Source organism: Hymenobacter sublimis (assembly GCF_023101345.1).
Lineage (GTDB): Bacteria > Bacteroidota > Bacteroidia > Cytophagales > Hymenobacteraceae > Hymenobacter > Hymenobacter sublimis.
This window is the reverse complement of record NZ_CP095848.1, coordinates 4,315,901-4,373,269: the sequence shown is the minus strand read 5'-3', so window position 1 is coordinate 4,373,269 and position 57,369 is coordinate 4,315,901. Positions and strand designations below refer to the sequence as shown.

General features: G+C 56.8%; 50 protein-coding genes (1 of these 50 running past the window's edge). 15 read left to right on the top strand and 35 right to left on the bottom strand.

The features are described 5' to 3' along the window. From MWH26_RS18320 to panC, 7 genes are all read right to left on the bottom strand, one after another. Positions 1-616 carry the 5' portion of a helix-turn-helix domain-containing protein gene (locus MWH26_RS18320; RefSeq protein ID WP_188557287.1) on the bottom strand. Its footprint begins 308 nt before the window's first position, so only the first 616 of its 924 coding nucleotides appear in the window; its start codon is at positions 614-616; the stop codon falls past the left edge of the window. A 157-nt stretch (positions 617-773) separates the two neighbouring features. Next, positions 774-1,913 (bottom strand): acyl-CoA dehydrogenase, encoded by a 1,140-nt coding sequence (locus tag MWH26_RS18315; RefSeq protein ID WP_244694328.1) that lies wholly within the window; start codon positions 1,911-1,913, stop codon positions 774-776. A gap of 363 nt (positions 1,914-2,276) precedes the next feature. Further along, entirely contained in the window at positions 2,277-2,975 is a 699-nt protein-coding gene (locus tag MWH26_RS18310) for a zinc metallopeptidase (RefSeq protein WP_244694327.1), read from the bottom strand. Between the two features lie 89 nt (positions 2,976-3,064). Further along, positions 3,065-3,544, bottom strand: a complete 480-nt coding sequence (gene rfaE2 / locus MWH26_RS18305) for a D-glycero-beta-D-manno-heptose 1-phosphate adenylyltransferase (RefSeq protein ID WP_247975404.1) — start codon at positions 3,542-3,544, stop codon at positions 3,065-3,067. Between the two features lie 12 nt (positions 3,545-3,556). Beyond that, entirely contained in the window at positions 3,557-4,573 is a 1,017-nt protein-coding gene (locus MWH26_RS18300) for a lysylphosphatidylglycerol synthase transmembrane domain-containing protein (protein WP_244694326.1), read from the bottom strand. 125 nt (positions 4,574-4,698) lie between these two features. Further along, complete coding sequence (panD, locus tag MWH26_RS18295) at positions 4,699-5,046, bottom strand: aspartate 1-decarboxylase (protein ID WP_244694325.1); 348 nt, start codon at positions 5,044-5,046, stop codon at positions 4,699-4,701. Positions 5,047-5,118: 72 nt separating this feature from the next. Beyond that, positions 5,119-5,973: a pantoate--beta-alanine ligase gene (gene panC / locus MWH26_RS18290; protein WP_247975403.1), complete on the bottom strand. Its 855-nt coding sequence runs from the start codon at positions 5,971-5,973 to the stop codon at positions 5,119-5,121. Positions 5,974-6,093: 120 nt separating this feature from the next. Between panC and MWH26_RS18285 the strand changes: the two genes are divergently transcribed. The 3 genes from MWH26_RS18285 to glmS all read left to right on the top strand — a co-directional run bounded on the left by MWH26_RS18285 (position 6,094) and on the right by glmS (position 10,400). Then, positions 6,094-6,906: a glycogen/starch synthase gene (locus tag MWH26_RS18285; protein ID WP_244694323.1), complete on the top strand. Its 813-nt coding sequence runs from the start codon at positions 6,094-6,096 to the stop codon at positions 6,904-6,906. After that, positions 6,890-8,449 carry a DUF4270 family protein gene (locus tag MWH26_RS18280; protein ID WP_244694322.1) on the top strand — a complete coding sequence of 520 codons (1,560 nt, stop codon included), beginning with the start codon at positions 6,890-6,892 and terminating at the stop codon, positions 8,447-8,449. Before MWH26_RS18285 ends, MWH26_RS18280 begins: the two co-directional genes overlap by 17 nt. Before the next feature lie 115 nt (positions 8,450-8,564). Then, entirely contained in the window at positions 8,565-10,400 is a 1,836-nt protein-coding gene (gene glmS, locus MWH26_RS18275) for a glutamine--fructose-6-phosphate transaminase (isomerizing) (RefSeq protein ID WP_247975402.1), read from the top strand. Positions 10,401-10,469: 69 nt separating this feature from the next. On the opposite strand, the gene MWH26_RS18270 is transcribed toward glmS, so the two are convergent. Further along, a complete protein-coding gene (locus MWH26_RS18270) occupies positions 10,470-11,129 on the bottom strand; it encodes a 3-hydroxyacyl-CoA dehydrogenase family protein (protein ID WP_247975401.1) in 660 nt (219 codons plus the stop codon). A gap of 58 nt (positions 11,130-11,187) precedes the next feature. Between MWH26_RS18270 and MWH26_RS18265 the strand changes: the two genes are divergently transcribed. The 6 genes from MWH26_RS18265 (at position 11,188) to MWH26_RS18240 (ending at position 15,636) form a co-directional block, all read left to right on the top strand. Then, the gene (locus MWH26_RS18265) at positions 11,188-11,574 is read left to right on the top strand and encodes a RidA family protein (protein ID WP_244694319.1); all 387 of its coding nucleotides are present in this window, start codon (positions 11,188-11,190) and stop codon (positions 11,572-11,574) included. Positions 11,575-11,629: 55 nt separating this feature from the next. Then, on the top strand, positions 11,630-11,824 hold the full coding sequence (locus MWH26_RS18260; protein WP_247975400.1) for a hypothetical protein: 195 nt from the start codon (positions 11,630-11,632) through the stop codon (positions 11,822-11,824). Next, positions 11,825-12,436: a pentapeptide repeat-containing protein gene (locus MWH26_RS18255; RefSeq protein WP_247975399.1), complete on the top strand. Its 612-nt coding sequence runs from the start codon at positions 11,825-11,827 to the stop codon at positions 12,434-12,436. Positions 12,437-12,572: 136 nt separating this feature from the next. Beyond that, complete coding sequence (gene gltX / locus MWH26_RS18250; RefSeq protein WP_247975398.1) at positions 12,573-14,117, top strand: glutamate--tRNA ligase; 1,545 nt, start codon at positions 12,573-12,575, stop codon at positions 14,115-14,117. 200 nt (positions 14,118-14,317) lie between these two features. After that, entirely contained in the window at positions 14,318-14,689 is a 372-nt protein-coding gene (locus tag MWH26_RS18245) for a hypothetical protein (protein WP_244694315.1), read from the top strand. Between the two features lie 164 nt (positions 14,690-14,853). Beyond that, positions 14,854-15,636, top strand: a complete 783-nt coding sequence (locus tag MWH26_RS18240) for a TIGR00266 family protein (protein ID WP_247975397.1) — start codon at positions 14,854-14,856, stop codon at positions 15,634-15,636. 83 nt (positions 15,637-15,719) lie between these two features. Here the strand turns inward: MWH26_RS18240 and MWH26_RS18235 are convergent, their stop codons facing one another. From MWH26_RS18235 to MWH26_RS18220, 4 genes are all read right to left on the bottom strand, one after another. Beyond that, positions 15,720-15,896 (bottom strand): hypothetical protein, encoded by a 177-nt coding sequence (locus tag MWH26_RS18235; RefSeq protein ID WP_244694314.1) that lies wholly within the window; start codon positions 15,894-15,896, stop codon positions 15,720-15,722. Positions 15,897-16,691: 795 nt separating this feature from the next. Then, complete coding sequence (locus MWH26_RS18230; RefSeq protein ID WP_247975396.1) at positions 16,692-18,218, bottom strand: GH3 auxin-responsive promoter family protein; 1,527 nt, start codon at positions 18,216-18,218, stop codon at positions 16,692-16,694. Between the two features lie 185 nt (positions 18,219-18,403). Next, a complete protein-coding gene (gene lptB, locus MWH26_RS18225) occupies positions 18,404-19,135 on the bottom strand; it encodes an LPS export ABC transporter ATP-binding protein (protein ID WP_244694312.1) in 732 nt (243 codons plus the stop codon). Positions 19,136-19,200: 65 nt separating this feature from the next. Next, on the bottom strand, positions 19,201-21,039 hold the full coding sequence (locus MWH26_RS18220) for a M61 family metallopeptidase (protein WP_247975395.1): 1,839 nt from the start codon (positions 21,037-21,039) through the stop codon (positions 19,201-19,203). A 193-nt stretch (positions 21,040-21,232) separates the two neighbouring features. Between MWH26_RS18220 and MWH26_RS18215 the strand changes: the two genes are divergently transcribed. After that, a complete protein-coding gene (locus MWH26_RS18215; protein ID WP_244694309.1) occupies positions 21,233-21,595 on the top strand; it encodes a DoxX family protein in 363 nt (120 codons plus the stop codon). Positions 21,596-21,656: 61 nt separating this feature from the next. Here MWH26_RS18215 and recJ read toward each other — a convergent pair whose 3' ends face one another. From recJ to pdhA, 12 genes are all read right to left on the bottom strand, one after another. Beyond that, the gene (gene recJ / locus MWH26_RS18210; RefSeq protein ID WP_247975394.1) at positions 21,657-23,378 is read right to left on the bottom strand and encodes a single-stranded-DNA-specific exonuclease RecJ; all 1,722 of its coding nucleotides are present in this window, start codon (positions 23,376-23,378) and stop codon (positions 21,657-21,659) included. Between the two features lie 481 nt (positions 23,379-23,859). Then, positions 23,860-25,692: a tetratricopeptide repeat protein gene (locus MWH26_RS18205; RefSeq protein WP_247975393.1), complete on the bottom strand. Its 1,833-nt coding sequence runs from the start codon at positions 25,690-25,692 to the stop codon at positions 23,860-23,862. Positions 25,693-26,004: 312 nt separating this feature from the next. Further along, positions 26,005-28,131 (bottom strand): peptidylprolyl isomerase, encoded by a 2,127-nt coding sequence (locus MWH26_RS18200; protein ID WP_247975392.1) that lies wholly within the window; start codon positions 28,129-28,131, stop codon positions 26,005-26,007. A gap of 248 nt (positions 28,132-28,379) precedes the next feature. Beyond that, the gene (locus tag MWH26_RS18195) at positions 28,380-28,658 is read right to left on the bottom strand and encodes a hypothetical protein (RefSeq protein WP_244694306.1); all 279 of its coding nucleotides are present in this window, start codon (positions 28,656-28,658) and stop codon (positions 28,380-28,382) included. Positions 28,659-28,665: 7 nt separating this feature from the next. Next, entirely contained in the window at positions 28,666-29,220 is a 555-nt protein-coding gene (gene lptC, locus MWH26_RS18190; protein WP_247975391.1) for an LPS export ABC transporter periplasmic protein LptC, read from the bottom strand. Positions 29,221-29,257: 37 nt separating this feature from the next. After that, positions 29,258-30,610 carry a BamG family beta-barrel-assembly machinery protein gene (bamG, locus tag MWH26_RS18185; protein WP_247975390.1) on the bottom strand — a complete coding sequence of 451 codons (1,353 nt, stop codon included), beginning with the start codon at positions 30,608-30,610 and terminating at the stop codon, positions 29,258-29,260. Beyond that, a complete protein-coding gene (locus MWH26_RS18180; protein ID WP_247975389.1) occupies positions 30,597-31,340 on the bottom strand; it encodes a type III pantothenate kinase in 744 nt (247 codons plus the stop codon). The genes bamG and MWH26_RS18180 overlap by 14 nt, the downstream gene beginning before the upstream one ends. 176 nt (positions 31,341-31,516) lie before the next feature. After that, on the bottom strand, positions 31,517-33,346 hold the full coding sequence (locus MWH26_RS18175) for a pseudouridine synthase (protein WP_247975388.1): 1,830 nt from the start codon (positions 33,344-33,346) through the stop codon (positions 31,517-31,519). Positions 33,347-33,515: 169 nt separating this feature from the next. Continuing rightward, complete coding sequence (locus tag MWH26_RS18170) at positions 33,516-33,899, bottom strand: TraR/DksA family transcriptional regulator (RefSeq protein ID WP_188557257.1); 384 nt, start codon at positions 33,897-33,899, stop codon at positions 33,516-33,518. Between the two features lie 279 nt (positions 33,900-34,178). Then, entirely contained in the window at positions 34,179-34,655 is a 477-nt protein-coding gene (ribH, locus tag MWH26_RS18165) for a 6,7-dimethyl-8-ribityllumazine synthase (protein WP_188557256.1), read from the bottom strand. A 155-nt stretch (positions 34,656-34,810) separates the two neighbouring features. Continuing rightward, complete coding sequence (locus MWH26_RS18160; RefSeq protein WP_244694301.1) at positions 34,811-35,590, bottom strand: tetratricopeptide repeat protein; 780 nt, start codon at positions 35,588-35,590, stop codon at positions 34,811-34,813. Between the two features lie 52 nt (positions 35,591-35,642). Next, a complete protein-coding gene (gene pdhA, locus MWH26_RS18155) occupies positions 35,643-36,818 on the bottom strand; it encodes a pyruvate dehydrogenase (acetyl-transferring) E1 component subunit alpha (RefSeq protein ID WP_247975387.1) in 1,176 nt (391 codons plus the stop codon). Positions 36,819-36,886: 68 nt separating this feature from the next. On the opposite strand from pdhA, the gene recF reads away from it, so the two are divergent. Continuing rightward, a complete protein-coding gene (gene recF / locus MWH26_RS18150; protein ID WP_244694300.1) occupies positions 36,887-37,999 on the top strand; it encodes a DNA replication/repair protein RecF in 1,113 nt (370 codons plus the stop codon). Positions 38,000-38,064: 65 nt separating this feature from the next. Next, positions 38,065-38,388, top strand: coding sequence for a DciA family protein (locus MWH26_RS18145; RefSeq protein ID WP_244694299.1), 324 nt, complete (start codon positions 38,065-38,067; stop codon positions 38,386-38,388). A 160-nt stretch (positions 38,389-38,548) separates the two neighbouring features. Here MWH26_RS18145 and MWH26_RS18140 read toward each other — a convergent pair whose 3' ends face one another. From MWH26_RS18140 to MWH26_RS18130, 3 genes are all read right to left on the bottom strand, one after another. After that, positions 38,549-39,046, bottom strand: coding sequence for an acyl-CoA thioesterase (locus MWH26_RS18140; RefSeq protein ID WP_244698835.1), 498 nt, complete (start codon positions 39,044-39,046; stop codon positions 38,549-38,551). Between the two features lie 320 nt (positions 39,047-39,366). Continuing rightward, positions 39,367-39,765, bottom strand: a complete 399-nt coding sequence (locus MWH26_RS18135; protein ID WP_247975386.1) for a helix-turn-helix domain-containing protein — start codon at positions 39,763-39,765, stop codon at positions 39,367-39,369. A 294-nt stretch (positions 39,766-40,059) separates the two neighbouring features. Then, positions 40,060-40,902 (bottom strand): glycerophosphodiester phosphodiesterase family protein, encoded by an 843-nt coding sequence (locus MWH26_RS18130; RefSeq protein ID WP_247975385.1) that lies wholly within the window; start codon positions 40,900-40,902, stop codon positions 40,060-40,062. Positions 40,903-41,034: 132 nt separating this feature from the next. On the opposite strand from MWH26_RS18130, the gene MWH26_RS18125 reads away from it, so the two are divergent. Further along, entirely contained in the window at positions 41,035-41,649 is a 615-nt protein-coding gene (locus MWH26_RS18125; RefSeq protein ID WP_247975384.1) for a DUF2939 domain-containing protein, read from the top strand. Between the two features lie 85 nt (positions 41,650-41,734). Here MWH26_RS18125 and MWH26_RS18120 read toward each other — a convergent pair whose 3' ends face one another. The 6 genes from MWH26_RS18120 to MWH26_RS18095 form a co-directional block, all read right to left on the bottom strand. Next, on the bottom strand, positions 41,735-42,019 hold the full coding sequence (locus MWH26_RS18120; protein WP_244694295.1) for a PLD nuclease N-terminal domain-containing protein: 285 nt from the start codon (positions 42,017-42,019) through the stop codon (positions 41,735-41,737). 111 nt (positions 42,020-42,130) lie between these two features. Beyond that, a complete protein-coding gene (locus MWH26_RS18115) occupies positions 42,131-42,760 on the bottom strand; it encodes a rhomboid family intramembrane serine protease (protein ID WP_311136874.1) in 630 nt (209 codons plus the stop codon). A 34-nt stretch (positions 42,761-42,794) separates the two neighbouring features. Then, positions 42,795-43,766, bottom strand: a complete 972-nt coding sequence (locus MWH26_RS18110) for a polyprenyl synthetase family protein (protein ID WP_247975383.1) — start codon at positions 43,764-43,766, stop codon at positions 42,795-42,797. Positions 43,767-44,013: 247 nt separating this feature from the next. Next, on the bottom strand, positions 44,014-46,551 hold the full coding sequence (gene rnr / locus MWH26_RS18105) for a ribonuclease R (RefSeq protein ID WP_247975382.1): 2,538 nt from the start codon (positions 46,549-46,551) through the stop codon (positions 44,014-44,016). A 173-nt stretch (positions 46,552-46,724) separates the two neighbouring features. Beyond that, positions 46,725-47,471 carry an ATP-grasp domain-containing protein gene (locus MWH26_RS18100; RefSeq protein WP_247975381.1) on the bottom strand — a complete coding sequence of 249 codons (747 nt, stop codon included), beginning with the start codon at positions 47,469-47,471 and terminating at the stop codon, positions 46,725-46,727. A 24-nt stretch (positions 47,472-47,495) separates the two neighbouring features. Continuing rightward, positions 47,496-49,532, bottom strand: a complete 2,037-nt coding sequence (locus MWH26_RS18095) for an ABC transporter ATP-binding protein (protein WP_247975380.1) — start codon at positions 49,530-49,532, stop codon at positions 47,496-47,498. A 191-nt stretch (positions 49,533-49,723) separates the two neighbouring features. Here MWH26_RS18095 and MWH26_RS18090 point away from each other — a divergent pair, with 191 nt between their 5' ends. Continuing rightward, positions 49,724-50,710 carry an aldo/keto reductase gene (locus tag MWH26_RS18090; RefSeq protein WP_247975379.1) on the top strand — a complete coding sequence of 329 codons (987 nt, stop codon included), beginning with the start codon at positions 49,724-49,726 and terminating at the stop codon, positions 50,708-50,710. 152 nt (positions 50,711-50,862) lie between these two features. Here MWH26_RS18090 and MWH26_RS18085 read toward each other — a convergent pair whose 3' ends face one another. Then, entirely contained in the window at positions 50,863-51,522 is a 660-nt protein-coding gene (locus tag MWH26_RS18085; protein WP_247975378.1) for a lipoprotein signal peptidase, read from the bottom strand. Between the two features lie 364 nt (positions 51,523-51,886). Between MWH26_RS18085 and MWH26_RS18080 the strand changes: the two genes are divergently transcribed. Continuing rightward, positions 51,887-53,680 carry a hypothetical protein gene (locus MWH26_RS18080; RefSeq protein WP_247975377.1) on the top strand — a complete coding sequence of 598 codons (1,794 nt, stop codon included), beginning with the start codon at positions 51,887-51,889 and terminating at the stop codon, positions 53,678-53,680. A gap of 227 nt (positions 53,681-53,907) precedes the next feature. Here MWH26_RS18080 and ileS read toward each other — a convergent pair whose 3' ends face one another. Continuing rightward, positions 53,908-57,348 (bottom strand): isoleucine--tRNA ligase, encoded by a 3,441-nt coding sequence (gene ileS, locus MWH26_RS18075; RefSeq protein WP_247975376.1) that lies wholly within the window; start codon positions 57,346-57,348, stop codon positions 53,908-53,910. Between the last annotated feature and the right edge of the window lie 21 nt (positions 57,349-57,369).

Here is a 57,369-nt window from a genome sequence, read left to right as displayed (position 1 = left end):
ATAGGTCGATGAGGCGCGGATCCTTGAAGTAGGTGCTGTTGGTAGCCAGTTGCTCTACGAACATCTTGTTTTTCAAGATGTAGCGCACAATTTCCACCACAATATTCTCGGTGTAAATCGTAATAAGACGCTCCCGGCCCGGCAATTCCTGCAGGCTTTCCTCTACTACCTTAATAACCAAGTTTGCCAGCTTGGAATTGCCCGTAATCAGGAAGGCAGGCACGTCCAGAGACGCGAAGAAGTTGACGGAGTCAAACACCTTGGCCTCAAAGCTCACAAAGGAGTGGCTTTCCTCGGCGTCACCAATCAGGTCGAGGTCGGAGTTAGAGTGGAAGAACTTGTCCTTATTCGTTATCAGGTCATCGTTGGTGATGCTCTTGCTGGATGGCTCACCGTACGTAACTTTCGTGGCCCGACCTCCCGGAATGAACAGCATTTCGCCCTCTTCCACTACCTGGTCCTCGTCGCCGAAAGAAACCCGGCCCTTATGCAGCAAAATAAGGTTGTTGCCCACATCGTAAGAATTGCGCACCGTAAAAGGCTGCTGCAATACCAGATTTTTCGCCTTAATGTACCGAACACCAAGCGACTCAATTACTTTATTATAATCTTCCATCTTCGACGGGTATTTTAAAACTCAGGTGTGGGTGGAGAAATAGTACCCCTGACTTATGTAATGCAAAATAACATATAAAAATTCACACAAACACAAAACCCAGCCTAAAAAAGGCTGGGTTTTGTGCAATACTTCTGACTTTTAGGCAATTCAAGTCTTACTTGAGAATTTCCCGAGAGATTACAATTTTCTGAATCTCAGAAGTTCCCTCATAAATCTGGGTGATTTTAGCGTCGCGCATCAGGCGCTCTACGTGGTATTCTTTCACGAAACCGTAGCCTCCATGAATCTGCACGGCTTCCACGGATGCATCCATGGCCGTTTTGGAAGCGAACAGCTTAGCCATAGCGCCTGACTTAGCGTAGTCCTGATGCGCGTCCTTGTCGTGGGCGGCTTGCAGGCACAACAGACGAGCAGCATCAATGTTCGTGGCCATATCGGCCAGCTTAAACTGAATAGCCTGGTGCTGGGCAATTGGCACGCCGAATGCTTTGCGCTCCTTTGAGTATTTCAATGCCAACTCATACGAGCCGGAAGCAATACCCAAAGCTTGCGCGGCAATGCCAATCCGGCCACCAGCCAGCACCTGCATGGCGAATTTGAAGCCGAAGCCATCTTCCCCGATGCGGTTTTCCTTGGGCACCTTCACATCATTGAACATGAGGGAGCAAGTATCAGAACCGCGAATACCGAGCTTGTTTTCCTTCGGGCCGGTCTGGAAACCTTCCATACCTTTCTCTACGATAAGCACGTTGATGCCGCGGTGCTTTAGCTCGACGTTGGTTTGAGCAACTACCAGGTATACCGAAGCGGTAGTACCGTTGGTAATCCAGTTCTTGGTGCCGTTCAGCAGGTAGTAGTCCCCTTTGTCTTCAGCAGTGGTGCGCTGGCTGGTAGCATCGGAGCCAGCTTCCGGTTCGGAAAGAGCAAATGCGCCGATGATTTCGCCGGAGGTCAGGCGGGGCAGGTACTTGCGCTTCTGCTCCTCCGTGCCGTACTTCTCCAGACCCCAGCATACCAGCGAGTTATTCACCGACATGATAACGGAGCAGGAAGCATCTACTTTGCTGATTTCCTCCATGGCCAGTACGTAGCTCACGGTATCCATGCCGCCGCCACCATACTCGGGGCTAACCATCATGCCCAGGAAGCCCAGCTCGCCCATTTTTTTGATCTGCTCGGCGGGAAACTTTTGGTGATCATCCCGTTCGATGACGCCGGCCCACAATTCATTCTGGGCAAAGTCGCGGGCAGCGGCCTGAACGGCCAGTTGTTCTTCGGTGAGCTGAAAATCCATGCGGTATAATGGGTGGGGTGGGAAAAGCAAAAAGTGTTATACAGCGGGGCGTAAATTCGCTGTCGGGCCTCAAAATTAACCGACAAGTTTGCAGATTACGCAGATGGCCCGCATTTTTTTAGTAGGCTAGCAGCATAAGGTATCCTGCTCGTTTTTTGTTTCCTCCCACGCCTAGTTTCTGCCACTGAATTACCAGAGCTTCCAGCGGCATTTCACCTACCGTCACTTACTGCTACGGCCTCGTGCTGAGAGAATACTGCCTAGTTCAGAGTGGTGAAGTATGAGAGCCAATAAGACACAAACAGCCGCCCTTTTGCAAGAGCGGCTGTTTGTGATGTAGAAGCGTTTTTAGCGTATGACCATCTATCGACGGTCGCGGCTACCTAGGAAAATGCTTACGTAGTAAAGCAGGGTAGCCAAGGAGCTGAGGGCTGCTACCACGTAAGTCATGGCGGCCCACCACAGAGCGTCTTTGGCCATGGCGTGTTCTTGTGGGGTCACGATGCCGCGCTTGTCAATCCAGGCCAGGGCCCGCTTGGAGGCGTCGAACTCAACCGGCAAGGTCACGAAGGAGAACAGCGTGGTCAGGGAGAATAGCACAATGCCTACCCCCAACGGAATGAGCGTTGTACGAATCATGAACACGCCAGCCAGCAGCACGAAAGGCATAAACTTCGATACGGCACTCAGGGCCGGCACCATGGCCGAGCGGAACTGCAGGGCGCTGTAGGCGGTGGCATGCTGCACGGCGTGGCCACATTCGTGGGCGGCTACGGCCGCGGCGGCGGCGCTGCGCTCCTCATACACGGCCTCGCTGAGGTTTACAGTTTTATCGGCGGGGTTATAGTGGTCGGTCAGGCGGCCTTCGGTGCTGATAACGCGCACGTCGGTAATGCCGTGGTCGGCGAGCATCAGCTCGGCAATCTGCCGGCCGGAAAGGCCCGACTGTAGTCCGATTTGAGCGTACTGGCTGAACTTGCTCCGTAGCCGCCACTGAATCAGCCAGCTGACTATCATAGCCAGAATGACGATAAAGTAGATGGGGCTTGAGTTGTAGTACATGGTAGGGATGGTTAGTGTGAGAGGCCTAAGCTGAGCTCTTCGACTAACGCACGGATAGCAACACCTGCCTCCGACCTCAGCCTTTCTGCTCAGCTACTACCCAAAATTCGCTCGACGATGCGCGTGGTGCTGTAACCAGTTACCAGGGGTACGGTTAGCACCTGCCCGCCGTTTCGTAACACTACTTCGTGGCCCACAATTCCACTGATTTGATAGTCGTCGCCCTTGACCAGAATATCGGGTTGGATGGCTTCTATCAGGTTCAGCGGAGTTTGCTCGCCGAAGAGTACTACCGCATCCACAAACAAAAGGGAGGCCAACACCCGCGCTCGTGACACTTCGTCTTGCAGGGGACGCCCCGGCTTTAGGCAACTCACAGAAGCGTCAGTGTTTAACCCTACAACTAGGCGTTGGCCCAAGTGGCGGGCTTTCTCAAGGTAGTCGACGTGCCCCAAGTGGAGCAGGTCGAAGCACCCGTTTGTAAATACAACCTTCTCTCCGGCAGCTTTCCAAGCCGCTACTTCGTCTAGCAACTCTGGCAACGGCAGTATTTTATCTTTTGCCCACATGTACTTGCCGCGTTAGGTTAAGGCTACTTGCGGGGTAGCTTTCCCTGATTTTACCATGCTGGCCACGAAGCTGATGCCGCCCATCAGCACTACCAGCAGGGTTTGGGAGCCGTGCACTACCAGCGCGTAAGCAATGCCAGCTTCTTTGCTGATGCCGTACACCAGCAACGTGCTTTGCACCATTAGATGGAAGGCCCCGAAGCCGCCCTGCACCGGCGCCGCCATGCCAAAAGCCCCGAACGTCAGCACGGCCAATCCGGCGGCCGGCGTTAGGCCAGCCGTGGCTGGAAAGGCGAAGAAAGCTAGATAATCCATGAGGTAGTACACCAGCCAGGTGAAGGCTGTATGCAGCAGAAACAGGCCAGGACTGCGCAACTTTCGCACACTAAATACGCCGTCGAGCATGCCCCGCACAAAGTTTTCGAGCTTTACAAATAGCGCGCGCTGCCGCAGCTTTTCCAGGTTGCGCAGTAACAAGTAGCCCGACAAAAGCAGCAACACCACTGTAATGGCCGCTAGCAGCAGCAATAGGTTCTTGTGCGCGGCCAAGGATTCGTACCGGTCGGAGAACAAGCTCACCACAAAGGCCCAAAACTTATGGAAATCCAGCAGAAGCGTCAGGCCCAGCAAGCTGGCCAGAATCAGTAAATCGATTACGCGTTCCGTAATAACGGCCCCCAACGACACCTGCACCGGAACCCGGTCGGTGCGGTTGAGCACGGAGCACCGAATGACTTCACCCATGCGAGGTAGCACCAGATTAGCGAGGTAGCCTACCATCATAGCGTGGTACACCTGCCAGTAGCGCGGATTTTGTCCGCTGGCCTCCAGCTGCATCTGCCAGCGGTGGGCCCGGCTGAAGTAACCTAGGGCTGAAAGTAATACCGTCAGGCCCAGCCAGCCGTAGTTGGCTTCACGCATGTATTGGCCCACCAATCTCAGCTCCTGACCACGCAGGGCGTACCACATCAATAACCCCGACAATACCAGCAGCAAGCCGTATTTCAGAACGTTCAGCAGTTGCTTCATGGCGGTAAATAGGTGAATGTCTGCTCCCCAAACAAGAAAACAGCTGGCGGGCCACGCGCGGAAGCCTGTTTATCTGGGGCTATTCCGGCACTGGTCCGCCAGCATTATTTCTGGGTAAAACCCAATTAACTAATGCGATTATGCTGATCTGGGAAGATAACCGTGGGCTTGTGAGCCCGCGCCTCCGCAAAGTCAATGAGGGCGTAAGAAATGATGATGATGATGTCGCCGACGGCTACGCGACGGGCGGCTGGACCGTTCAGGCAGATCATTCCGGAGCCTCGCTCGCCCTTAATGGTATAGGTTTCGAACCGTTCCCCGTTGTTAACATTGACGATGGTTACCTTCTCATTTTCCACCATGTTGGCCGCATCCAGCAGGTCTTCATCAATAGTGATGCTGCCCACGTAGTGCAATTCCGCCTGCGTAACCTTTACGCGGTGAATCTTCGACTTGAGAATTTCGATGTGCATGGGTGAAAAAGCGGTGAATTTTGGGCCGCAAAGATAGTAAACCCACCTTGAAGCGCCGGGGTGCTACCCGCATTAGGGTTGGGTTACCACTACGTTATCAATCAGCCGAACGCCGCCCAGATGCGCTGCCACACACACCGCCACCGAACGGCCCAGCTGCCACTGCTGCAGCGGCTGCAAGGTTTGCGCATCTACCAACTCCAGGTATTCCAGCTCAAGGCCGGGCGCGGAACTAAGCGAAGCACAAGCCGCCGTCCGAACCTCATCAACGGAAGCTTGCCCACTTAGCACCAGTTTTTGAGCCAGCTGCAGGGCCTGATATAAGCGCGGAGCCACGGCCCGGGCTGCCGCGTCCAAACGCCGGTTTCGCGACGACATAGCTAGTCCGTCGGCCTCCCGCACGGTAGGAAACGCTACTAGCTCCAGATCAAACGACAAATCCGCTATGAGCTGCCGTACAATAGCTACTTGCTGGAAGTCTTTCTGCCCAAAATACACCCGGTGGGGTCGGCCCAGGTGAAATAGTTTGCTCACTACCGTGGCTACCCCATTGAAGTGCCCCGGGCGGTGCGCCCCTTCCATTACATGCTCCAGGGGCCCAAAATCGAAACGTAGCACGCTGGGCTGCGGGTACATATCAGCGGCCGTAGGCAAGAACAACGCTGTGCAGCCCGCCGGAGCCAGCAGTGCGGCGTCGGCTTCGGGCAGGCGTGGGTACAGACGGAAGTCTTCGGGGTTATTGAACTGGGTAGGGTTCACGAAGATGCTGGCTATGACCACATCACACTCCTGGGCTGCCGCCCGCACCAGCTGCAAGTGGCCTTCGTGCAGGGCACCCATGGTGGGCACTAGGCCAATGCGCTTCCCTTCTCGCCGCCAAGTTTCGGTATGGGCTTGCAACGCAGCGACGGTATTCAGTATCTCCATAGAGTAAAAAGGCCCCTACGGCGAGTGGCCAGATGGGTTAGGTTGAAATTTCCCTCAAAAATGTTTAATTTTGTGCATCCCAAAGTGTTGCCCATTCCTAATCACCCCAACTGACTCTATATGTCCAAGTTGAGAATACTCTATGCTGCCACGGAAATCAACCCGTTTTTGCAGACCACCAAGGTAGCGGAGTTTTTGCGGCGGCTGCCGCAGGGAATGCAGGAAATGGGGATGGAAATCCGCATTTTCGTGCCCCGTTTCGGCATCATCAACGAACGTAAGAACCGCCTGCACGAGGTAGTGCGGCTCTCGGGCATCAACATTGCCGTGGGCGAGGACGAAAAGCCGCTCATCATTAAAGTGGCGTCTATTCCGAACGCTAAGTTGCAGGTATACTTTATCGACAACGAAGACTACTTCCACCGCAAGTCCGTGTTGGTTGACAAGAACGATAAGTTTCACGCCGATAATGACGAGCGGGCTATCTTCTTCTGCAAAGGGGTGCTAGAAACGGTAAAGAAGCTGGGCTGGGCACCTGACATTGTGCACTGCAATGACTGGATGACAGGCTTGATTCCGATGTATCTGAAGACGACCTACAAAAAGGACCCAATCTTCAAGGACGCCAAATCGGTGTTTACCATCTACAACAATGAGTTCGACCACAAGTTTGAGGGCGACATCATTGAGAAAGCCAAGATGCTGGACATTGAAGACGACATGCTGGCCGCACTGAAAACTGCCGACTTCGGCGGTTTCATTAAGGTAGGTATGGAGTATTCTGATACGGTAGTGAAATCAGACGAATCGTTCAGCGAAAACCTGAACACGCTGTTCACCGAGTACTCGACCAAGAAACAAATTGAGCAGGTTGGCGCCGACGACAATTTGCTGACTTCTTACTACGCCCTCTATAATGAATTGGCCAGCTAGCGCCAGCCGACTCGCTTCGGTTTCCCTTTTTGCCGTTTCCCTGCTGGGCCTCACAACCAGCTGCGAAGAAGCTAACGACCTTGGTCTGGAGCTACCCGGCACTTCGCCCATCAGCTCACAATTCCTTGACCTGCCGATTGCTACGTATACCGTACGGCAGCAGCCTGTTGAAACGGTTAACAGCAATCAAGTGCTGGTTGGTCGGCTGCGCGATACTAAGGTTGGCACCACTACTGCTCAGGCCTATCTAAACCTGCAGTACAACTCCTACTTGAGCCCAGCAGATTCCTTGCCCAGCAAATTCACAGGAGTTAAGCTGGATTCCGTGGTGCTTAGCATTGGTTTCGACAAGGTGTATGGCACTACGTCTCAGCCATTGCGGTTCGACTTGGGTGCACTCAATCAGCCACTGGACGACCGTACCGTATACAATTCGGCCTCCGCTGCTCCGGCTAGCAGTGTGTTGCTCACAAATCTTTCAGCTCCGCTTAACCGCGCTATCCAAGTTAAGCAGCGGACGGTGGCTTCTAGTACCACGGATACCACTACCCGCCTCATCACTACCACTGTGATAGATAGAGTATTGCGGGTGCGGCTGCTGAAATATGCAGCTACTACAGCGCTGGCAAACTCGGTTTTTACCGCCTTGCAGAGTGCTTCCTTTAACCAGGAGAAGCTGGATGCCGTCTGGAAAGGTATAGCTCTAACACCCTCCGCTGGATTCGCAGATAACATTGTAGCATTTAACCGCTCGTACAATTCTAGAGTGGTATTTTATTTCAGTGGCACAAATGCCAGCGGTTACAAGAGCAAGTTTCACTCTTACAGCGTAGTAGCGGGTCCCTTGCCTACCGATGCGCGCACTACCGGGCCGAAGTATTTCACCCAGCTCACCACTGACTTTTCTGGTACTGCCCTAGCAAGCCTGAGCTCAGCCGGTCAGCAGATTAACTCTACTGCTACCGATGGCTACACTTATCTACAGGATGGCACTGGGTTAGCTACCCGCCTGGAATTCCAAGGCCTAGAAACCCTCCTGAATAATAAGGAACAGGCAGTGAACCGGGCCGAGTTGCTGTTGCCAATCAAGCAGAACACCAATGGTCTGTTTCCTTACTTGGGGAACAGAGCTAACGAAAACGCTGGCAACAACCCTAGAGACAGGTCGGACCCTCGGATAAACAGCATACAGCTCTACGAGGTAGATGCCAGCAATCAACCCTTGACGCGCATTGTTGGAGCTACCAGCTACGAGCGGCTTGTGCAGGAGGAATTATCGAGCCAGAATGGACAGTCAATGGTAACCAGCGTAGGCAATCCGGCTGCAGCTAGGTTATACCCGAGCTATGATATGTTGGAGTACTACAGCATCCCGTTAACTGAATATCTGCAGGCCTACTTGCAAAATCGGTTGGACGGTGAGCGGCCTTCGGCCCTGCTGTTGTCTCCCATCCTGCGTGATAACCCCAACCTGACCTTGAACCGCGCTCAGCTCGATACGAAGGGAATTAAGCTCCGCGTATATTATTCTAAGCTTCGTTAAACAGCATTTTGTGCTGTAGGAGCCTATCAACAAGGGCGGCACGGCTTTTGCCGATGCCGCCCGTTTTTAACTTTCATTTTCGGAAAGTTTCTGCTCTGTCACAATCAAACAACTTATGTGCGGAATTGTCGCTTACATTGGGCACCGTGAGGCCTGCCCCATCATCATCAAAGGCCTGCGTCGCCTGGAATACCGTGGCTATGACTCAGCTGGCGTAGCCCTGCTGAATGGCCAGCTCAGCGTTTACAAGAAAAAGGGCAAAGTAGCTGACCTCGAAGCCTATATTGCTGAGGTCGACACGCATGCTCATATTGGCATGGGCCACACCCGCTGGGCTACCCATGGTGAACCCAACGACGTAAATGCCCACCCGCACTACTCTACCTCAGAGCGGATTGCTATTATCCATAATGGCATCATTGAAAACTACGCCGCGCTAAAGCAGCACTTGCAGCAGCAAGGTCACGTGTTCCACTCTGACACGGACACCGAAGTGTTTGTCAATCTGATTGAGGAAATCCAGAAGCAGAATAACTGCTCCCTGGAAGAAGCCGTCCGTTTGGCCCTGCACGAAGTAGTAGGTGCATATGCCATTGTGGTACTGAGCAAGGATAACCCCAACCAGCTAATTGCCGCCCGTAAAGGCTCACCATTGGTAATTGGGGTAGGCGAAAACGAGTTCTTCCTCGCCTCCGATGCTACGCCCATCATTGAGTACACCAACGAAGTAATCTATGTGAACGATTACGAGTTGGCAGTAATTAAGGATGGTCAGCTGGAGATCCGCAGCAAGGAGGACGTAAAGCAGACCCCCTACATTCAGACCCTGGAGTTGGAGCTAGACCGCATTGAAAAAGGCGGCTACGAGCACTTCATGCTGAAGGAAATCTTCGAGCAGCCTCGCTCTATCCTTGATTCGATGCGGGGCCGCTTAGAACTGGAAGCTGGCCACTTGAACATGGGCGGCGTGCGCGCCTACGAACGGAAGTTTGTAAACGCGGACCGCATCATTATTGTAGCCTGCGGTACTTCCTGGCACGCGGGCCTGGTGGCTGAATACCTGCTGGAAGACCTAGCTCGTATTCCGGTAGAAGTAGAATACGCTTCAGAATTCCGTTACCGCAACCCCATTATCACGGAGCGCGACATCGTAATTGCTATTTCGCAGAGCGGTGAGACGGCAGATACGCTGGCTGCAATTGAGCTGGCAAAAAGCAAAGGCGCCACCATTTTTGGTATCTGCAACGTAGTGGGCAGCAGCATTGCCCGGGCTACTGATGCCGGCGCTTACACCCACGCGGGCCCCGAAATCGGGGTAGCTTCTACCAAGGCCTTCACGGCTCAAGTAACGGTACTGACGCTGCTGGCCATGATTGTGGGCCATAAGCGCGGCACGCTCTCCGACACGAAGCTGCGGGAATTGATGATGGAGCTGAACACTATTCCGGCGAAAGTGGAAAAGGCGTTGCAGCTAGACACGGAAATCAAACAGATTTCTGAAATCTTCAAGGACGTTTCTAACTTCCTATACCTGGGCCGCGGCTATAACTTCCCCGTGGCTTTGGAGGGAGCTCTGAAGCTAAAGGAAATCAGCTACATCCACGCCGAGGGATACCCCGCTGCGGAAATGAAGCACGGCCCGATTGCCTTGATCGACGAGAACATGCCGGTAGTTGTTATTGCAACCAAGGACAGCTCCTACGAAAAGGTAGTAAGCAACATCCAGGAGGTGAAAGCCCGCAAAGGCCGGATCATTGCCGTGGTAACAGAAGGCGACACGGTGATTCCGGAAATGGCGGAATTCACCATTGAAGTACCCGCTACAAGCGAAGTGCTGATGCCGCTGGTATCAGTAGTGCCGCTGCAGCTGCTCTCCTACCACATTGCCGTGCTACGTGGTTGCAACGTTGACCAGCCCCGTAACCTGGCTAAGTCGGTAACGGTAGAGTAACCGACACTGCTAGAATAGAAAAAGCCGCCTGGGTGTTCCTCGGGCGGCTTTTTCTGTTACTTTTATTCACTAATCGACTTCAAATAGCTCCCCGCGCAGGTGCATTCTTTTAAGTAAGGAACAAGGGTTGTAGCGTGGCTCGCGCGTGTCCTGGTACGCACCTTCCAGCGCTTCGTAGACGCGGCTCAAGCCTATTCTATTGGCCCGTGTTAGCAAGCCAGCCCCGCTTCCTGGTAGCAGCTGGTTGACAGCTAAAACGGAGGCCGCTCCTTCCTGCAAGGCGTAACAGGCTTCGTTGATGGCTTGACAGATGACCCGCGGGGTTAGCAACCCCACCCGATCCTGCACTACGTGGCAGTGCGTGCCGAGCAGAGCACAAACTTCAGGAAGGGGAAGCAGGTCGGCGGCGCGGTAGGTGCTCACTTCCCAAGCCGGCACATCAATAAACGTAGGTAGGCCGCAGAACCCGAACACGGGCCCAAAAGGAGGGGCTTCGTCGTGGAAGAGTTGAGCTAAACTACGGGTAGTAGTATTGTAAAAAAGGGGCTGCCGGGGTTGCTCGTAGTGCAGCTCGGGCCAGTCGCGCAGGTCGAAAGCAACGTCCGCCGCTCCGAGGCGGGTGAGCAGGTCGGGCGCACCGGCCGGGCAGAAGTCATAGGTGGGCGCTGCTCCAAACTTGCGGCGAAATTCGGCCTCCACCTGCTGGCCTTCAACAATGAACAGATGCATCGTTTTTTCAGCTTACTTTGGAGTAAGATAGTCTCCTTTCCCCCGAATTTTCCGCTTTATGGCAAACACCATCGTTTATTCAGCCCAAGCTCCCGCTCCCATCGGCCCCTATAGCCAAGCCATTCAGGCCGGCAACACCGTGTATGTTTCGGGTCAGATTGCCCTTGACTCCGATACAGGCCAGCTCGTCGGTGACGGTGATGTGGTTCAGGAAACGCACCAAGTAATGCGCAACCTCCAGGCCGTGCTGGAAGCAGCCGGCTACACGCTACGCGACATTGTGAAGTGCAGCATCTTCGTGAAAGACCTCGGCAACTTTGGCTTGATCAACGAAATTTACGGGAGCTATTTTTCCGCCGATTATGCTCCGGCCCGCGAAACCGTGGAGGTAAGCCGCCTACCCAAAGATGTGCAGGTGGAAATTTCCTGCATTGCCGTTAAATAGTGCGCTCCTACGCGGTGCGTCAAGTTTATTAGCTCACTATCCTACTTGTTGACTTATGCGAGAGTTAGGGATTTTTCTGTTTCTGGCCGGGCTGGTAGCCATGCTAGCGCCGCTGCTGTTGCCGGCCAACTTTCGGTTCCCGCTACTAGACTGGATCAACAACTGGGGTCCTACCACGGCCTGGCTGATTCGGGGTGGAGCGGTTGTGCTAGGGCTAGTGCTCTGGCTACGCTTTAGAAATCAGGAATAAATGCGCCGGCCTACCTCTCGCAAAACAGTCAAACTTCATCATAAGCCTGCCTACTTTCCGCCGGAACGGGTGCTGACCCGCGCCCTACCCCCGGAACTGGTGGGCGAGCGGGAGTTTGAGAACTACCACTTCCTGAATTTTGACTTGAGCCAGAGCAATCTGTCCGGTCGGTTATTCAGTGAATGCCGGTTTGAGAACTGCAACTTGGCGGGTACTAGCTTGGCCAACACGTCCTTGCAGAATGTGGCCTTTGATGGCTGTAAGCTGCTGGGGTTGCCGTTTGAAGTCTGCCGCGACATGCTGTTCAGCGTCCACTTCGACCGGTGCCAGCTCGATTACGCGTCCTTCGCTGGCAAAGCCATGCCTAATACCCGATTCGTGGACTGCTCCCTACGCGAGGCCAGCTTCACCCAGACCGATCTAACCGGGGCCGTGTTTCAAAATTGCCAGCTGGAACGGGCCGTATTTCTGCATACCACGCTTAGCGGAGCTGACTTCCGGACGGCGCACAACGTGCTGCTTGACCCCGAGGTAAATGAGCTAAAAGATGCCCGCTTTGCCCTACTCAGCTTGCCCGGACTCCTGGCCCGGCACGGTCTGATTATCGAGTGAGATACCGGCCTTGAAGGCTGGTAGGCCCATCTTTTATCTACTTCCGAGGTCAATTTTATATCCCACGCCTCCCCGGCGAATTACCTACCTTTGCGGCGCGTTTCGGACCTGAATCGGGCGCAAATCAGCTGTTTGTATGGAAAGAGAAGTACGGGTGCGTTTCGCGCCCAGCCCCACCGGCCCGCTGCACATCGGCGGCGTGCGCACTGCGCTGTATAACTACCTGCTGGCCCGCAAGCTAGGCGGCAAGATGCTACTGCGCATCGAAGACACCGACCAGAACCGGTTCGTACCCGGCGCCGAGGACTACATTCGTCAGAGCCTGGAGTGGTGCGGCATTGAGCTAGATGAAAGCCCCTGGAACGGCGGCCCCCACGCCCCCTACCGCCAGAGCGAGCGGAAGCCCATGTACCGGCAGTACGCCCAGCAACTCATTGACAGCGGCCACGCCTACTACGCCTTCGACACACCCGAAGAACTGGACGCCATGCGCGCCCGCCTCACGGCCGCCAAGGTGCCTAACCCGCAGTATAACAGCATCACGCGCGCCCAGATGCGCAATTCCTTGACCCTGCCGGCCGAGGAAGTGAAGCAGCTCCTGGAGGCCGGAGAGCAGTACGTTATCCGGCTGAAAGTGCCCCGTAAGGAAGAGGTTCGCTTCAACGACCTGATCCGCGGCTGGGTGGTAGTACACTCATCGAGCATTGATGACAAGGTGTTAATGAAGTCGGATGGTATGCCGACGTACCACCTGGCCAACATCGTGGATGACCACCTGATGGAAATCACCCACGTAATTCGAGGCGAGGAGTGGCTACCCTCGGCGCCTCTGCACGTGCTGCTTTACCGCTATTTGGGCTGGGAAACGACCATGCCAAACTTCGCCCACTTGCCTCTGCTGCTCAAGCCCGACGGCACAGGCAAGCTCAGCAAACGCGACGGTGACCGGCTAGGCTTCCCGGTGTTTCCGCTGGAATGGCACGGCAAAGACGCCGAAACTGGTGAGCCAACCGTCAGCAGTGGCTACCGCGAATCGGGCTACCTGCCCGATGCCTTCATCAACTTCCTGGCTTTCCTGGGCTGGAATCCTGGCTCCCAGCAAGAGCTGTTCACGATGGACGAGTTGATCGAGGCCTTTTCGATTGAGCGCGTAAGCAAGTCGCCAGCCCGCTTCGACCAGAACAAGGTACGCTGGTACAATGAGCAGTATCTGCGGGCCAAGCCCGACGCTGAATTAGCCCAGTACCTGACGGAAAGCCTGCAAGGCCAGGGCATTACGGTGCCCGCCGACAAAGCCGAGCAGATAGCCGCCTTAGTGAAAGAGCGGGCTACTTTCCCGGCTGATTTGGCCCGGGAGGCGCAGCTGTTCTTCCAGCGTCCTACCGCCTATGATGAGCAGGTAATCAGCAAGAAGTGGAACGCGCAAGTAGCCGGTGCCCTTGCCGAGTTTGCCAAGCAGCTGCCCACCACCGCCGACGCTACCCCCGACGGCATTAAAGCCCTACTCACGCAAGTGCTGGACGCCCAAGGCATCAAAATCGGCCAAGTGCTGCAGGCTCTACGCGTGGCCGTCACGGGTGCTGGCGCTGGCCCCGACCTGATGCACATTATGAGCATTCTGGGCACCCAGGAAACGGCCGAGCGGATTGAGCAGGCCGTGGTCCAGCTACCGGCCGCTTAATCGGTTCAAGGCTTGTTATTAATTCTAAACGCTTGGCTGACGGCACGTTAGTCAAGCGTTTTTTCTTGCCCAAACGCCAGAAAAAGGACACTTGCTACCCATAGCTTCAACCGACGCCGGGGTGGGGCCGTACTACAGGGCTCAGGGTTGCCTGCCTGCGCTGGCCGCCTGTCGTTGAACTGACTTTAGCTGCCCGCATTATGGCCAAGAAACCCGTTAGCCCGAAAAAGAAAAAAGCCGACCCGGAGAAGAAAGCCCGCGTCCATAAGGAATTGGAAGGCTTTGAAATCAAGGTGAATCCCCTGGGCGAAATCACCTCTAACTACTCTATCGAGGACATTAACCAGTTCTTGAACCGCCACGTGCGCGACAAGAAACTAGTAAACCGCGACGGGCAGTTTGGCGAGAAAGAGGAGGAAGAGGATGATTTCCCGCTGGAAGAGGGAGCCCAGGAGCCCGAAGAATCGGATGAGGACTTCATGCGTCGCACGAGCAAGGAAGCCAAAAAGAAAGGCCCTAAAGCTGAAGCCGACCCCGAAGAGGAGTTAAGCAAAGAATCAGAAGACGAATAAGCTGGCCCTTGCCAGATAGACAACAGGTCTTACCCTAGTAATGCAAGTACGCATTGCTGAAGGTAGGGCCTGTTGTCTATCTGGTAAGGACGGCTACAGAGCGGTGTTAATTCGCGTTTTGCTATACTTGGGCAGTATTTCACCTCACCTTTCGTTTCGTTCCTATGCGCTCCCACGACGTTGACTACAAAATACTAGGCACTGATATTCAGGTGCTTGAAGTTGAGCTTGACCCCAACGAAACGGTCATTGCGGAAGCAGGAGCCATGGTGTACATGAGCGAGGCCATTGCTTTCGAAACCAAAATGGGCGACGGCTCGGAGCCCGAGCAGGGCTTCATGGGCAAGCTATTCTCGGCCGGTACCCGTCTGATTACCGGCGAATCGTTATTCATGACGCATTTCACCCACCGGGGCGGCTACGGCAAGGCTCACGTGGCTTTTTCGGCGCCCTACCCTGGTACCATTATTCCCATTGATTTGGGCGAACTACCCCAAGGTCTGATTGTGCAGAAAGATGGGTTTCTGGCCGCGGCCCGGGGCACAAAGATGAACATTCACTTTAACCAGAAGCTGGGCGCGGGCTTTTTTGGTGGGGAAGGCTTTATTCTGCAAAAGCTTACCGGCGACGGCAAAGCCTTCATTCACGCCGGGGGCACCATCATTGAAAAGCGCCTTAACAACGAGCTGCTGCGCGTTGACACGGGGTGCGTAGTGGCTTTTGAGCCCGGCATTGACTTTAGCATCGCCCAGGCCGGGGGGCTCAAATCAATGATATTTGGCGGAGAAGGTTTGCTGCTAGCCACCCTGCGCGGTACGGGCCGCGTGTGGCTACAATCCATGCCCGTCAAGAAACTGATTCAGGCATTGTCCCCTACCGGTGGCAATGGGCAGAAAGAAAGTGGCGGTGTATTCGGCAGGCTGGTAGGGGGCGTTCTAGACGAGTAAGCCGTTTTCCTACCTATAAACACGCCCCCTGACCGGAAGTCAACTTCGGTCAGGGGGCGTGTTTAGTTTGTCTGAGCAATACGTTATTGGCTGGCAGTAGCGGCAATGACGCCCAAACTAGCCAGCAACGCGAGAACCAGCAGCCCCAGGAAGCCGGCAGTAACGCGCATTTTCCGTACGGATACGGTATCATCTTTTTTCAAGCTGCGACGACGACGGCTTTTGCCCGAGCGGTGCGTAGAAGAAGTAATGGCCGACATTAGGGATAGTGAAAGTTTAGGACAGAATTGATAAACGAATCTATAGCTACCCCTGTAAAAATGCTGAAGTACTCGACCATCTGTTTCGCACGCCCGGCAAACAGCTGGGATTAGCAGCTGCATAACCAGCTAACAGAAGCACTTATACCCGAAATCCGACGAAGCTACCCCTACGGCAACACGGCGCGGCAATGCCCGTGTCGTATTATTCTGGCTTAAGGCAATTTTGTTGTAGTTCCGGGATACGGCTGCCCAACTGGCGGTGCTATCTGCTTGCCATCCTGATACCATTCCGACGGCAGGGGCTGCCCATTTGGGGTGAAGCGCTGCCATTGGCCAAACCAGAAAAAGTGGGCTCCTGTGGGTTCAGCACGGTAGCGGGCCCGCCCGCGCTTAGCTAGCTTCCCGTTGGGATGGTAGTAAGCCAGTGTAACAAGCCCGTAGGGACGCCGGTAAAACCGTTCCGTGTGCTCTAGCTGGCCGCTAGGGTTGTAATTGCGCCACAGGCCCACTGGAAGGCCGTGCCGGTAGCGTCCTCGGTTGGCCAAGTGCTTTTCCTCATTGTCGAAATACTCCCGCCAGGGCCCGTGCCGCTGCTCCCCGCCCCTATCATAGCGGTTACGTGACCAAAACCCTACTGGGCCGTGGTGCAGACTGGTGCAGGAACTGACCCCGAAGCCGGCTATCAGCAGCCCAAGTGGTGCGAACCACCTCACGCTATGGAGTAACAGGTAGGCGGCTATTCGCTTGCGGAAGTACATCGGAAGGGAAAAAATGATGACTTCCGAATATAAACTATTTTTTTAGTTGATCAAGAATTTCGTCCAGCAGCTCTCGGGAATTGCTTAGCCGCGGCACTTTGTGCTGGCCGCCCAGTTTGCCCCTACCTGCTAGCCACCGCTCAAACGTGCCCGCGGGGGCCACGGTCAGCTCGGGAGGGGTTAGCGCAAGGTTGCGGTGACGCTTGGCGTCATAGTCGGAGTTGAGCTGGCGCAGGGTGTGGTCGAGCACCTGCGCAAACTGTGCGGCATCGGCTGGGGGCTGGGTAAACTCCACTAGCCATTGGTGACTGCCGCGGGAAGCGCCATCCTGCGAGGAAAAGTAGATGGGCGCGGCCGTATAGTCGCGGACTGTGGTGCCGGTGGCCTGGCAGGCGGCGGCAATGGCGGCATCGGCGTTTTCTACTACTACTTCTTCCCCAAAGGCATTCAGAAAGTGCTTGGTTCGGCCGGAAATTCGGATGCGGTAGGGTGCCAGGCTCGTAAAGCGTACTGTGTCGCCGATTTTATAGCGCCACAAGCCCGCATTGGTACTGATGATGAGGGCGTAGGTTTTGCCCAGTTCCACGGCATCTAGGCCAATGGCTTGGGGCTTCTCTGCTTCCCACTGATCCGGGGGCAGAAACTCGTAGTAAATGCCGTGGTTGAGTAATAGCAGCAAGTCTTCGGAGTTGGGCTCGTCTTGGAGGGCTAGGTAGCCTTCGGAAGCGTTATAGATTTCCAGGTAGTGCATCTGCGGGCTCGGAATTAACTGCCGGAATAGCTCCCGGTAGGGCCCAAACGCTACTGCCCCGTGCAGAAACAGTCCTAGCTTCGGCCACACCTCCAGAATGGAACTGGCACCGGCCATTTCCGTCACGCGGCGCAGGAGCACAATCATCCAAGTGGGCACACCGGCCAGCACGCGCACGTCAGCGTGCAGTATGTGGCGGGCAATGCGCTCAATCTTTTCCTCCCACTCATCTAGCAAAGCCAGCTCCAGGGGCGGCGTGCGCACGAACTCCGCCCAGGCCGGCAGGTTCTGCATGATAACGGCCGAGACGTCGCCTACCCGCGAGCCAGCCTCCGACGAGCGGAACGGATTGAGGCCGTGAGTACCACCGAGCGAAAGGGTTTTGCCGCCCAAAATATTCACCTCGGGGTAGTAAAGCGTAGCCAAGGCTGTCATGTCGCGGCCGGCGCGGTAGTGGCCCTCCTGCAACGACTCGCGGGTGACGGGAATGTACTTGCTGCGAGCGTTGGTGGTGCCGCTGCTCTTGGCAAACCACTGCACTACCCCGGGCCAGAGCACGTTGGCCTCGCCACGCAGCACCCGCTCAATTTCCGGGTACAGCTCTTCGTAGCTGCTAATGGGTACGCGCTGGGCAAACTCCCGGGCCGTCAGCCCTTCCCCAAAGCCGTAGCGCCGGCCCCATTCAGTAGCGCGCGCCGTGTGCAGCAACTCCTGCAACACCTGCTGCTGCACCTCGTGGGGGTACTGGCGGATGTGCTCCACTTGGGCCAGGCGTCGTTGAACGGCCCAGGTCAGAACGGTACTAATCACAGCGGGAGAATAGGTAAAAACATACGGTACTCGTGGGAAAGGGCTTGTCTCTACCCTTGCACGCCCCGGAAAGTTACCAGACTGCCACGAAATCTGTGGCGGAACCAGCGGAACCGAAAAAGGGCGAGGCACGGCCTCGCCCTTTCTGGCGGTGAAAGTAGCAGGGTTACTTCCTGCTTCGCCGGTTAAATCTTACGCTTCAGCTCGAAGTTCTTGCCCAGGTACACGCGACGCACCATTTCATCCTCGGCCAGCTCCTCCGCGGTGCCAGCTTTCAACAGCTTGCCTTCAAAGAGCAGGTAGGCGCGGTCCACGATGGCCAACGTTGAGTTAACGTCGTGGTCGGTGATGAGGATGCCGATGTTCTTGTGCTTGAGCCGGGCCACAATGCTCTGAATTTCCTCGGTGGCAATGGGGTCAACACCGGCGAAGGGCTCATCCAGGAGCACAAACTTAGGGTCCACGGCTAGGGCGCGGGCAATTTCTGTGCGGCGCCGCTCGCCCCCGCTCAGCACCCGGCCCAGATTTTTACGCACGTGGGTGAGGCTGAACTCATTGAGCAGTTCCTCCACTTTGTCGCGCTGGGCCTGCTTGGGCATGTTGGTCATTTCCAGCACCGACAGCACGTTTTCCTCCACGCTCAAATCCCGAAAAACGGAGGCCTCCTGGGCCAGGTAGCCTACCCCCAGCCGCGCCCGCTGGTAAATGGGCATTTTGGTAATCTCCTGCTCATCCAGGAACACGCGGCCAGCATCGGGCTTCACCATGCCTACCGTCATGTAGAAGGAGGTAGTTTTGCCGGCCCCGTTCGGGCCCAGCAGCCCCACAATCTCGCCCTGCTCCACGTGCAGCGACATGTCGTTCACCACCGTGCGCGACTTGTATTTCTTGACCAGGTGTTCAGCTCGCAGAATCATGGGATAAAGGTACGCAGGGTGGCAAGTATTGGCTACAGGCTGGAGGCAAGTAGGAGCTTATGGCCCTACCCCTTTAGTAGGGCATCTTGCAAGGCCTGCTGGGCGGGAGTTGGGGTTGGCACGGCTTCTACCAGGTTCTTCACTTCTACCTCAAACTCACGAGGGGTAGCTTGGCGCTCTTGTTCGGGGCCGGTGGCGCCGTCGCGGAACTTCACGCGCACGGGGTCGGCGGTTTTGGGCTCCACCAGGGGGCGCAGCAGCTTCTCGGCGTTCTGCATGGTCACGGCCTGTCCGTTCACGGCCACAATCACGTCGCCTTCTTTCAGCCCGAAAGCGTTTTCGTCGGTCTTGGTTTTCACGGCCCGGAACTGGTCTTTGCCCTGGTCGTAACCGAAGCCTAGGTTGCCAAAGGCTTTCACGCGGGTTTGGCCCACCGGCGCGTACACCCACCCGATTTTACCGAAGTATTCGGCCAGGGGTAGCGGTTCCTTGCCTACCACATAGCGGTCGAAGAAAGGCCGAAGCTCGGGGCTGGTCAGGGCCACGATTTCAGGAATAAGCTGGTTGTCTTCGAAGGAGCGGGTAGGGCCGTACTTCTCGCGCAAGGCCAGCAGCACGTCGCGCAGGGTTTGGCGGCCCTGGCTCAGCTCCCGAATGCGAATATCGAGCAGCAGCCCAAGCAGGGCCCCTTTTTCGTACACGTTCGGGTACATATCCTTGTAAGGAGCCTCCAGAATCCGCCGGCTCATTTCCGTGAACGACACATTCTCGAACTTGCTGGCGTTGTCAATTTTGGTTTTCATTCGTTCCCGAAACTCCACGGGGGTAATCAGGCCGCCACGCACCTGCACCAGCTGCGAAACGTACTCCGTAACGCCCTCATACAGCCACAAATGCTGCGACATTTTGGGGTCACGAAAGTCAAACTCCCCAATTTCGCGGCTGTGGATGTTGAGCGGGGCCAGCATGTGCAAGAACTCGTGCGAGGCCACCTCCAGCACCATGCTGCGCAGGCGGTCCGGGTCGGGCATTTCGGGCAGGAAGTACAGGGAGGAGTAGCTGTGTTCCATGGCCCCGTAGCCGCCGTTTTTGCTGTTTAGCGGGGAGTTCAGGCCCGGAAAATAGAACAGAAACTGGTACTTCGGTACGGGCATTTTACCGAAGAACTTGGTGAGGGCCTCCGACATGGGCCGCAGCATCTGGCTAACTTCCGCAGCCTTTACTACGCCCGTTTCCGAAAGTATCGCCACCGAGATGCGCGCCCCGCCGGTGCTGAAACTGGCCGTATCGGGCTTGGCGTACAGGATAGGGCCGTCGGCCAGGGTTACATAGTTGGGGGCCGTAAACACGTCCTTGGTAGCCGATTCGCGTCGCACATCAAGGGCAGTGGCCCCGTAGAGAGCTGCGGGTTTCAGGACGCTCACCTGGTAGGGCTCCATTTTGTAGCCTTCAAGGTAGCCGTAGAAGCCGTAGTGGTTGATGGTGAAGTTGCGGCCAGCCTCAATGTTGGTGCCGCCGGGCTGGAAAATGAACGAGTCGTCCTGTTTAGCATCCCAGGTATCGTCCACGAGGTATTCCAGGCGGGCTAGCTTTTTGGCGTCGTCAATCAGGAACAGGTTGGGGCCGCTGTTGCGTGTCTTCAAGCGCTTGCCCTGCTTGTCGAAGGCCTTAAAATCGGTTACGAAGCGGCCGTAGTCCTTCTTGGAGTACGAGCCTGGCACTACCGACGGGATGACGTAGGTAGCCTGCTGCTCCTTAATAGCGGGCGTGTTGATTACGACCCGCACCCGGTCGTTCTGAACGTTCTGAAGGTCGAGATTAATTTGATAACCAATGGGCTGCTGGGCAGCGGCTCGGCCAAGAGTGACCAGAGCGAGCCCGAGCGCCAGATAAATCGTTTTCATGGCAGATACATCAGGATGGAAGGCGACTAACGCCCGCACGAAGGTACGCATTGCGGTTCAGGCGTAATTTCGCGGCCACGCCGGTAGGGGGGAAGTAATGTGTGCTTACCACGCCGTGCAGCTTACGTTGGCAACACTTGGGGCGCCGCCTGCCTTCTACCCCTGCCCGCGTCAAACCCGGAAACCTGCTCTCATGCGCTACCTCAAACACTATAGCCGCTACGTGCTGGCGTTGCTTTTCTTCGGGGCTGGCGTTTTGCACTTTCTCTCTCCCGGCCCGTTCATGCGCATTGTGCCGCCCTACCTACCCGCTCCCCTCCTACTGGTGTACCTAAGCGGGGCCGCAGAAATAGCCGGCGGACTTGGGTTGTTGCTACCTGCCACCCGCCGCCTAGCTGGCTGGGGCTTAGTGCTGCTGCTGGTAGCGGTGTTTCCGGCCAATGTGTACATGCTACAAACTCACGGCGCTGGGCTGGCCGTGCCGCTGTGGGCGTTGTGGCTGCGCCTACCCCTGCAACTCGTGCTGATAGTCTGGGTGTGGAAGGTGAAACAGTGAATGAGTGAGGTAGCGGTGTCATGGCGAGACTGAGCCGAAGCCATCCTTCCTGCTCAACCTACTACTCCCAGCGAATATCCTTTATCCGCAGCTGCAGGTTTTTCGCGCCCCGGAACTCGTTCATTTCCACGGTGTAGCAGACGCTAAATGGCTGGCCCTGCCGGATTTGTTCGTGGTACTCGCCGAGGCCGAATCCAATGGCGTCTACAGCGTGGCGGCCATCTTGGGTAAGGGTGAGCTTCAGGTGGGAGTTACCCACAATACGTGCCGAATCGGGGGTAGCGTACACCTTTTCGGAGGCAAATACCGGGTTGGGGTTGCCGGGGCCGAAAGGCTCCATCTGGCTTAGCAGTCGGAAAAAGGATGGCGTGATGTCCGTGAGCTGCAGCACATGGTCAATTTCCACGGGCGGAATCAGTTGCTCCGGTAGAATGCGGCCGGCCACAATGCGCTCAAACTTTTCGCGGAAGGCGGGCACATTCTCTACGGGCAGCGTGAGGCCGGCGGCGTACATGTGCCCCCCAAACTGGTCCAGCAGCTCGGCGCATTCCTCAATGGCTTGGTGTACGTCAAACCCCACCACGGAGCGGGCTGAGCCGGTAGCCTTGCCGTTGCTTTCGGTGAGAATAATAGTGGGCCGGTAGTACTTATCGAGGCAGCGCGAGGCCACAATGCCTACTACGCCCTTGTGCCAATCTTGCTTGAAGAGGACGGTGGAGCTGGCCGTGCGCAGCAACGCATCCTGCTCAATCATTTCCAGAGCCTCCTTCGTAATACTGGTGTCGAAGCCGCGGCGCTCCTGGTTGGTCTTGTCAACGACTCCGGCTTTTTCCTTGGCTTCGTCGGTGCTCTGGGCTAGGAGCATGGCCACGGAGCGCTTGGCATCACCCATGCGGCCGGCGGCATTGATGCGCGGCGCAAAGCCAAATACCAGGCTGCTGATGTTAAGCTCGGTTGTCTGTAGTCCTGCCAGTTCCCGTAGCGCGCCCAGGCCCGGGCGCTGAGGGCGCTGCCGGTCGTTGATGAGGCGCAGACCGTGATACGCTAGCGTGCGGTTTTCACCGTAAATGGGCACGATATCAGCGGCAATACTAACGGCTACTAGGTCCAGCAGCTCGTACAGGTCATCCTCAGGCCAGCCCTGGTGCTGGGTAAAGGCTTGCATCAGCTTAAAGCCTACCCCACACCCCGACAGTTCTTTGAAGGGGTAGGCGCAGTCGGCGCGCTTGGGGTCCAGCACGGCCACGGCCGCCGGTAGTTCAGTACCGGGCAAGTGGTGGTCACAGATGATAAAGTCAATACCACGCTGGTTGGCGTAGGCGATTTTGTCCACGGCCTTCACCCCGCAGTCGAGGGCAATAATCAGCTCGTAGCCAAAATTAGCCGCAAAATCGATGCCCGCCTCCGACACCCCGTAGCCTTCCTTATAGCGGTCTGGAATGTAGTAGTCCACCCGCTCAGGCCCGAAGTATTGCCGCAGGTAGCTGTACACTAGGGCCACGGAGGTCGTCCCATCCACGTCATAGTCGCCAAACACCAGTACCCGCTGGCCCAAGTGCAGGGCCTGCACCAGGCGCTCCACGGCGCGGTCCATGTCCCGCATGAGCAAGGGGTCGGGCAAGGAATCCAGACTGGGGCGAAAGTACGCGCGGGCCTCCTCGAAGCTGCAGACGTGGCGCTGGCACAGCAGAGAAATGATAGCCTCGTTGACGCGCAGGGCGTCGGCCAAATGCCGGACTTTTTCAGCGTCGGGCGCGGGCTTGCGAATCCATCGTTTTTCCATACTTATGCCAGGGGCCACCGGGGGCTATATGTTCAAAAGTACAAAGAAAAATGGCGCCTCCTGCTGCCCCTGTGGCCCAGCGGGAGCTAATATTTCCGGGCTTACCATACCGCCCAGAAGCCACCCAGCTGCATAACCCGCAAACATTCAGATACTATCATTTCATTGGTTGATCTTCACGGGCAACCACCAGAAATACCCCTTAAGCGGCTACTTACAGTGTATTAGTTTATCTTGCTTTACCTTTTATTAACGCACACTATATATAAAGCTTCAACCTTTGCTAATTACTCCAAACCTTTTGCTTTACATATTTTTTATGTTTAAATATGTGAAGCAATCAAACTATCTGCCTTGATTGCTCTAAAACGGCCCATACATGCGTCATTCCGAGGGGAGCGAAAAATCTGGCTTGCCTGTAAGAGGCTAACTCAGATTTTCCGCTCCCCTCGGAATGACACGCAGGCTTTTTCAAGCAAGCTCAATTAACTACATCACCTCGGAGCTTGCGGAACCGCTTGCGCGCTTCGGCTACGTAAATGCTACCGGGGTATTTTACTAGCACTTGGTTGTAGAGCTGCTGAGCCTTGCTTACATCGCGCAGGTTCTCCTCCTGAATGCTGGCGGCTAGGAACAGGGCATCATCACTGAGCACGTCATACTTGGGGTTAGCTGTAATGCTTTCCAAGGCCGTAAGGGCCCCATTATAGTCGCCGGTGCGGCGCAGTAGCTGGGCTTTCAGGAGCCAGGCTTCATCCTGCAGGGCGTGGCCGGGGTATTTCTGAAGTAGGCCGTCGAGGCCCCGTAGCGCCTCCGGAATCTTGTTCTGAAATACGAGCTGCTCCACTACCGCGTAGTCGCGCAGGGCCACGCCAGCGGTATCCATGGCCGTATTGTCGGTGATGAGCAGGCTGAGCTGCATAGCATCGTTGGCAATTTCGCGGCTGGTGGCTTGCTTGAGAATGTCCAGGTGACTTTGCGCCAGCTTAAAGTCGCCGGCGAAATAGCTCAGGCGCGCGTTGCGCAGCTTGGCATCGTAGCCCAGCGGGGTGTCTTTGTGCGACTTCTCTACCTGTGAATACAGTAGGGTAGCTTCCCAGGGCTCAGCCCGCAGCAGGAAGATATCCGCTAGGTCAATCTTCGCCTGATCTACTACGTCGAGGCTGGCACGAGGCATTCCAATTACCTCATTCAGGAGTTTGATGGCACTTTCTTTTTCATCGAGCTGGAAGGCCAGCAGGGAAGCCATGCTGCGCAGCACCGGCGCCGTTTCTGGGGTGCGCCCCAGGTCCTGTAGTACCTGCTGGTAGTCCTGGAGTAGGCTGCGCAACTGGGCTACGTTTACGGGGTAGGTAGTTCGCACTTGGTCCTCACGGGTTTGCACGAGGCGCTGCCGGGCCAGGGCGTAGTAGGGCCGGCCCCGGTACTCCCGCACCACATAGTCGTAGCCCTGAATGGCGCTTTCGTAATCCTTATTGCGGCGGGCAATTTCGGCCACTTCCAGCACCCGCTGCCCGTCGGTACGGCCGCGGCGGTCCAGGGCCTTGGCTTGCACCAGGGCACCAGTAAAGTCGCGGCGCTGCACCTGCAGCCACAGCAGCAACTCACTATACACGCCTCGCTCTGGATTTTTCTGCACCATGCTCAGCAGCTCCTTTTCCAGGGCCGCGAAGTCTTTATCATCCTGCAGGCTGTTCTGGAGCATGTTGCGCACGAAGGGTAGCTGCTGCTCATTATCCTGCACCAGACGCAGGGTTTCGCCCATCAGTTTATCGGTTTGGCCGCTTTGGGTGTAGAGCTGAATGAGCTGGGGCGCAAATTCCGTTTCGTTTTTCGCTAGCTCCCGCCCTCGTAAATACACGCGGGCGGCCCAATCGGGTAGGGCTGCTTTCTGGAATTCCGTCGCTACGGGGGCTACCTGTGCACTGGTCAGCTGACTTACGACCCGCTCCCACTGCTTCTGGGCCGCGGGCTGGTCGCCGGACTTGGCGTATACCTGGCCCAGCGTCACGCCCAGGGTAAGGTCGTCGGGGCGCTGCCGTTGGGCCCGCTTCACCAGCTTTTCGGCGTCTTTGTCGCGCTTCAGGGCCTGGAGGGCGGCCAGGTAGTCGGGCAGGATATTCGGTGAGGTCTGCTCGTCGGTACGCAGGCGGCCAAACAGATAAGCGGCTTTTTCGTGCTCCCCCGTGCGCTCATACTCACGGGCCAGCTGCACCGCATTGTCTTCCGCTTGTTGAGCTACGGCTGGCCCAGCCAGCAGCAATAGCCCCGCCAGCGTACTTTTTCTTAAACCCGAACGCAACGACTTCTTCATAAGCGCATAACGAAAAGAACAGCCCCGGAGTGCCGGATAGTGAAACGGTGAAACAGTGAAATAGTAAATGGGTGATTGAGGTGGGAAGAAAGCACTTCATCCTGACAAGGGAAGGGCTCTTTCCCACTGGAGCGAATCGTTGTGACGAGGTCGTGCTGACGTGACAAGGGCCTTCGGCTGCCGCCTCCCGATGACGTGCTACTACCTCACTCAATCACTCATTTACTCGTTCACTTCTTCACAATGACATGAAAAGCAAAAGGGCCGCACCCTAAGGTACGGCCCTTTTGCTTGTGCTAGACAGCGCGCGGCTTAGAAGAATTTCGTGCGGTTGTCCTTGATGTTGGCGTGCTGCTTGATGGCTTCGTAGGTGAGGCCATCGGTGCGGGCCGTGCGCTGGGCCGTCAGTTGCTGGCGTACCGCTTTCACGTCGGTAGCAGCCGGGGCGGGCTGTACGCTCACTGGCTCCACAATCAGGACGCCCTGCTCTCCGGCAAAGGGAGCCGACTTCTGACCGGGCTTCAGGCCGAAGGCTTTACCCACGGCTACGGGCTCGTTGCCAAGGCCGGGAATCAGGCCCTGGCCCAGTACTACCCCTTCCGCCGTTTTCACCTGCGCGCCGTTGCCGTAGGCCTGGGCAATCTGCTCCAGCGTGCCTTTCGAGGCGTTCAGCTTCTTCATGATTTGCTCGGCTTTCAACTCGTTGCGCACCAAGGCCATAATTTCCGGCTTCACGCTGGCTACGTCGGCGGTGCCTTTGGTCCGCTCGCCGGTCAGGACGGCAATAACGTACTGGTCACCGATTTCAAACACCTCCGATACGTCACCTACTTGGGTAGGCTCACCCTCAGGGTTTACACCGTAGGCCCAGCGCACCAACTGGCGGGCGCCCTGAAGGTTGTTTACGGCCTGGTCGCCGCGGCCGAGGCCCTTAGCTTCCACTTTCTGTAGGCTCTTATCCTTGGCTACAGCCGCGCGGAATGTTTCCAGGCTGGTGGCTTCGCCTTTCAGGGCCTGTGCCTTCTGGTAGGCAGCGTCGCGGGTAGCGTCGGTGGGCTGGATGCTTTTCTGCACCGTAGCAACCTGGTAGGTTTGCGTGGTTTTCGGAGCCGTGATGTTGATGATGTGGTAGCCAAACGAGGTCTTTACCGGGGCGGGTAACAAACCAGCGGAGGTGGCTCCGAATACGGCCTTCTCGAACTCAGGAACCATGCGGCCCTGCTGGAACCAGCCCAAGTCACCGCCGGTAGCGGTGGTGCCGTCGGTGCCGTACTGGCGCGCCATGGCGGCGAAATCAGCGCCGGCTTTGATCTTGTTCAGCACTTCCGTGGCCTTGGCTTTAGCAGCGGCATCGGCCTCGGGCGTGGTGCCCTCGGGCTTGATGAGAATGTGGCTGGCTCGGGCCGCGGCCTGGGCACCGGCTTTCTGACCCGATACTTTATAGAGCGAGTAGGTGCCGTTTTCGGCGTAAGGACCGTACACTTTGCCTACCTGCAGGGGCAGTTGGGCGCGCAGCTTCTCGGGCATATCGGCCGGCGAGAGGAAGGCAGGGCTGGTGGGCTGGTCGGAGTTAAGCTTCACAAAAGCGGAGTCAACCGGAGCCGAAGCAAACTGGGTAGCCAGCTCGTCCACGGTCTTGCGCACGGTAGCGCTGTCTTCGGCGGAGGCCGTTACCGGAATCGAAACGTACTCAATGGTGCGGCCATCTTCTACCTTGTAGCGGCCTTTGTTCTTGTCGAGATAAGCCTGCAGCTGCTCGTCGCTTACTTTCACGCTTGAATCAGAGAGGGCGAAGTACGGTACCATCAGGTAGCGGACGGTAGCACGCGTGTTCTGGCCCTGGTCGAAACGCTTGGCTTCGGCCGAGGTTACGTAAGTGCTCAGCTTCAGCAAGTTGTTATACTTGGCAGCCATGCGCTCCGGGCCCAAGTTGACTTCGAAGTTGCGGAACGCATCCTGCGCCTGGGGCGGCAGCTTGTCGAGGTTGCGCAGGTACTCAATCACCTTGGTGCGGTCGAACTGGCCGGTAGCCGGATCGGTGAAGGCCTGCCGGATGCTGGGGTGCACGTTGTTGCCCTGCACCATGTCGGTGAGTTCTTCATCCGACACTTTCAGCCCCAGCTTATCGAACTCCTGCTGAAAAGCAATGCGGAAAATAGTCTGGTTCCAGGCCTGGTCGCGCAGGTAGCCCATGGCTTGCTCGTCGGGCTGGCGCTGCTGTTGCTGAATGAAAGCCTGCTTGGCCTGCTCCAGCGTAGCATTGAACTGGTCATACTCCACCTTCTCACCGGCTATTTCGCCGACCGTCAGATCATTCTTCCCGAAGATGCTGCTGCGGCCATACAGGAAGTCGCCCCCCAGCATGAAGAGCAGCAGGCCGATGATGATGGCCCCGACTGCCCAGCCCGATTTTTCTCGAATCGTGTTAATTAATGCCATTTACTTGAAAAAAGCGCAGGTAGAAAAGTGGAATGAGGTGCAAAATAACCAAAAAAGATGGTCAATAGATAATGAAAGTCCCCTAGGTCAGCTAGATAACCTGGTGGTGAAAGTCAGAAGGCCATAAAAAGCAAAAAAGCCCTCCCGTAAATCACAGGAAAAGGCTTTTTTGATTGAATAATACTGCCCAGCCGACACCTTGCTTTCGGGACAAGTCACTACTAGGCAGCTACGGCAGGACTTGGCACCTAGCGCTTGTTTTTCGGTTGCTTTTTGGCGGGCTTTCGGGTGGCAGCCTCAGCCGTTTTGCGCGCTGCCTCAGCTTCGGCGGCCGCAACTTTGTCGCGCTGGCGCAGGTAGCGCAGCCCAATTACTAACCCGAAGGAAAGCATGAACAGCCAGTAGTTCTGGTACAGGCCCTCCATGTTGCCCACTACCAGCGTTTGGTAGACGGCAATGACAAAGGTCATAACGGCCAGGACGAGTAAAATGGTGCGGCTGATGCCAGGGTCCCAGAAGCGTTTCATGCGGTACTTAGCGGATAGCGGCCGGAGCGGCTGCGGGCGCGTTTTTGAGAGTGAAAATACCCGTGGGATTCAGGATGTCGTAGCGCGAGAAGTCCTGGTTGGCCGTAAGCCCTCGGCCCGTCAGCACTTCCGTGGGGGTAGTTACCCGAATTTCCGTTTGCTCTTTGGTGTAGATGAGGGCCTTGGTTTGGTCGAAAAAGGCTTCCTCCGTGTTCATGCTCTGCTGCTGGGGCACGTTGGTTACGCGCACGTTGCCGCGCAGGGTGTAGAGGTTCGTGTTCTTCTCGTACAGCCCGTAATTGCCCACAATAGTGTTAACCACCGTTTGGCCGTCCTCATCCAGAAAAGTAATCTTCACCCCTTTCGGGTAGAGTTGGTTGCTGTTCTCGAAGTCTTGCCGCAATGGGGCCGTCAGCCGGATGCGCAGCTTGGCCGAGTCGCTCACAATCATGAGTAGGTTCTCGGTTTCCATGATGGGCCCGGTGTAGGTAGTTTTCTTAGCAACTACCTCATCTGCCTGCTTGCGGCAGCCCACTAGCGTACCCGCCAGCAGCAGCCCCATCAGTAAAGAACGACAATGGCCCAGCTTCATGGCAGCCTTATTCGATACGACGCTTAATGAACCAGCGGTTATTGAGCGTTACGCCCAACTGCATCCGCACGTAGTCTTCCTTTACGTTGCGCTCCAAGGAGCCATCGGCGAGTTGCCGCACGTCGGTATTGCCCCGCTGCCCGTACATGAACGCCAGGCTGATGGTCGTGGCATCCAGAGGGGTAGCAGTGGGCAAGGGGAAGGCAAAGCCCCAGCTAACGGAACGGTCGTAGAGAGCTTTGCCGCCCGGCCGGTAGGGCATTTGCGCTAGGCTCAGGCCGGCCCGGTACGTTACCCGCTTGAAGTAGCTGTCGACGGACGCGGCATCGGGAGTAAGCTCCCCGCCCAGAGCTACGCGGTAGGTGTCGCTGAGCGGAATGCCCGAGGAGCCGCCCTGCTCGTCAAAGGCCCGGAACTGAGACCATTCTTGGCGAGTGCCTTCCAGGCTGGCACTCCAGCTCCGGTTGTTGTCGAGGCTGATGCCAACCTGGCTGAGGGCGGGCACCTGAGCTTTGCCGGGAGCATCCGTCTCGATGGCCGTGGTGGAGGACTGAATCCCCTGAAAGTCCTGCCGGATCAGGCTTAGACTCCGGTCCCCGTTCAGGTTCGACCGGAAGCTATGCGTACCACCAATGTTGTAGTTCAGCTTGTCGGTAAACTTGCCCCGGTAGTGCAGCCCGGCCCGAAACGTGAAGTCAGAATAGTAAATATGCTGCTGGTAGATGTCCTTGCTGGACAGCTCCACCGGAATGGTTGCGGTGCCAATGCGGGTACCGGCCTCCTGATCAATGCTGCCGAAGACGTAGCCAACAGACACACCAGCCGTCAGACCAGTTGCCAGCCGCACGCCGTGGCTCATGTAAGCCTCGGCCAGCCCGCCACTGCCCTTGTACTGCTTTTCTACCTGAGCCGTGAGGTCGCCAACGACGCTGTTATCGAGGGTCGTTGATTCGTAATCAACTGTGCTGTAGGGCTTCAGGCCAATGGCCCCGGCCCAGCGCCGGTTGATGGGCACGGCCAAGGCCAGGTAGCCCAGGTTAGCGGAACCCGTGCGCTGGCGGCTAACCGTGTTGCGCAGCGTTTTGAACTGCCCGGTGTAACCAGCCTCGAAGGTTGTCCGGGCCGTGTAGTACAGCAGCGCCGGATTAATCTCGTTGACGTTGATGCTGTTGGGAGCCGCTACCCCAATACCGCCCATGCCCATTTGCCGCACCCCGCCCGCGTTCAGGCTGGCGTCGCCCAGGCCCAGGCGCGAGTAAGGCGAGTTACCGAGGCCCTGGCCCAATACGGCCGGCGCAGCCACCAGCAAGCCCAGCAGCGAAAGACCACCGGCCAGGCCGGTGAAGTTAGGTTGAGACATGGTGTACTAAAATTCGGTGGAGCCCAATCAGCACGAGCTCCGGAACAACAAAGATAGGCCCTTTCAACCGGGTGCGGAAAAAAGCGGCATCCCCACCGGCCAATATCACGGCCAGCTGCGGAAACTGCGCGGCGTATTCGGCCAGCAGCCCCTGTACTTCCGCCACCGCCCCATTCACTACCCCACTCCGGATAGCCGACTCCGTGTCAACTCCGGTCAGGGGAACGGTGGCCGTGGCCTCGGGTAGGTTGGCTACCAACGGTAGGCGGCCGGTAAACGTATGCAGGGCCTGAAAGCGCATAGCCACTCCCGGAGCAATGCTACCACCCCGAAAAGTGTGCCCGCCTTCTACTAGGTCGCACTTAATAGCTGTGCCCGCGTCCACTATCACCACATCCCGACCCGGTAGCAGCCAGGCGGCTCCCACGGCCGCTGCCAAACGGTCGGCACCCAGCGTGTGTGGAGTGGCATACCCGTTGCGAATGGGTAAGGTGGTAGTAGCCGGCACAAATTCCAGCACCTTACCCGTCACCAGCGCCCGGAGTTCAGCGGCCCACTGCGCTGTAGGCTCCGCCACGGAAGCGACTACCGCGTGTTCTGGACGCAGCCGAGCCACAGCCGCTCGGACCTGATCAGGGTTCTGCCCCGTAGCCGATTCCACCAATATATCAGCTTCAAAGCAGCCGTATTTAACCGCCGTGTTGCCAATATCAAGGGAAAGCGTGCGCACTGATCAGATAAGAATAAGATGGTGGGCTAGTGCAATGGTGAACTGGTAATGGTTGACGTTTCAGCGGCGCAGACTGCGCCAGTAGCGCGGGCTAGGCCACTATACTATCCAACTTACCAGTTCACCATCATTCACTTCACCACTAAGAGCCGGCAGCCAGGCTGACGGTTGCGTGCTTACATGAAATACTTGAGACGAATTACTTCCTTCTCGTTGAGGAAGCGCCACTTGCCGCGGGGCAGGTCCTTCTTCGTCAGACCAGCGTACTGCACTCGGTCCAAGGTTACTACGTCGTAGCCCAAGTGTTCAAAGATGCGGCGTACAATGCGGTTGCGACCAATGTGGATTTCCACGCCCACAAAGTGCGGGTTGCCAGCCACTACAGCTACGTCATCTACCTCGGCTTTGCCGTCTTCCAGCTCCAGGCCTTCCGCAATCTGCCGCAGGTGCTCTTCCGTTAGGGGCTTGTCCAGCTCCACTTGGTAGATTTTTTTGTTGCGGTGGGAAGGGTGCGAGAGTTTCTGAGCTACTTCCCCATCGTTGGTGAAGAGCAGCAGGCCCGTGGTGTTCCGGTCGAGGCGGCCCACTGGGAACACCCGCTCCTTAGAGGCACCTTTTACCAACTCCATCACGGTGCGGCGGCCCTCTGGGTCATCCGTCGTCGTGATGTAGTCCTTGGGCTTGTTCAGCAACACATACACCAGCTTCTCGCGGTTCAGGTTGGTTTTGCCATACTGTACCGTGTCGGAGGGCTGCACTTTGTAGCCCATTTCGGTAACTACTTGCCCGTTAACTTTGATTTCACCAGCGGCAATCAGGGAGTCAGCTTCGCGGCGCGAGCAGATGCCGGCGTTGGCGATGTAGCGGTTCAACCGCACCTCATCCGCCCCCAGGTCATCTTCCTCCCGCCGGCGCTTGTTGCCCCGAGATTTATCCTCTTCGTAAAACTTCAGGTTCTTGTAATCCGGCGCCTGGCCTTCTACTTCCCCAAACTTGCGCTTGCCGGCCTGGTTGGGGTTTGGCGTTTGCGCGCCACGTCCAACGAACTCGTCGTGAGCCCGCTTGGGGCGCTCCTCGCGCGGCTGGCGGAAGCCTTCCGAGCGCTCGGCGCCAAAGGAACGGCCTTCGCGTTTGTCGCCGTTGAAGCTGCCGGGGCGGGCCGTGCGCTTCTCACCGAAGCTGCCGCCACCAAAGCCACCTTCCCGACGAGCGGGCCGGTCGTTGCCAAAGTCGTTGTCGCGGCGGGCGGGCCGCTCACTGCGGCGGTCATTACCACCGCGGTTCTCTCCTCTGCTCTCGCTGCGGTCAGCGGGTAGGTCTTCGGGCCGGCCGCGATAATCGAAGGGCCGGGCCGCCCGTACTTCCCGCTCACCACCAAAGCCAGTGCCGCGGTCCGCGTCGGGGCGAGATTCCCTTGGCCGGAAGTTCTCAGGCCGGGGTTGATCTTGTTCGTTGGGATTCTGCTTTACAAACCGACGGTTCCGCTCACCGGGCAGGCCGCGGGGCACCGTGGGTTTACCTTCCTGGCTATACGGCTGGCCGCCCCAGGATTTCTTGGGCTCGAAGGGCCGCACCGGACGCTCGTCCCGGCGCTCCTCGCCCCCAAAGCCACCGGGCCGGCGGTTGTCACCTTCGAAGCGACGATTGTTGCCGCCAAAGTCGCGGCTGCCACTGCGCTGCCCAAATCCGCCGGGCCGGCCTTCACCGCCGCGGTTGAAGCCACCGCTATTTCCAAATTTCTTCGGACCACCGGCATTGCTGGTTCCAAACTTTTTGGGTCCTGTGAAGCTACCCTCAGCCGGCCGGCCGAAGGAAGGGCGGTCGGAACCGCGCGCCTCGTCCCGCCCCCCAAAACGGGGGGTATCACCGGCACCTCGGTCGTCGCGGTTGCGGCCAGGCTGAGAAAATTTGCGGAAGCCCTCAGGGCCGTTGGAATTGCCGGTCGGGCGGCCAGTGGAGCGGCCACGGCGGCCGGGCGTATCGCCGGAGAAGTGTTTCTTGCCCATATGGAAGAAGCGTGCGTGCCGTATCGCTACGGTACAGTAAAAAATCAGGTTGAGTATGCAGAAAGCCAATAACCACTGGCCTCTGAAAACAGTGCCCGGACCAGCAACTCAGCTCCGCGTTAACGGATGCCGGTTACAAGTCCGGGCAACGGGTAGGCGGGCGGCGGAGTTAGTCGCGGCGAGCCATTTTGGCTTCAATAGAATGCTGCGTGTGCGGCACGGCGCGCAGGCGTTCCTTGGGAATTAGCTTGCCGGTACCAATGCAGACCCCGTAGGTGCCATTCTTGATGCGGATCAGCGCATTCTCGAGTTGCTGAATGAACTTCATCTGGCGCGAAGCCAGTTGGTTCAGGCTTTCTTTCTCAGCCGTATCAGCCCCGTCCTCCAGCACCTTCGATGAAGAAGCCGTGTTGTCGGTGCCCGTGTCGTTTTTACGGCTCAGGGTTTCCTTGATGAACGCCACTTCCTTGCGAGCCGCGGTGAGCTTATCCTGGATGATTTGCTCAAACTCCGCCAGTTCTTCCCTGGAATAGCGTAGGGGTTCTTCACTCATGTTGGTGCAGGGAGAGGTTAGTAAGAATGATGTGTAGCTAGATTGGCCGTTGCAGGAGCCACAGACTAGCAGTTACGCCCCAACAGCCGCCCGTACGAATAAGTTTACCTTCTCGCGTAGCGGCAATTGCTTGGCCTTCCTGCCTGCCCCGGAAGCATCCCGATGACCAAGCATATTCGGGCGCAAAGCTACGGTTTTGTCCGCTAATCAGCATGCTACCATACTGGCTGCCCACGTTCCCTTTATCCGCCTTCTTGTAAGCTTGGCGGTTGGCGGTGGCTAGAAGCCGAGCATGTGAATGGCCGCTACTGCTCCCTCCACTCCTTTGTTGCCGTGCTGCCCCCCGGCCCGGTCCCAGGCCTGCTCCAGCGTGTTGGTAGTTACCAAGCCGAAGATGACGGGCTTGTTGAACTTCAGGCCTACGTTGGTGATACCGCTGGCTACGGCGTGGCAGATGTAGTCGTCGTGCTTGGTCTCGCCCTTGATAACTACCCCCAGGCAAATTACGGCGTCAATTTCTTCGTGCTGGGCCAGCAACTGGGCGCCCAGGGTCAGCTCGAAGCTACCCGGCACAGTGTTGCGGAAAATATTCTCGGGTTTGGCTCCGTGCTTGATCAGCGTATCGTAAGCACCGCGGGCCAAGGTATCAGTGATTTCCCGGTTCCATTCGGCTACTACCAGCCCGAAGCGCTTTTCGGAAATGTCAATAAAATTATCGGAGGTGTAGTCGCTCAGGTTTTTTAGGGAGGTAGCCATGGGCCAGGAGTGCGGTTGAGGTAAAAGACGAATGGTAACAAAGGTACGACGCCTACCCTCTTCAACGCTCTTGGGTTGACTGGAAGCATTGCTACCCACCGAAAACAAAAAGGACGGGCTAGCCCGTCCTTTTTTATTACGCTTAATAACTATAGCTATTTACCAGCCAATGCCTCAGCGCGGGCCTTGTATTGCTTAGCCTCACTTGCTTCGGCTGCAGTAGGGTAGTCCGTCAGAATTTTGTCGTAGGCGGCAACTGCGCCGGCATTGTCCTTGGCCAGTTCCCGGGCCGTAGCTTCCTTTAGTAGGTAGCCCGGCGAGAACTGCTCATTGGCATTGTGGTTGGCCGCCTTATTGTAGAAGTCAGCGGCTTCCTTGGCCTGGTTCAACTCCAAGTGCGCGTCACCCAGCAGGGAGTAAGCCCGGGCCTGCACTAAATAGTCATCCGAGCTGAAATCTTCGAGGTAGTCGATGGCCTGCTTGTACTGGCCTTGCTTCAAGGCAGCAACCCCAGCGTAGAAGTTAGCCAGATTGCCAGCAGCCGTACCGCTGTACTCTGAGGCTACCCGCTCCAAGCCGAGGTTCTTGCCGTCACCTTTCATGGCTTTCTGCAAAGAGTCAGCTTCCCAGTAATTCACTGCCTGGAACAGGGCGGCCTGTCCTTTGGTGTCCTGGGAACCCCGCCACAGGTAATAACCGAAGCCACCAGCCACGGCCAGCACTACTAAGGCCAGCAAGCCCAGCAATACGTTTTTGTTGCGGCGCAGGAAGTCCTCTGATTCGGCCAAACGAACGGCCAGAGCATCGGGGTCTTCTAGCAGCGGGTGCTCCGGGTTGTATGCTTCCGCTGGCTGCAGCGGATCCGAGGACACGACGCGCTGCGGTTGCGGCTGGCGAGCCTGTTGGCTTTTACCTGTGAAAGGAATCTTTGACATGAGCGTTACTCAAAAAGGCGGCCTTATTAGAGCCTGATAAACTCCCGCGCTACTAGTCGCGGATGTAAGGGTAGTCCTGCTGCACGTACACATCCTTGTACAGCTCATCGGCCGTAGGATAGGGCGAGCTTTCCGCAAACTCCACCGACTCCTGCACCTGCGCCTTGATCTTCTCATCGATGGCGGTCAAGTCTTCCTCCGTGGCCATGTTATGGGTCAGGATGGTATGACGAACGGCTTCGATGGAGTCGCGGGAGCGGTAGTCTTCCAGCTCTTCCTTGGTGCGGTACTTGGCGGGGTCACTCATGGAGTGACCCTTGTAGCGGTAGGTTTTGAATTCGAGGAAGGTGGGGCCTTCGCCAGCGCGGGCACGCTCGGCAGCGCGGGCTACGGCGTTGTGCACGTCCTCTACATTCATGGCATTCACCGGCTCGGAGGGCATGTCGTAACCTTCGCCCAGGGTGTACAGCTCCGTCACGTTGGAGGTACGCTGCACCGAGGTACCCATGGCGTAGCCGTTGTTTTCTACTACGAAGATGACGGGCAGCTTCCAGAGCATGGCCATGTTGAAGGCTTCGTGCAAAGCTCCTTGGCGAACGGCACCATCGCCCATGTAGCAGATGCAGAGGTTGCCCGTCTTGTTGTACTTCTCGGCAAAGGCAATACCAGCTCCCAACGGAACCTGGCCACCCACGATGCCGTGGCCGCCAATGAAGTTTACTTCCTTGTCGAAGATGTGCATGGAACCACCTTTGCCTTTGGAGCAACCGGTAGCCTTGGCAAATAACTCGGCCATGATGGCGTTGGGCGAAGTACCCAGGGCCAGCGGGTGGGCGTGGTCACGGTAGGCGGTAATCCACTTGTCGTCCTTGGTTAGGGCCGACACGGCTCCGGCTACGCATGCTTCCTGCCCGATGTAGAGGTGGCAGAAACCTTTGATCTTTTGCTGACCGTAGAGCTGGCCGGCTTTCTCTTCAAACTTGCGCATGAGCTGCATTTGCTCATACCACTGCAGATAGGTCTCCTTCGGAAATTCCGGCTGGGCCGGAGTAGTTGCTTTAGGAGCGCCGGTAGCTGCTGCGGCCTCGCTATTTGCGGGGGGCAACACCGGATCGGGCTGCTTTACCGTATCGGTAGCAGCCTTGCCCTTGGGTGCAGCTTTCGGGGCCGACGATTTGTTCGTCGAATTGGAAGCCTTGGGGGCAGCCTTTACTTTCGTCTCCGCCATCTTGCTTTCGGTTGTTCGCGTTTGGGATGCGAAAGTACGTAAAAGGATTGCAATTCCGAACCCTACGCATGATACTCGAAAGCCTCCACTTACTGTTCTTCAAAAACTACGAAGAAGCCAACTTAGGCCTCTCGCCCCACATCAACTGTTTTGTGGGTGACAACGGAAGTGGCAAGACGAATCTGCTGGATGCCATCCACTACCTCTCCCTGACCAAAAGCGCTTTTACTACCTCTGATGCCCAGAGCATCAAGCAGGGGGCGGAGTTCTTTGTGGTGAAAGGCCGGTTTCGCACGGAGCCAGCTGAGAAGCCCGAAACTATCCAGTGCAGCTTGCGCCAGGGCCAGAAGAAAACCTTAACCCACGACAAGCAGCCCTACGAACGAATCTCGGACCACATTGGGCGCTACCCGGTTGTGCTGATTTCTCCTTACGATACCGACCTGATTCGGCAGGGTAGCGAGGAGCGCCGCAAGTACTTCGACAGCCTCATTTCTCAGCTCGACCATGAATACTTAGAGAACTTGATTCGCTATAGCCACTTACTTAAGCAGCGCAACTCCTTGCTTAAGTTGGCCGCTGACCGGCAAGCTGGTTACGACCGGGACTATCTTCTGGTGCTAGATGAACAATTGGCGCCCATTGGAGAACAATTGGTGAAACGGCGACAAGAATTCTTAGCTGAGTTCGAGCCGGTTTTTCAGCGCCACTATGAGCAGCTGGCCGATGCTCGTGAGCAAGTAACCCTAGCGTATAAAAGTGAGCTACCCGATACAGATTTTTTGAAGTTACTCCGGTTAAATGAGCGCAAGGACCTTTCCCTGCAGCGGACCAGCGCGGGTCCTCACCGCGACGATGTGACGTTCCTGATGGATGGGTTGGCAGTGAAAGGCTACGGCTCGCAAGGCCAACAAAAGTCATTTGCTATTGCTTTAAAGCTAGCTCAGTTTGAGGTGCTGGCCCAGCACAAACACCATAAGCCCTTATTGCTGCTCGATGACATTTTTGACCGTCTCGATGAAAAGCGCATTACCCGGCTTATGCAGTTGGTGGCTAATCACACCTTCGGGCAGATCTTCTTGACCGATACCCATCTGGAGAGAACTGACCGGGTGCTGGCGACCCTCTCCGACGATATCCGCCGATTCCGGGTTGAATCTGGTACTGTCACGCCGCTTTAGCAGCAGGGCCGCAGTACCTTTGAGGAAGCAACAACAAGCTGCTTCTTCGCGCGTTAAGTAACACAATGGCCTTCAAAAAACCTTTCCCATCCGAAAATTCCCGCAAGTCTGACATCGTTCCTTTGAAGGATGGCATTACGGCTTTGCTGCGCGCCTACCGGCTGCAAGGAAAGCTGAATGAAGTGACGGTAGTTGCCAGTTGGGAGCGAGTTATGGGCAAAGCCATTGCCATGAAAACTCAGGAGGTTTACGTTAGTAACCACAAGCTTTTTGTGCGCCTTACTTCCGCCCCGCTCAAGCACGAACTCATCATGGCCAAAACCCGAGTTCTAGAGAACCTGAATGCCGAGGTAGGAGAAGATATTATTACGGAGGTAGTATTCTTGTAAGTAGCGTCCGTTTCGGTATTACTGCTCCTTACTACTAGGTGAGCTAAGCCTGATAACGCAGCCATCCACTAGGCTTACTTCTACTCAAGCGGCAAGTTTTTCGGTTCCGCGTTTAGCTGAACAAGCGCCTCCCCTACCCCTTCTAGATTTTTACGTGCGCTTAGTACCCCAGCTGACACCGCTCCTGTTGCAGGAGGTGGAGTTGCTGCTCCGTGGCAAGCTTGGTACGAGCATTGTCAAACTCCCGACCATATTGCTCCTTGAACTCACGCCGCTTAATGGCTTCTACAAAGCGACGGGTATCCTCGGCTGTTTCCAGCAGTAAGCCTGGTACCGGTGTTGGCTTCCCGTTGTCGTCCTTGGCCACCATCGTGAAGTAGCAGGTATTGGTGTGTTTCACGCTACCATTCCGAACGTCTTCGGCTATCACCTTGATACCGACCAGTAGGGAAGTACGGCCCACGTAGTTCACAGAAGCTAGCAAGGACACTAGCTCACCTACCTCCACAGGCTGCAGAAAATTGACTCCATCTACACTCACTGTCACGCAGTAGTTGCCGGCATGTTTTGAAGCGGCGGCATACGCTACTTTGTCCATTAGCGAGAGCAAGATGCCACCGTGAATCTTCCCTCCGAAATTGGCATAGGAGGGAATCATTAACTCCGTTAGAGTTACTCGGGAATAGGACACCGGGCGGTATTCGGGCAGGCTGTTGGGAACCATAAAAATTAAGGGACAGACTATGGTAGTTGTAGCGTACAGGTAGTCTCACTTCATATACTGGGCTGCTCGTTACGTTAGAGCTTTCCCTCCTACCCTGCCCATCGTTTCTAACGAACATCTGAGGCTACAAGTCGCTTGCTTTTTCTTTTTGCGGCTCTTGCTTCTGCTAAGCCTGCTGCTGTTGAGTAACCTGAATTAGTAACGGGTAGAACTGCCGTTGGGTGAACAAATATGTTTCACGTGGAACGTTTTTGTCACTTTGGACCATACACCTTCAACAGGAGCTCATTATAGGCCTCTAGCAAGGCTATATACTTCTGCTGAAGCATTAGAAGCTGTTTTGCTAGGTCCGGTTCTGTTACAAGAGGAGCGGCATTACGTGATGTTACAACTCTATCTGACGCAGATGTAATATTATTAACAGCAACAGGTGTTACAAATGACAAAACAGACTGCTGTGTAACTGTAAAGTCTTGAGAAAAGTCGTGAGATATTACATCTCCTACTCGCTTTACAAAAGCGTAATCAAGTGTCTCTTCTTTAAACTTACGATAGATAGTAGGGCGTGTAATACCCAGCTCATCCACAATCCGCGTAATTGATATTCCGCTGTTCTTAATGGCTTCCTGCAGTATTTCGCCCTGGTGTGGCATAACGTGTAATATGACAAAGGATGGGTCTGTAAATATAACATAGTGTCACATATACACAATATACATGCTACAAATACGATTCATGATGAAAACATATTACACTTGTATTATTGTAACTATTGTATACTGATACATGTTACAAAATCATATTTGTTACAAGTATCAACCTGTTAACTGTAACAAACAGTGTACACGCAATACAAAGGAGCTGCAGTACGGCTGCAGGGCCCAGACAGCAGTAGTTCTAGCTACTAAGTGTATCAGCGCTTAGGGCTGCCGAAATAACCGAGTACACTACAGTACAAGGCTCCGTAGTGCCAGCAGTCGGTCCGGGTAATCAGTTGTAATTCCCTTGGGCTGATAGGCCAACACATGGCGTAAATCTGCTGGCTCATTTACTGTCCAGGGCACTAGGTCGATGTGCTGCTGACGCAGTTCAGTAATCAACTCTGGAGTAAGCAAGCGGAATTCGGGACCATATAGGGAAGGGATGAAACCTAGCTCCATTAGGTGGGCTGATAGAGGCTTTTCATCCTCTACCAGCAAGCATAAAGGCAGGGCAGGGAGTAGTTGTCGGGCGGCTTGTAGCACGCGCTTATCAAAGCACAGAAGCGTGGTGCGAGCCAGTAAAGACAGGGCTCTTAATTCAAGAAGAACCAACTCTAAAAAGCGCGAGGGAGTTGGGTGATATATCCCATCCCCCTCGGGCGTACTCTTGAGTTCAATACTGAAGCGAACCGGCCGACGACCGAGCTGAAAGGCCAGCTTGTCGAGCGCCTGCACAACCTCACGCAGCAAGGGCTTGTGGGCGGGCTCAGGCATTTGCTCAGGGTAGTACGGATGCCGGGTAAGGCCACAGTCGTACTGCCGGATGGTGGCGTAGGGTAGCTGGTATACGTTGTGCTGCTTCTGCTGCTCGAAAGGAATTGGCTGGCCAGCAGGAGTGCGGCAAATAGCGGCCGACATCCAGGGCTCGTGCGATACGACTACCTGGTTATCGGCCGAAATAACTACATCCAGTTCCACTACATCTACTCCTAAAGTAAGCGCATGCAGGAAGGCGGGAATAGTGTTTTCGGGGCGCAGACCGCGGCAGCCACGGTGCCCATGTACTTCAGGAAAAGGCAGGAAAGCCATATGAAGAGGAAGTGAGATAAAAAGTATAAGGGCCAGACTCCGGCAGCTTTGCCTAAGGGAAATAGTCTTGAACCAGACAAAAACCCTCTATTTTTACCCATGTACGGCTTTTTCCTACCTACCTCCTTCCTCATGAAAAAAACGATCCTGAGCCTGCTACTTATCGGCTTGGCAATTGGCGCCTACCTCTACTATAAGAACCTGACTACGGGACCGGAATACTCGCTTCTGCAGGCCGCAAAAGCAGTGCAGGACCACAACCCAGCGGCGTTCGAGCGCTACGTAGATGTGAGCAGCGTAACTAGCAATCTGGTTGATCAGGTTACGGCACAAAGCTCGGTTCTGGGAATGCTAAACCCCGGTGGCCTGGCTATGAAGGGAGCTCTGCGCCTACTGAAGCCGCAGCTGGCCCAGGCAGCCCGCCAGGAAGTGCAGCGCTACGTTGAGACGGGCTCAGTAGAGGCCGTAGCAGCCGCGCCCAAGCCGATGGGCGTATCCGTGCTAGGTGTAGTGGGCAAAGTAGTGGGGCCCGATACCAAGTTTAAAGGAGTCAAATACACCCATGAGGAAGGCGAGCAAGCCTTGGTAGGTTTGGAGTTTACGCAGCCTCGCTACGACACAACGTTGGTGCTAGAGGTGAAGATGCGCGACCAAGGTGACCATTGGCAGGCCACGGAAATCACTAACACGGCCGACATTCTAAAGCAGGTAGCACGCTTGGAAAAGCAGCGGCTGGTAGGCAAGTAAACGTGCGCGTTACCTAATCGGCTTACACGAAGAAGCCCCGATCCTCACTGAGGATCGGGGCTTCTTCGTGTAAGCTATGTGCCTACTACTTGTCCTTACCGAATAGCAGGAAGGCCAGCGAGCCAAGGAAGGGGAAGAAAAAAATGATCAGGCCCCACACGATCTTCTTACCGAGTGACCACGGCTGCTGGAACAACTTGAACAGGGCGTACACGGCCAGAATTAAGTGAATAACGCCAGCGGTAGTCAAGGAGCCATCGGCATTGCGGGTGCGGCCGCAGCTGCTCAGGGCAAACGACATTAACAAAGCCAGAATACCGGTCAGGGTGAAAGAACGGTTGCTGGTGAGTGAAGAAACGAGCTTATTCATGGTGCAGGGAGTGTGTAGAATGGTAGAGAGTATGCCGTTCTGTACGCACAACACCTAAAATGGATATTATCAGACAAGTATTATATTAATAAGTATTTGACAATCAGTGACTTAGTTAACAAATTCTCGGATTTTATCAAAGAACAGAGGTCCGACTCGTGGTAGCAAGACGAGGGTCAGTACGATACCGTACAGAGCTCCGTAGAAGTGGGCGTCGTGGTTGATATTGTCGCCTCGGCGGCGGCCCATGTAGTAGGAATAGGCCAGATACAAGAAGCCGAAGATGAAGCCTGGAATGGCAACGGGGATTGGAAAAATCCGGATACCGGCCGTGGGGTTGAACAGAATAGCCGAAAAGACAACTGATGCTACCCCGCCAGAAGCCCCGAGGCTGCGGTAATTCGGATCGTCGCGGTGGCGGAGATAGGTAGGAACATCTGAAAGAACAATGCCGCCCAGGTACAGCAGCAGGAAGTACAGCAGACCCGTCGTCGGTCCGAACACGCCAAAGAATACGGTTTCCACTATCTGGCTGAAGGAGTAAAACGCCAGCATATTGAACAGCAGGTGCCCAAAGTCGGCGTGCAGAAACCCAGAGGTAATGAAGCGGTAGTAATCGTGGTTACGCTTGACGCGGTAGGGCTCCAGAATCCAGCTTTCCAGGAAGGCAGGATTCGACCAGGCGTAGAGGGAGATGCCTGCCGTCAGCACGGTCAGGATCAGGGTAGGAGACAATTCCATAGAAGTTGAAAGAAGTCAGAAAAGAGTGGTAGCACTACTGCTCCCGTTCCATGAGTTGCATGGCCAAGTGACGAAGAGGTTTTTTACGCGTTTCAGGGGCCGCTACGCGTTCCAAATGCTGTAAGGCGTCCAGGAAGTAGTCGTTGATGAGAGCTTCCGTCTGAGGGCGGATTTCGAGCTCATCGTAGATGGTGCGCACGGCCTGCACCTTCGCTTCGGCATCGGCTACGGGCTGGCCGATATGCTGAAGCAGCGTAATGCGTTGCGATTCGCTGGCCTGGGCCTGAGCCGTGAGCAGAAGGTAGGTTTTTTTGTCGCTGAGGATGTCGCCGCCCACGCGCTTGCCGAAGGTGGCCGCGTCGCCGTACACATCCAGCAGGTCGTCGCGGAGCTGGAAGGCTACCCCAATACCGACGCCAAACTGGCGCAGGTGGTCGGCATCCTGGCGGGAGGCGCCGCCGAGCAGAGCGCCCAGCTCCAGGGCAAAGCCCAGCAGCACGGCCGTCTTCAACCGAATCATATCCAGGTACTGCGCAATGCTGACCTCCGTTTCCGTCTCGAAGTTCATATCCCACTGCTGGCCCTCGCACACCTCGGCGGCCGTTTGGGAGAAGCGGCGGAGTACGTGGGGTAGTAGTTCAGTAGGCACGTCCAGAAACAGCTCGTAGGCCCGCACCAGCATGACGTCTCCGCTCAGAATGGCCACGTTGGGGTTCCACTTTTCGTGCACAGTCGCCTGACCGCGGCGCAGGGGCGCTTGGTCCATCAGGTCGTCGTGGAGGAGGGTGAAGTTGTGGAAGACTTCGGTAGCCAGGGCGGGCTTCAGAGCAGGCTCCAGCTCATCGGTAAAGATATGAGCACCTAGTAAGGTCAGCAAAGGCCGAATGCGCTTGCCGCCGAGGGCCATGATGTAGCGAATGGGCTCGTAGAGGGCCGTGGGCTGCTCGCCGTATTGCAGGGGCGCCAGGGCGGTATTGATGCGGTCAGTGAGTTGGGACAGGTCCACGGAATGGGGTAAAAGTTCGGATGGGAAAGGTACGCAAGAGTAGGTGATGGGGTAGTGAGGTGAAGGGTGATGAAGTGAATGCCGGCGAGTGACAGAGCCGGCAGCCTATAAAAAAGCCTGTCATCCTGAGCAAAGCGAAGGACCTTACTACCCCAGAACAGCTACCGTACTAACGGTTTGTTCCGATGTGGTGAGGTCCTTCGCTTTGCTCAGAATGACAGACTAAGTATTGACAAGCTTGCTTGACTTACCGCCGACGCTTGCTCTCGCCTCCGGGGCGGCCACCTTTGCCGCCTTTGTGGCCTCCGCCGCTGCGCTCAGGGCGGTAGCCACGGCGGCTTTCCCGACCAGCGTCGCGCTCCTCCCGCTCCCGGTTCTTCACGGCATCAGGTCGGTTGTCCACCAGCTCAAAGTCGATGGTGCGGTCCAGTAGGTTGGCCGATTTGACCACCACCTGCAGCTCGTCGCCGAACTGGATGATGCGCTTGCTGCGCTGACCTACGAGGCGGTAGTTGTTCTTGTCTAGCTCGAAGAAGTCGCCGGGGATGTCGGCTACCCGTACCATGCCCTCGCACTTGTTCTCCTCGATTTCGACGTAGAGACCCCACTCGGTCAGGCCCGACACCACGCCCGTAAATGTGTCGCCGATACGGTCCTGTAGGAACTCGACTTGCTTGTACTTGATGCTGGCACGCTCGGCATTGGCGGCCAGCTTCTCGCGCTCCGAAGAGTGCTTGCACTCTTCCTCAATGGGCTCCACTTCCACGTTCTTACCGCCCTCCAAGTAATGCTCCAGCAGGCGGTGGGCCATCATGTCGGGGTAGCGGCGAATCGGCGAAGTGAAGTGCGAATAGTGCTCGAAGGCCAGGCCAAAGTGCCCGCGCGGATCGGTAGTATAGGTGGCCTTGGCCATGGTCCGGATGGCGAGCGTCTGGATGACGTTCTGCTCCGGGCGGCCGACTACCTCGCTGCTCAAATCGTTTAGCTCCGTGCTCAGCTTCTTCGGATTCGAGAGGTCGAGCTGGTGGCCAAACTTCTGGGCGAAGAGGGCAAAGTTGGCCAGACGTTCCTCGTCGGGGGCGTCGTGCACGCGGTACACCATGGTGAAGCGCGGCTTCCGATTCTTGAGCTTGAACACAAACTCGGCCACCTTGCGGTTGGCTAGCAGCATGAACTCCTCAATCATCTTGTGGGCGTCCTTGCGCTCCTTTACATACACGCCCAGCGGCTTACCCTGCTCATCCAGCTTGAACTTCACCTCCTGGGTTTCGAAGCTGATGGCGCCCTGCTTAAAGCGGGCGGCGCAAAGCTTCTTGGCAATGTCGTTCATCAGCTGAATCTCGGCGGTGTAGTCCGCCTCCAGCCCTTCAATGCGCTCCTGGGCCTCTTCGTAAGCAAAGCGGCGGTCGGAGTGAATGATGGTTTTGCCAAACCAAGAGTTGTAGAGCTTGCCCTTTTCGTCGAGCTCAAACACAGCCGAGAAGGTCAGCTTGTCCTCGTGGGGGCGCAGGGAGCAGAGGCCGTTGCTGAGGCGCTCGGGCAGCATAGGAATCACACGGTCCACGAGGTAGACGGAGGTAGCACGGTAGCGCGCCTCCTTTTCCAGGGCCATACCGGGTTGCACGTAGTGCGTCACGTCGGCAATGTGCACGCCAATTTCCCAGTGCCCGTTTTCGAGTTTCTGAATGGAAAGCGCATCGTCGAAGTCCTTGGCATCAACCGGGTCGATGGTAAAGGTGGTGATGTGGCGGAAGTCGCGGCGGCGCTCTATCTCGCTCTGCGGAATCTCCAGCGGAATGCTTTCCGACTCTTCCTCTACCTCGGCGGGAAACTCAAACGGCAGCCCGAACTCGGCCATAATGGCGTTGATTTCGGCCTCGTTTTCGCCGGCCTTGCCGAAGCTGCGCACGACCTGGCCCACGGGCAACTGGCCGGCGTCACCCTCTGGAAACTCAGCAATGCGCACCAGTACTTTCTCGCCGTGGTTGGCGCCGTTCAGGTTCTCGAAGGGCACAAACACGTCGAAGTAGATTTTGCGGTTATCGGGCTTCACGAAGCCGATGCCGCCCTGCATGTGCAGGCGTCCCACCAGCTCCGGGCGCACCCGGTTTACTACCTCCACCACGTCGCCAACGGGGCGGCCGTCGCGGGAGCCGCGCAGACGCAGGCGCACCGTGTCGCCGTGCATGGCAAACTTCAGCCGGTCGGTGAAGACGCGCACGTCCTGTTCACTTTCTTCTGAAATGACAAAAGCGTATTTGTCGGTAGCCAGGGCCACGGTTCCGGTGATGGTTTCACCACCGCCTTCCTGCCGCGGGCGGCGAGGGGTAGCAGGGCCGTCAGCATCAGGGAAGTCGAAACCAGCCTCCCGGCGGCGGTGCACCACGGGGTCCTGACCGAACTCGGTTTCTACGGGCCGGCCCCCACCGCGGCTCATACCGGCAAAGGGCTCCCGCTCGTTGCGGCGCGTTTTGCGGCCACTGGCGGGCTCGGTGGCCGCTTGGGCAGCGGCGGCATCCGTCAGGCGGTAGTCGTCGTTTTGCAGCAGCGTGAGCAGGCCGCTTTTCTTGAGGCTTTTCAGGTGTTCAAAAATGTCTTCGCGCTGCTCCTTGGTTGTCACGCCCAGGCGGCGGGAGAGTTGGCGGTAGGAGAAGACTTTGCCCGGGTTGTCGCGGAAGACGCGAAACACTAGATCTTTGGAAATGGAGGCCACAGCGGCATCGTTGCGGCGGGCTGCCTTCGCGCGAGGGGCGCGGGGGGCGGCGGATTCGTCTTTTTCTTTCATGTAGAAAAGGGGCCGCCAGTGGTTGTCTTTTTCGCAGGCGGCGGGGTTGAATGAGTGGGAAACTGGTAGTACTACGAGGTTTCCCGGGTAAAGTAATCCAGCCCGGAATCGGGCTTCGAAAAGATGATACGGAATATATCGGGGAATAACTATTCCTAGTCGAAAAAGGGAGGTTAAGCTTGGGTTGCGGCGGCTAGGGCACCCAGTACCGTACGGCCAAAATCGGCCACATTCCATTCTTTCAGGTCGGACACTTGTCCGTCGCCTACCTCCACGATGATGGGATGTCCAGCCGCGGTAAGGGCTACATCCAAACTATAGAACAAACGAGGGCGCAACTGAAAAAGTGCCGGCCGCAGCTGATTAGGTAGCGGTGTACCTCCCGCGCCATACGCAGTACCAGCCACCACGAAGTAGCGACGCTCGGAGTCGGGCTGGAGCTCCATATACTGCCGCACGAACAGCAATTCATTGTTCGGAATCCCATGTTTACGCAGCAGCTCCTGCCACTCCGCTGCCGAAGCTACCGTGGAGTTAGGCCCAAACGACTTTACGAGTCCTTTCACGAAATAGCGTTGGCCTGCAAAGAAGTCGGGCAACTGACCGGCGGGCTGAAACGTGCTGGCGAAGGTGTACTCCCGAATTGCCGCGTACCAGCCCGAGGCAAGATGCGCGGATAGGTAGGACTCGATGCCACTAAGCAGCGGAGCCAGTTGCTCCAGTAGCTCGTATTCCGGACCTGTCAACATCCAGCCGCGGTATAAGGCCGGGGTTGTCGGAGTACGAGGCCATACCCGAGCCGTTTCTAAATCAAACAGCCCAACAGTAAAACCAGCTGCCGATGCCCAGGTATACTCAGGCTCCCAAAGCGGATCAACCGTCCGGGGTTCATAGGGCAATGAAGGGTAGAGAATGTGCATGCCCTAAAGATGCGTACTTCCCTCCTAGGCCCGGCTGGCTACGGCGGCGCGGATGTCGGCGGGCTCGTCTTTGGGAATGGCGGCCAGCAGCTGCCGGGTGTACTCGTGCTGGGGGTTGGCGTACAGCTCGGCGGCAGGGCCGCTTTCCACAATCTGCCCCTGGCGCATGACCAGCAGCCGGTCGCTCATGAAGCGGGCCACCGACAGGTCGTGGGTAATGAAAAGGTAGGTGATGCCAAACTCGCGCTTGAGGTCATTGAGCAGGTTGAGCACCTGGGCCTGCACCGACACGTCGAGGGCCGATACGGACTCGTCGCAGATGATGCACTTGGGCTGCAGGGCCAGGGCCCGGGCAATGCAGATGCGCTGGCGCTGCCCCCCGCTGAACTCGTGAGGGTAGCGCTGGTAGTGCTCCTCCTTCAGCCCCACGGTGCGCAGTAGCTCCAGCACCTGGTCCTTCTGCTGCTGGCGGGTGCCGCCTACGTGGTGCACGCGCATGGGCTCCAGGATGGCCTCACCCACGGTCATCATAGGATTTAGGGCGGCGTAGGGGTCCTGGAACACCATCTGAAACTCCCGGCGCTTGCGGCGCAGCTCCTCAGCGGGCAGCGTGGCCAGGTCTACCCCTTCGAACAGGATACTACCCGAGGTGGGCTCCACTAGCCGCAGCAAGGTTCGGCCCAGCGTGGTTTTGCCGCAGCCCGACTCCCCCACCAACCCCACCGTTTCGCCAGGATAAATGTCGAAGCTTACCCCGTCCACGGCCCGCACATACTCCTTCTTCCGGTTGAAGAAGCCTTTACGAATGGGGAAATGCACGTTCAATTCTTTCACGCTTAGTAAAGGTCCATCGGCGGTGGTCCGACCAATTCCCGCAGGGTTGGTCGAACCACTCTCGTTGCTGAGGTTGCTGATGGCTGGGCTGCCTTCGTTCAACGAGAGTGGTCCTACGAACCCCTGCGGGGAATTCGTAGGACCACTTGCTTCTAGCGGCAACGGCTGGCCAGATTCCAGGCCGGGGGCAGCATCCAGACCAAATTGTGGTTCCGAAGGGCGTGAAACAGAATGTTCCACGGGGAACGTTTTGGTGGTTTCAGAGTTGTTTTGAGAGTTTAGCTCTTGGAGGCCACCAATTTCATTAGTAAGCAGTTGCGCAGGGTCATTTTCAGTGACAATAAAGTTTCCATCGGCTGTTTCACGCATGAAATCAGCTACCACGGGCAATTTTTTCTGGCCAACAGAAAGTTTTGGCCGGCAGGCCAGCAGACCCTTGGTGTACGGGTGCTGGGGGTTGGTGAAGATGTCGAGAACTGAGCCCTGCTCTACTACCCGGCCCCGGTACATGACCAAAATACGGTCGGCTATTTCGGCTACTACTCCTAGGTCGTGGGTAATGAAGATGACGGCGGTATGGTGCTGGCGGCGCAGGTCGTCGATAAGGCGGAGCATGCGGGCTTGCACCGTGACGTCGAGGGCCGTGGTGGGCTCGTCGGCAATGAGGATGGCCGGGTTGCAGGCCATGGCCATGGCAATCATCACGCGCTGCTTCTGGCCCCCGCTGATTTCGTGGGGGTAGCTGGTGAAGATTTTCTCGGGGCGGGGCAGCTGGGCCATGGTGAACAGCTCCACGGTGCGGGCTTGCACTTCCTTTTCCGTAAGCGGGGTGTGCAGGCGTAGGGCTTCCACTACCTGGCTGCCGCAGGTGTACACCGGGTTCAGGGACGTCATCGGCTCCTGAAAAATCATGCTGATGTCGTTGCCCCGCACCTGCCGCAGCTGCTGGTCGGTGAGTTGGAGCAGGTCAACCTCCCCTAGCGCCTCCGACTGAAACCGCGCCTGCCCGGACACAATCTGGCCGGGCGGCAGCGGAATCAGCCCCATCAGGGCCAACGACGTTACCGACTTGCCTGAGCCCGACTCACCCACAATGGCCAGCGTTTCGCCCCGCCGCAAGTCGAAGGAAATATTCTGTACGGCCCGCGTGTTGCCCCGGTGGCTCTGGAAATCGATGGTCAGGTTGCGGACGGAGAGGATGGGCTGGGACACGGCGGGCAGAGGCAAGGCGGAAAAAAGTAAAGATAGGCAGGCCGGCAGTAGCTTGCCTGGCGCATTTGGCGTACACAAAAGTTGTCATTCCCAGCAGCGTGAGGAATTTGGGTTACCCTCCAAAAACTTACTCAGATTCCTCGCCCTGCTCGGAATGACAGCTTAGCAGGCTCAGTTCAACACCATTCAACCTACTTTCCTACCTCATGCAGTACCGCAAACTTGGTAAAACCGGCTTTAATGTTTCTGAAATCAGCCTTGGCACTTGGCAAGTAGGCGGCAAGTGGGGCGACCCGTTTAGCCACGAAACTGCCGATTCCATCCTCAACGCCGCCGTCGACTCCGGCATCAACTTCATTGACACCGCCGACGTGTACGGCGACGGGGAAAGCGAAAAAGCCGTGGGCCGGCTGGTACGTAGCCGCTCCGAGCGGGTGTATGTGGCCACCAAGTGTGGTCGGCAACTCCAGCCCCACACCAACGAAGCCTACCAGCCAGAAGCCCTGCGGAAGTTCGTAGAGGCCAGCCTGCGCAACATGCAGCTCGAAACCCTGGACCTGATTCAGTTGCACTGCCCGCCTACGGAGGTGTACTACCGTCCCGAAATCTTCGAGCTATTTGACCGGCTCAAGGAAGAAGGCAAGATTCTGAACCTGGGCGTGAGCGTGGAAAAGGTGGAAGAAGGCCTTAAGGCCCTCACCTTCCCCAGTGTCACTACCATTCAGCTTATCTTCAACATGTTTCGGCAGCGCCCGGCGGAGTTGCTGTTTCAGGAAGCGAAGCGCCACGATGTGGGCCTGATTGTGCGCGTACCGCTGGCCAGCGGCCTGCTCACCGGCAAATTCTCGCCCCACACCACCTTCTCCCCCGACGACCACCGCCAGTTCAACCGCGACGGGGCCGCTTTCGACAAGGGCGAAACCTTCTCCGGCGTAGATTACGAAACGGGCCTAGCTGCGGTAGAGGAGCTGAAAAAGGTGTTTCCCAATCAGCCCAACCTTGCTCCCATTGCCCTGCGCTGGGTGCTTATGTTTGACGAAGTTAGCTGCGTGATTCCCGGCGCTTCCCGCCCCGACCAGCTCACCTCAAACCTACAAGCCGCTGAACTACCCGCCCTCACCGCCGAGCAAATGCAAGCCGTACGCGCCATTTATGAGCAGCGCATCAAGCCGCTGGTGCATCAGGTTTGGTAAACACGGTGTCATTCCGAACGAAGCGAGGAATCTGAGTCGAACTACAGAGGATTACCCCAGATTCCTCACTTCGTTCGGAATGACAACGCAGCACATAAAAAGGCCCGCTGGAATTGCTCCAGCGGGCCTTTTCTGCTTATGAGTACTACCTTTTACACAGCTTCCGAGGCTTCGGCGTCGCGGCGGGCCTGGGCCGCGGTGGCGTCATTGGCGGCTACGGGGTGGGCTTCCTCTAGGTGCTGGCTGTAGAAGCGGTTTTGGAAGATAAGAATCAGCACGACCCCAATGAAAATGCAAGAGTCGGCAATATTGAAGATGGGAAAGTCAGGGATAATTTCTCCGCCCACAAAAGGCCAGGAAGCCGGAAAAAACCCGTCCGGGAAGTCCACAAACAGCATGTCAATAACTTGGCCGTGCAGCCAGGGGGTAGGCGCATTGAAGGGCGCGTTGTTGTAGAGGACGCCGTAGAAGATGGAATCGACCAGGTTGCCAATGGCCCCGCCCAGAATCATGGCAATGCAGATGAGCAGGCCGCTGGGGGCGTGCTGCTTCCAAAGGCGGTAGATGTAGTAACTAATACCCGTAACGGCTACCAAGCGAAACAGTGTGAGAATAACCTTGCCGTAGGGCGCCGGCAGTTCCACCCCGAAGGCCATGCCAGGGTTCAGGGTGTAGTGCAGCTTAAACCAGTCGCCGAACACGGGAACTTCGCCGGGCATGCCCATGGGCATATAGCGGTGCACCGCCCATTTCGAGAGCTGATCAATGACGATGACCAGCAAGGCCACGAGGTAGTATTTCCAATACTTCATAAGTACAAAGTGACGCAGAATTTTTGACTTTCTGGCGTAGGAGCCTACTGCATCCTTCTTGCCGCCGGTATATATCTGAAAGGGCTTTTGTGCCGATTTAAACCCGATTTTAGGAGATTTGTACGACGTTATGCCAAACGCCCCTTGAAAAGGCAGACGTACCGCTCCTGATTTTTCTGGGCGGCCAGCTGCGCGCAGCCTACCCGTGCAGCTTACAACTGCAATCAATTCCTAATTAAGCGGCCGCTGTAGTGGCTCAATTCTTCCTGATTTGCTCTTGCAACCTGCTACATAGCGGGAGTAAGTCATTGAAACTAGATATTTAGTTATACATTTCTAACCTTCCTACTTAAACCCTATTCCTATGTCAGCCACGCATCCTAGCCGCGCTTATTCTGCTGTAACCCGCTTATCTATCGTGGGTGTAGCCGCCCTCAGTGCCTGCGCCGCGCCGCACCCACTTACCCAGGCCAATGAGCAGCAGCAAACCATGACGACGACCGTTTATAACCGCCAGCTCAATACCAGCCTGTTGCTCAACGGCGACTATGATATAAATCTACAGCCTCACAACAAGCCAGATGAGGTGACGAAAGCGCGGCTAAAACAGCTCGGCTTCTCGCGCCGCCAGTCGGCGCTGCTGTTTACTGGTCAAACAAACCTAGCGCCCACGTACCGGCTGCGCGGCCTGCGCATAACCGGCAATCCTAACTGGCGGGCCCTGGGGTTCCAGGAAAACGGCGTCGGACGCTACCAGCACACGGGTACGGCTGGCCCCGATTTGCTAATGGAATATGCCGCGCCCCTACCCGACCAGCAAGGTTGGCTCTATCTCATTGCTACTGATGAAGCCAGCTCGCGCGCCGCTACCTCCGTGCGGGACCGTGGCGTTGACATGGATGCGGAATTTGTCACGTTCACGTTTCCCTCAGTGCAGCAAGGTCGGTGGCCGCGCACGGTGTCGCCGGTACGGCTGGCCAACGAGGCCTTTCTGAGTCGTCCCAACGGTGATTATCTGGCTCCGCTGTCTGCCCTGGCCCAGAGCCGCCACGCCCCTGCTACTGCCCAGGACCCCAGTAGTGATGGAATACTGTGGCAAATGCTGCAGCAGTACCACGCCATGGCTGGCAACACTGATTCGGTAGTGTATTTTCAGCGTCAGGGCCCGGAGGTAGTGCGCCTTCCGACTACCACGTCAACCACGGGTACCCCACGCCGGCCAAACCCCACGCCGACCGACACGCTAGTCAGCCTGGAAGCAGTACCCGAAATCCTGCGCCAATCAGCCGGTGTGCGAGCTGTGTTGCTGAATGAGTCGCACACATACGGCAGGCACCGGGCGCTGGCGGCGGCGCTGCTACCCGGCTTGTATCAGCAGGGGTTTCGGTACCTGGCCCTAGAAACGCTCGAAGACTCCGCGAGCAGCGCCCTGAATCCGTTACCCTTGAAAGCCGGTTTCTACACGCGCGAAGCCACGTTTGCCAACCTGGTGCGCACGGCCCGGCGGCTGGGCTTTACCCTGGTGTCCTACGAAGTGGGACAGGGCCAAACAGAACGGGAGTTAGCCCAGGCCACGAACCTGCACAAGGCCCTGCGCCACGACCCCCAGGCCCGGGTACTGGTGTACGGGGGCGGGGCCCACGTCAACCTCCTGACTATGCCTGGCAGGCCCCAGGCAAAATGGATGGCCCAGCACTTAGTTGACCTCACCGGCTGGCCCGTTCTCAGCATCAATCAAGCGCGCCTGGGCAACGAAGCTCGCAGTGGCCTGGCGGCTACACCCTCAGGCAAGGCCGAAGTGGTATACCAGCTTCGCAACGGCCAGCGCCGCTCGCCCTACCCTGAAAACAATCTGGTAGTGCGCAACAACCTCGACCTAAACCGGCTGCCCCTTCCCTACTCCGATGCCACTGACGCCCAACTGGTTTCTCTGAATGTTAGTGCCTACCAACCTACCGCCGCTACGGGCCGCCGCATGGTACAACTCTACCTGCAGTCGGAACTGGCCGTGCGGGAGGACATAGCACCCATCTATACCCACGAATTGCGCCCGTCAGACGACGTTTTATCCTTGCGCCTGGTTCCGGGCCGCTACGTCTACCGCGTGCTGTCAGAGAAGCAAAAAGAAGAAGTTCGGAAGGAGTTGGTAGTGAAGTGAGTTAATGATTCCACAAACGCGCGTTATTACGGTTCGTGCTGACGTAATAAGGTCCTTCGCCGCCGCTTCATGCGCGGAATGCTCAGGATGATGGATGTGGAGAAATAGTATAGGGTGTGAAGGGCTCGTATAAGAATATGAGAACGTTGCGAGAAAATACACGGCATGAAAAAGGCCGCGAAACGTAAGTTCCACGGCCTTTTTGGCTTTAAGAATGACCTGGGATACTAGCTATTGGCTACTTCCAGTTGCACTGGCACAGTGTACTCGTCAAATTCCAGCACTGAGCCGCCGCTGATTTCCGGGGCAAAGTTTAGGGCTAGAGCCTGTACTTCTTCGCGAATGTAGCCACCGAAGGACTGCACGGCGGCTTCCAGCTCGGCCTGCTGGCCCAGGGTCACCCGGATTTTGTCCTGCACTTCCAGGCCGCTGTCTTTGCGCAGGTTCTGGAGGCGATTCACCAGCTCGCGGGCCACGCCTTCCTGGCGCAGCTCGTCGGTCAGGGTCACGTCGAGGGCTACCGTTAGGGGGCCGTCGGTGGCTACTAGCCAGCCGGGCAAGTCGTCGGTGCGAATTTCCACGTCGTCCGGAGCAAGCGTAATCGGCTGTCCTTCGACTTCCACGGCCAGCTGGCCGGTCTTTTCGAGGGTGCTGATTTCCTCCGGGGTCATTTGCTGGATGCGGGCGCCTACGGCTTTCAGACGGGCACCGTATTGCTGACCGAGGCGCTTGAAGTTCGGCTTCACCGACTTTACTAGTACGCCGCTGGTGTCGTCCAGGAACTCCACGTGCTTTACGTTCACCTCGGCGCAAATCAGGTCTTCTACCTTGCCTACCTGCTCACGGGTCGTCTCATTGAACACTGGCACCAGAATGCGCTGCAGGGGCTGGCGCACCTTCAGCACCGACTTCTTGCGCAGGGAGTGCGTAAGCGAGGAAATCCGCTGGGCCAACTCCATGCGCTCCTCCAGGGCCTTGTCGATACGGTTCGTTTCGGCTTCTACCAGCAAGGTGAGGTGGATGGATTCGGGAGCTAGCGGCGTATTCCGCTCGATAGCTTCGGCGCGCATGCCGTCGGTCATGTTCTTATAAAGCCACTCGGCGAAGAAGGGGGCAACCGGGGCCATAAGTTGGGCCACTACCACCAAACACTCCTGCAAAGTCTCGTAGGCGGCTTTTTTGTCCTGGGTCAGCTCGCCTTTCCAGAAGCGGCGGCGCGAGAGGCGCACGTGCCAGTTAGAGAGCTGATCGGTCACGAAATCTTGGATGGCGCGGGCCGCCTTCGTGGGGTCGTAGGAGTCATAATGGCCGCGCACTTCCAGAATCAAGGACTGGAGCTTGCTCAGAATCCAGCGGTCCAGTTCGCTTAGCTCACTGTGGGGCACCCGGTCGAACTCACGGGCCTGGAAGCCGTCGAGGTTGGCGTAGAGGGCGTAGAACGAGTAGGTGTTGAACAGGGTGCCGAAGAAGCGGCGCTGCACCTCCGTAATGCCGCTGAGGTCGAACTTGAGGTTGTCCCAGGGCTGGGCGTTGGCAATCATGTACCAGCGCGTGGCGTCGGGGCCGAACTGCTCGATGGTCTGGAACGGGTCGATGGCGTTGCCGAGGCGCTTGCTCATCTTGTTGCCGTTCTTGTCCAGCACCAAGCCGTTGGCCATCACGTTCTTATAGGCCACCGAATCTTCCAGCATCACGGCCAGGGCGTGCAGGGTAAAGAACCAGCCGCGGGTCTGGTCCACACCTTCGGCAATGAAATCGGCGGGGAAATTCTTTTGGAACTTCTCGCCGTTTTCCAGAGGGTAGTGCCACTGGGCGTAGGGCATGGCGCCGCTGTCAAACCACACGTCAATGAGGTCGGTTTCGCGGTACATGGGCTGGCCGGAGGGCGACACCAGGAAGATATCGTCCACGTAGGGCCGGTGCAGGTCCATCTTCTCCCCGTTGGCATAGGGGTTATGGGTCATGACTTCGGCTGCTACAGCCTTGTCAATCTCCTGCTTCAGCTGCTCTACCGAGCCGATGCAGATTTCCTCCGAGCCGTCCTGGGTACGCCAGATGGGCAGGGGCGTGCCCCAGTAGCGGGAGCGGCTCAGGTTCCAGTCTACCAGGTTTTCCAGCCAGTTGCCGAAGCGGCCGGTACCAGTGCTGGCGGGCTGCCAGTTGATGGTTTTGTTGAGTTCGATGAGCCGGTCTTTTACCGCCGTGGTCTTGATAAACCAGGAGTCCAGGGGGTAGTACAGCACGGGCTTGTCGGTGCGCCAGCAGTGGGGGTAAGTGTGCTCGTACTTCTCCACTTTGAAGGCCGTGCCGTCGCCTTTCATGCGGATGGCAATGCTTTCGTCCAGGGTCTTGTAGTCGGCGCCCGACTGGTCGTGGCCGTCGTAGTTCTTCACCCAGCGCCCGCCAAATTCGCCCATCTGGGGCACGTAGCGGCCGGTACGGTCCACGATGGGCGTGGGCTTGCCTTCGGCATCCAGCACAATCAGGGCCGGAATATCGGCCTGCTGAGCAGCCCGGAAGTCGTCGGCGCCAAACGTGGGCGAGATGTGCACAATGCCGGTACCGTCCTCCGTCGTCACAAAGTCGCCGGGAATCACGCGGAAAGCGCGCTCCTCCCCTTCAAATGCCGGAAAGCCCTTGTCTTGGTCGAACAGCCGCTCGTAGCGGATGCCTACCAAGTCAGCGCCTTTGAACGTGTTTTCGATGCGCCAAGGCAGCACCTTGTCGCCGGCTTTGTAGTCTTCTAGCGAAGCCTCTTGGCCTTTCTCCGAGAAATAGCGGTTCATCAACGCTTCCGCCAGCACTACCCGGATGGGGGCACCCGTGTAAGGGTTGAAGGTGCGTACCAGCACGTAGGGAATGTTCTTACCCACAGCCAAACCGGTGTTAGCAGGTAGCGTCCAAGGCGTCGTCGTCCAGGCTAGGATGTAGGTTTCTACCGAATTTTCTTCGGTATAGACTTCTGTATACTGAGTAGAATCTGACACGCCAGTAAACAGCTTCGCCGAAGCCTCATCCCGCTTCACCTTGAACTGGGCCACGATGGTCGTGTCCTTGACGTCGCGGTAGGTGCCGGGCTGGTTTAGCTCGTGGGAGCTGAGGCCAGTGCCGGCGGCTGGGGAGTAGGGCTGAATGGTGTAGCCTTTGTAGAGCAAGCCCTTGTCGTAGAGCTTCTTGAGCAGGGCCCAGCAGCTCTCGATGTACTCGGGCTCAAAGGTGATGTAGGGGTCGTCGAGGTCTACCCAATAGCCCATTTTCTCGGTGAGGTCGTCCCACTGGGCTTTAAAGCGCATCACGGTTTCGCGGCAGCGCTGGTTGTAGTCCTCAATGCTGATTTTCTTCCCGATATCCTCCTTCGTGATGCCCAGCTCCTTTTCTACCTGCAGCTCAATGGGCAGGCCGTGGGTGTCCCAGCCGCCTTTGCGGTTTACCTGCTTGCCCAGCAGGGTCTGGTAGCGGCAGAAAATGTCCTTTACCGTCCGGGCCATGACGTGGTGGATGCCGGGGGCGCCGTTGGCCGAGGGTGGGCCTTCGTAAAACACGAACGTCGGCTGCCCTTCGCGGGTGCTCACGCTTTTCTCGAAGATGCCGTTCTGCTTCCACCACGCCAGGATATCGGTGCCGACCTGGCCGTAGTTGAGCGGCTGCTTGAATTCGGGGTAGTTCATTGTTGGGGTCGTTGTATCAGA

What these genes read in the sequence shown, in the direction of transcription:
- MWH26_RS18195 (WP_244694306.1), bottom strand. Translation starts at nt 28,658, where the DNA reads ATGAAACGCTTCTGGGACCCTGGCATCAGCCGCACCATTTTACTCGTC.
- panD (WP_244694325.1), bottom strand. Translation starts at nt 5,046, where the DNA reads ATGCACATCGAAATTCTCAAGTCGAAGATTCACCGCGTAAAGGTTACG.
- gltX (WP_247975398.1), top strand. Translation starts at nt 12,573, where the DNA reads ATGGAAAGAGAAGTACGGGTGCGTTTCGCGCCCAGCCCCACCGGCCCG.
- MWH26_RS18175 (WP_247975388.1), bottom strand. Translation starts at nt 33,346, where the DNA reads ATGGGCAAGAAACACTTCTCCGGCGATACGCCCGGCCGCCGTGGCCGC.
- lptB (WP_244694312.1), bottom strand. Translation starts at nt 19,135, where the DNA reads ATGATTCTGCGAGCTGAACACCTGGTCAAGAAATACAAGTCGCGCACG.
- MWH26_RS18235 (WP_244694314.1), bottom strand. Translation starts at nt 15,896, where the DNA reads ATGTCGGCCATTACTTCTTCTACGCACCGCTCGGGCAAAAGCCGTCGT.
- MWH26_RS18145 (WP_244694299.1), top strand. Translation starts at nt 38,065, where the DNA reads ATGGCCTTCAAAAAACCTTTCCCATCCGAAAATTCCCGCAAGTCTGAC.
- recF (WP_244694300.1), top strand. Translation starts at nt 36,887, where the DNA reads ATGATACTCGAAAGCCTCCACTTACTGTTCTTCAAAAACTACGAAGAA.
- MWH26_RS18200 (WP_247975392.1), bottom strand. Translation starts at nt 28,131, where the DNA reads ATGGCATTAATTAACACGATTCGAGAAAAATCGGGCTGGGCAGTCGGG.
- MWH26_RS18300 (WP_244694326.1), bottom strand. Translation starts at nt 4,573, where the DNA reads ATGAAGCAACTGCTGAACGTTCTGAAATACGGCTTGCTGCTGGTATTG.
- MWH26_RS18310 (WP_244694327.1), bottom strand. Translation starts at nt 2,975, where the DNA reads ATGTACTACAACTCAAGCCCCATCTACTTTATCGTCATTCTGGCTATG.
- ribH (WP_188557256.1), bottom strand. Translation starts at nt 34,655, where the DNA reads ATGGCTACCTCCCTAAAAAACCTGAGCGACTACACCTCCGATAATTTT.
- MWH26_RS18260 (WP_247975400.1), top strand. Translation starts at nt 11,630, where the DNA reads ATGCGAGAGTTAGGGATTTTTCTGTTTCTGGCCGGGCTGGTAGCCATG.
- MWH26_RS18285 (WP_244694323.1), top strand. Translation starts at nt 6,094, where the DNA reads ATGTCCAAGTTGAGAATACTCTATGCTGCCACGGAAATCAACCCGTTT.
- MWH26_RS18315 (WP_244694328.1), bottom strand. Translation starts at nt 1,913, where the DNA reads ATGGATTTTCAGCTCACCGAAGAACAACTGGCCGTTCAGGCCGCTGCC.
- lptC (WP_247975391.1), bottom strand. Translation starts at nt 29,220, where the DNA reads ATGGGGCTGCTGCTGGCGGGTACGCTAGTGGGCTGCCGCAAGCAGGCA.
- MWH26_RS18265 (WP_244694319.1), top strand. Translation starts at nt 11,188, where the DNA reads ATGGCAAACACCATCGTTTATTCAGCCCAAGCTCCCGCTCCCATCGGC.
- pdhA (WP_247975387.1), bottom strand. Translation starts at nt 36,818, where the DNA reads ATGGCGGAGACGAAAGTAAAGGCTGCCCCCAAGGCTTCCAATTCGACG.
- MWH26_RS18140 (WP_244698835.1), bottom strand. Translation starts at nt 39,046, where the DNA reads ATGATTCCCTCCTATGCCAATTTCGGAGGGAAGATTCACGGTGGCATC.
- ileS (WP_247975376.1), bottom strand. Translation starts at nt 57,348, where the DNA reads ATGAACTACCCCGAATTCAAGCAGCCGCTCAACTACGGCCAGGTCGGC.
- MWH26_RS18205 (WP_247975393.1), bottom strand. Translation starts at nt 25,692, where the DNA reads ATGAAGAAGTCGTTGCGTTCGGGTTTAAGAAAAAGTACGCTGGCGGGG.
- MWH26_RS18220 (WP_247975395.1), bottom strand. Translation starts at nt 21,039, where the DNA reads ATGAAAACGATTTATCTGGCGCTCGGGCTCGCTCTGGTCACTCTTGGC.
- MWH26_RS18240 (WP_247975397.1), top strand. Translation starts at nt 14,854, where the DNA reads ATGCGCTCCCACGACGTTGACTACAAAATACTAGGCACTGATATTCAG.
- rnr (WP_247975382.1), bottom strand. Translation starts at nt 46,551, where the DNA reads ATGAAAGAAAAAGACGAATCCGCCGCCCCCCGCGCCCCTCGCGCGAAG.
- recJ (WP_247975394.1), bottom strand. Translation starts at nt 23,378, where the DNA reads ATGGAAAAACGATGGATTCGCAAGCCCGCGCCCGACGCTGAAAAAGTC.
- rfaE2 (WP_247975404.1), bottom strand. Translation starts at nt 3,544, where the DNA reads ATGTGGGCAAAAGATAAAATACTGCCGTTGCCAGAGTTGCTAGACGAA.
- MWH26_RS18125 (WP_247975384.1), top strand. Translation starts at nt 41,035, where the DNA reads ATGAAAAAAACGATCCTGAGCCTGCTACTTATCGGCTTGGCAATTGGC.
- MWH26_RS18160 (WP_244694301.1), bottom strand. Translation starts at nt 35,590, where the DNA reads ATGTCAAAGATTCCTTTCACAGGTAAAAGCCAACAGGCTCGCCAGCCG.
- panC (WP_247975403.1), bottom strand. Translation starts at nt 5,973, where the DNA reads ATGGAGATACTGAATACCGTCGCTGCGTTGCAAGCCCATACCGAAACT.
- MWH26_RS18280 (WP_244694322.1), top strand. Translation starts at nt 6,890, where the DNA reads ATGAATTGGCCAGCTAGCGCCAGCCGACTCGCTTCGGTTTCCCTTTTT.
- MWH26_RS18135 (WP_247975386.1), bottom strand. Translation starts at nt 39,765, where the DNA reads ATGCCACACCAGGGCGAAATACTGCAGGAAGCCATTAAGAACAGCGGA.
- MWH26_RS18245 (WP_244694315.1), top strand. Translation starts at nt 14,318, where the DNA reads ATGGCCAAGAAACCCGTTAGCCCGAAAAAGAAAAAAGCCGACCCGGAG.
- MWH26_RS18090 (WP_247975379.1), top strand. Translation starts at nt 49,724, where the DNA reads ATGCAGTACCGCAAACTTGGTAAAACCGGCTTTAATGTTTCTGAAATC.
- MWH26_RS18080 (WP_247975377.1), top strand. Translation starts at nt 51,887, where the DNA reads ATGTCAGCCACGCATCCTAGCCGCGCTTATTCTGCTGTAACCCGCTTA.
- MWH26_RS18130 (WP_247975385.1), bottom strand. Translation starts at nt 40,902, where the DNA reads ATGGCTTTCCTGCCTTTTCCTGAAGTACATGGGCACCGTGGCTGCCGC.
- MWH26_RS18120 (WP_244694295.1), bottom strand. Translation starts at nt 42,019, where the DNA reads ATGAATAAGCTCGTTTCTTCACTCACCAGCAACCGTTCTTTCACCCTG.
- glmS (WP_247975402.1), top strand. Translation starts at nt 8,565, where the DNA reads ATGTGCGGAATTGTCGCTTACATTGGGCACCGTGAGGCCTGCCCCATC.
- MWH26_RS18085 (WP_247975378.1), bottom strand. Translation starts at nt 51,522, where the DNA reads ATGAAGTATTGGAAATACTACCTCGTGGCCTTGCTGGTCATCGTCATT.
- MWH26_RS18100 (WP_247975381.1), bottom strand. Translation starts at nt 47,471, where the DNA reads ATGCACATTCTCTACCCTTCATTGCCCTATGAACCCCGGACGGTTGAT.
- bamG (WP_247975390.1), bottom strand. Translation starts at nt 30,610, where the DNA reads ATGTCTCAACCTAACTTCACCGGCCTGGCCGGTGGTCTTTCGCTGCTG.
- MWH26_RS18270 (WP_247975401.1), bottom strand. Translation starts at nt 11,129, where the DNA reads ATGCATCTGTTCATTGTTGAAGGCCAGCAGGTGGAGGCCGAATTTCGC.
- MWH26_RS18215 (WP_244694309.1), top strand. Translation starts at nt 21,233, where the DNA reads ATGCGCTACCTCAAACACTATAGCCGCTACGTGCTGGCGTTGCTTTTC.
- MWH26_RS18255 (WP_247975399.1), top strand. Translation starts at nt 11,825, where the DNA reads ATGCGCCGGCCTACCTCTCGCAAAACAGTCAAACTTCATCATAAGCCT.
- MWH26_RS18170 (WP_188557257.1), bottom strand. Translation starts at nt 33,899, where the DNA reads ATGAGTGAAGAACCCCTACGCTATTCCAGGGAAGAACTGGCGGAGTTT.
- MWH26_RS18115 (WP_311136874.1), bottom strand. Translation starts at nt 42,760, where the DNA reads ATGGAATTGTCTCCTACCCTGATCCTGACCGTGCTGACGGCAGGCATC.